Annotated in this window: 53 protein-coding genes, 1 tRNA gene and 4 pseudogenes (1 of these 58 running past the window's edge); 38 read left to right on the top strand and 20 right to left on the bottom strand. The window is 68.7% G+C overall.

The features are described 5' to 3' along the window. The 5 genes and pseudogenes from tig to E3T24_RS07385 all read left to right on the top strand — a co-directional run. Nucleotides 1-144, top strand: partial view of a trigger factor gene (tig, locus tag E3T24_RS07405; protein WP_166787154.1) — the end only. It extends 1314 nt beyond the left edge of the window; 144 of the gene's 1458 nt are visible here — the last part of the coding sequence; its start codon lies off the left edge, out of view; its stop codon occupies nt 142-144. A gap of 310 nt (nt 145-454) precedes the next feature. After that, nucleotides 455-1054 (top strand): ATP-dependent Clp protease proteolytic subunit, encoded by a 600-nt coding sequence (locus E3T24_RS07400; protein WP_134366581.1) that lies wholly within the window; start codon nt 455-457, stop codon nt 1052-1054. A gap of 16 nt (nt 1055-1070) precedes the next feature. Then, nucleotides 1071-1742 (top strand): ATP-dependent Clp protease proteolytic subunit, encoded by a 672-nt coding sequence (locus E3T24_RS07395; RefSeq protein WP_134366582.1) that lies wholly within the window; start codon nt 1071-1073, stop codon nt 1740-1742. Nucleotides 1743-1947: 205 nt separating this feature from the next. Next, the gene (gene clpX / locus E3T24_RS07390) at nt 1948-3228 is read left to right on the top strand and encodes an ATP-dependent Clp protease ATP-binding subunit ClpX (RefSeq protein ID WP_134366583.1); all 1281 of its coding nucleotides are present in this window, start codon (nt 1948-1950) and stop codon (nt 3226-3228) included. Between the two features lie 121 nt (nt 3229-3349). Beyond that, a pseudogene (locus tag E3T24_RS07385) lies at nt 3350-4006 on the top strand (benzoate/H(+) symporter BenE family transporter); the annotation flags it as partial. Between the two features lie 148 nt (nt 4007-4154). Here the strand turns inward: E3T24_RS07385 and E3T24_RS07380 are convergent. Beyond that, a complete protein-coding gene (locus E3T24_RS07380) occupies nt 4155-6188 on the bottom strand; it encodes a M3 family metallopeptidase (RefSeq protein ID WP_134434479.1) in 2034 nt (677 codons plus the stop codon). A gap of 48 nt (nt 6189-6236) precedes the next feature. On the opposite strand from E3T24_RS07380, the gene E3T24_RS07375 reads away from it, so the two are divergent. Beyond that, complete coding sequence (locus tag E3T24_RS07375) at nt 6237-7070, top strand: class I SAM-dependent methyltransferase (RefSeq protein WP_134366108.1); 834 nt, start codon at nt 6237-6239, stop codon at nt 7068-7070. A gap of 128 nt (nt 7071-7198) precedes the next feature. On the opposite strand, the gene E3T24_RS07370 is transcribed toward E3T24_RS07375, so the two are convergent. Genes E3T24_RS07370 through valS form a run of 3 tightly spaced genes read right to left on the bottom strand, consistent with a single transcriptional unit; the run spans nt 7199 to nt 10505 of the window. Beyond that, nucleotides 7199-7465: a hypothetical protein gene (locus E3T24_RS07370; RefSeq protein ID WP_134366109.1), complete on the bottom strand. Its 267-nt coding sequence runs from the start codon at nt 7463-7465 to the stop codon at nt 7199-7201. Between the two features lies 1 nt (nt 7466). Next, nucleotides 7467-7913: a GNAT family N-acetyltransferase gene (locus tag E3T24_RS07365; protein WP_134366110.1), complete on the bottom strand. Its 447-nt coding sequence runs from the start codon at nt 7911-7913 to the stop codon at nt 7467-7469. A 9-nt stretch (nt 7914-7922) separates the two neighbouring features. Then, nucleotides 7923-10505, bottom strand: coding sequence for a valine--tRNA ligase (gene valS, locus E3T24_RS07360; RefSeq protein ID WP_134366111.1), 2583 nt, complete (start codon nt 10503-10505; stop codon nt 7923-7925). 172 nt (nt 10506-10677) lie between these two features. Here valS and E3T24_RS07355 point away from each other — a divergent pair, with 172 nt between their 5' ends. Continuing rightward, nucleotides 10678-11370 (top strand): cation transporter, encoded by a 693-nt coding sequence (locus tag E3T24_RS07355; RefSeq protein WP_338145000.1) that lies wholly within the window; start codon nt 10678-10680, stop codon nt 11368-11370. 146 nt (nt 11371-11516) lie between these two features. On the opposite strand, the gene E3T24_RS07350 is transcribed toward E3T24_RS07355, so the two are convergent. The 4 genes from E3T24_RS07350 to E3T24_RS07335 are packed head-to-tail and all read right to left on the bottom strand — an operon-like array spanning nt 11517 to nt 16942. Further along, nucleotides 11517-13415, bottom strand: a complete 1899-nt coding sequence (locus E3T24_RS07350; protein ID WP_134434478.1) for an ABC transporter ATP-binding protein — start codon at nt 13413-13415, stop codon at nt 11517-11519. After that, nucleotides 13412-14296: an ABC transporter permease gene (locus E3T24_RS07345; RefSeq protein WP_134366113.1), complete on the bottom strand. Its 885-nt coding sequence runs from the start codon at nt 14294-14296 to the stop codon at nt 13412-13414. The genes E3T24_RS07350 and E3T24_RS07345 overlap by 4 nt, the downstream gene beginning before the upstream one ends. Continuing rightward, nucleotides 14293-15273, bottom strand: a complete 981-nt coding sequence (locus E3T24_RS07340; protein WP_134366114.1) for an ABC transporter permease — start codon at nt 15271-15273, stop codon at nt 14293-14295. The genes E3T24_RS07345 and E3T24_RS07340 overlap by 4 nt, the downstream gene beginning before the upstream one ends. A 19-nt stretch (nt 15274-15292) precedes the next feature. Beyond that, entirely contained in the window at nt 15293-16942 is a 1650-nt protein-coding gene (locus E3T24_RS07335) for an ABC transporter substrate-binding protein (protein WP_134434477.1), read from the bottom strand. A 101-nt stretch (nt 16943-17043) separates the two neighbouring features. Between E3T24_RS07335 and E3T24_RS07330 the strand changes: the two genes are divergently transcribed. The 5 genes from E3T24_RS07330 (at nt 17044) to ndk (ending at nt 23599) form a co-directional block, all read left to right on the top strand. Further along, entirely contained in the window at nt 17044-17673 is a 630-nt protein-coding gene (locus tag E3T24_RS07330; RefSeq protein ID WP_134366116.1) for a helix-turn-helix domain-containing protein, read from the top strand. Nucleotides 17674-17927: 254 nt separating this feature from the next. Further along, complete coding sequence (locus E3T24_RS07325) at nt 17928-21419, top strand: class I tRNA ligase family protein (protein WP_134410213.1); 3492 nt, start codon at nt 17928-17930, stop codon at nt 21417-21419. Further along, nucleotides 21412-22788, top strand: coding sequence for a folylpolyglutamate synthase/dihydrofolate synthase family protein (locus E3T24_RS07320; protein ID WP_134403161.1), 1377 nt, complete (start codon nt 21412-21414; stop codon nt 22786-22788). The genes E3T24_RS07325 and E3T24_RS07320 overlap by 8 nt, the downstream gene beginning before the upstream one ends. Next, nucleotides 22785-23180, top strand: coding sequence for a DUF4233 domain-containing protein (locus E3T24_RS07315; RefSeq protein WP_241978645.1), 396 nt, complete (start codon nt 22785-22787; stop codon nt 23178-23180). Before E3T24_RS07320 ends, E3T24_RS07315 begins: the two co-directional genes overlap by 4 nt. Continuing rightward, entirely contained in the window at nt 23177-23599 is a 423-nt protein-coding gene (ndk, locus tag E3T24_RS07310; protein WP_134366120.1) for a nucleoside-diphosphate kinase, read from the top strand. Before E3T24_RS07315 ends, ndk begins: the two co-directional genes overlap by 4 nt. 301 nt (nt 23600-23900) lie before the next feature. On the opposite strand, the gene E3T24_RS07305 is transcribed toward ndk, so the two are convergent. Further along, the gene (locus E3T24_RS07305) at nt 23901-24500 is read right to left on the bottom strand and encodes a vitamin K epoxide reductase family protein (protein WP_134403159.1); all 600 of its coding nucleotides are present in this window, start codon (nt 24498-24500) and stop codon (nt 23901-23903) included. 296 nt (nt 24501-24796) lie between these two features. Between E3T24_RS07305 and E3T24_RS07300 the strand changes: the two genes are divergently transcribed. Beyond that, nucleotides 24797-27598, top strand: coding sequence for an Rne/Rng family ribonuclease (locus E3T24_RS07300; protein WP_134434476.1), 2802 nt, complete (start codon nt 24797-24799; stop codon nt 27596-27598). Between the two features lie 99 nt (nt 27599-27697). Here E3T24_RS07300 and E3T24_RS07295 read toward each other — a convergent pair whose 3' ends face one another. Next, a complete protein-coding gene (locus tag E3T24_RS07295; RefSeq protein WP_134366123.1) occupies nt 27698-28000 on the bottom strand; it encodes a DUF4031 domain-containing protein in 303 nt (100 codons plus the stop codon). A 192-nt stretch (nt 28001-28192) separates the two neighbouring features. On the opposite strand from E3T24_RS07295, the gene rplU reads away from it, so the two are divergent. The 12 genes from rplU (at nt 28193) to E3T24_RS07235 (ending at nt 37483) form a co-directional block, all read left to right on the top strand. Next, nucleotides 28193-28501 carry a 50S ribosomal protein L21 gene (rplU, locus tag E3T24_RS07290; protein WP_134366124.1) on the top strand — a complete coding sequence of 103 codons (309 nt, stop codon included), beginning with the start codon at nt 28193-28195 and terminating at the stop codon, nt 28499-28501. A gap of 18 nt (nt 28502-28519) precedes the next feature. Continuing rightward, nucleotides 28520-28777, top strand: a complete 258-nt coding sequence (gene rpmA, locus E3T24_RS07285) for a 50S ribosomal protein L27 (RefSeq protein WP_104169636.1) — start codon at nt 28520-28522, stop codon at nt 28775-28777. A 115-nt stretch (nt 28778-28892) separates the two neighbouring features. After that, nucleotides 28893-30473, top strand: a complete 1581-nt coding sequence (gene obgE / locus E3T24_RS07280) for a GTPase ObgE (RefSeq protein ID WP_134366125.1) — start codon at nt 28893-28895, stop codon at nt 30471-30473. Next, nucleotides 30470-31276 carry a glutamate 5-kinase gene (gene proB / locus E3T24_RS07275; protein ID WP_134434475.1) on the top strand — a complete coding sequence of 269 codons (807 nt, stop codon included), beginning with the start codon at nt 30470-30472 and terminating at the stop codon, nt 31274-31276. The genes obgE and proB (E3T24_RS07275) overlap by 4 nt, the downstream gene beginning before the upstream one ends. A gap of 22 nt (nt 31277-31298) precedes the next feature. After that, complete coding sequence (proB, locus tag E3T24_RS07270; protein ID WP_134405284.1) at nt 31299-32096, top strand: glutamate 5-kinase; 798 nt, start codon at nt 31299-31301, stop codon at nt 32094-32096. A 65-nt stretch (nt 32097-32161) separates the two neighbouring features. Beyond that, a complete protein-coding gene (locus tag E3T24_RS07265; protein WP_134434481.1) occupies nt 32162-33427 on the top strand; it encodes a glutamate-5-semialdehyde dehydrogenase in 1266 nt (421 codons plus the stop codon). A gap of 64 nt (nt 33428-33491) precedes the next feature. Further along, entirely contained in the window at nt 33492-33710 is a 219-nt protein-coding gene (locus E3T24_RS07260; RefSeq protein ID WP_134405287.1) for a hypothetical protein, read from the top strand. A 14-nt stretch (nt 33711-33724) separates the two neighbouring features. After that, complete coding sequence (nadD, locus tag E3T24_RS07255) at nt 33725-34321, top strand: nicotinate-nucleotide adenylyltransferase (RefSeq protein WP_134366129.1); 597 nt, start codon at nt 33725-33727, stop codon at nt 34319-34321. 239 nt (nt 34322-34560) lie between these two features. Further along, a complete protein-coding gene (locus E3T24_RS07250; protein ID WP_134366130.1) occupies nt 34561-35346 on the top strand; it encodes a hypothetical protein in 786 nt (261 codons plus the stop codon). Between the two features lie 40 nt (nt 35347-35386). After that, nucleotides 35387-35764 carry a ribosome silencing factor gene (rsfS, locus tag E3T24_RS07245; RefSeq protein ID WP_134366131.1) on the top strand — a complete coding sequence of 126 codons (378 nt, stop codon included), beginning with the start codon at nt 35387-35389 and terminating at the stop codon, nt 35762-35764. 71 nt (nt 35765-35835) lie between these two features. Next, nucleotides 35836-35911: transfer RNA gene (locus tag E3T24_RS07240), tRNA-Ala, on the top strand. A gap of 183 nt (nt 35912-36094) precedes the next feature. After that, entirely contained in the window at nt 36095-37483 is a 1389-nt protein-coding gene (locus tag E3T24_RS07235; protein ID WP_134366132.1) for a phosphoribosyltransferase family protein, read from the top strand. 31 nt (nt 37484-37514) lie between these two features. Here E3T24_RS07235 and E3T24_RS07230 read toward each other — a convergent pair. Further along, a pseudogene (locus E3T24_RS07230) lies at nt 37515-37925 on the bottom strand (STAS domain-containing protein); the annotation flags it as partial. Here E3T24_RS07230 and E3T24_RS07225 point away from each other — a divergent pair. Next, nucleotides 37893-38084, top strand: coding sequence for a hypothetical protein (locus tag E3T24_RS07225; RefSeq protein WP_134366133.1), 192 nt, complete (start codon nt 37893-37895; stop codon nt 38082-38084). The pseudogene E3T24_RS07230 and the gene E3T24_RS07225 sit on opposite strands and share 33 nt — an antisense overlap. 16 nt (nt 38085-38100) lie before the next feature. Here E3T24_RS07225 and E3T24_RS07220 read toward each other — a convergent pair whose 3' ends face one another. Further along, nucleotides 38101-38466 carry a metalloregulator ArsR/SmtB family transcription factor gene (locus tag E3T24_RS07220; protein ID WP_134366134.1) on the bottom strand — a complete coding sequence of 122 codons (366 nt, stop codon included), beginning with the start codon at nt 38464-38466 and terminating at the stop codon, nt 38101-38103. A 100-nt stretch (nt 38467-38566) separates the two neighbouring features. Here E3T24_RS07220 and E3T24_RS07215 point away from each other — a divergent pair, with 100 nt between their 5' ends. From E3T24_RS07215 to E3T24_RS07205, 3 genes are all read left to right on the top strand, one after another. Further along, nucleotides 38567-39616, top strand: a complete 1050-nt coding sequence (locus E3T24_RS07215) for a permease (RefSeq protein ID WP_241976155.1) — start codon at nt 38567-38569, stop codon at nt 39614-39616. A gap of 26 nt (nt 39617-39642) precedes the next feature. Beyond that, nucleotides 39643-39885, top strand: coding sequence for a thioredoxin family protein (locus E3T24_RS07210; RefSeq protein ID WP_134366136.1), 243 nt, complete (start codon nt 39643-39645; stop codon nt 39883-39885). A gap of 72 nt (nt 39886-39957) precedes the next feature. Beyond that, nucleotides 39958-40203 (top strand): thioredoxin family protein, encoded by a 246-nt coding sequence (locus E3T24_RS07205; RefSeq protein ID WP_134366137.1) that lies wholly within the window; start codon nt 39958-39960, stop codon nt 40201-40203. A 151-nt stretch (nt 40204-40354) separates the two neighbouring features. Here the strand turns inward: E3T24_RS07205 and E3T24_RS07200 are convergent, their stop codons facing one another. The 4 genes and pseudogenes from E3T24_RS07200 to E3T24_RS07185 all read right to left on the bottom strand — a co-directional run bounded on the left by E3T24_RS07200 (nt 40355) and on the right by E3T24_RS07185 (nt 42505). After that, complete coding sequence (locus tag E3T24_RS07200; protein WP_134366138.1) at nt 40355-41014, bottom strand: arsenate reductase ArsC; 660 nt, start codon at nt 41012-41014, stop codon at nt 40355-40357. A gap of 16 nt (nt 41015-41030) precedes the next feature. After that, nucleotides 41031-41306: pseudogene (locus E3T24_RS07195) on the bottom strand (arsenate reductase ArsC); the annotation flags it as partial. Between the two features lie 194 nt (nt 41307-41500). Further along, nucleotides 41501-42154, bottom strand: a complete 654-nt coding sequence (locus E3T24_RS07190; protein ID WP_134366140.1) for a YigZ family protein — start codon at nt 42152-42154, stop codon at nt 41501-41503. 12 nt (nt 42155-42166) lie between these two features. Then, the gene (locus tag E3T24_RS07185; RefSeq protein ID WP_134366141.1) at nt 42167-42505 is read right to left on the bottom strand and encodes a hypothetical protein; all 339 of its coding nucleotides are present in this window, start codon (nt 42503-42505) and stop codon (nt 42167-42169) included. 220 nt (nt 42506-42725) lie between these two features. Between E3T24_RS07185 and E3T24_RS07180 the strand changes: the two genes are divergently transcribed. From E3T24_RS07180 to E3T24_RS17920, 3 genes and pseudogenes are all read left to right on the top strand, one after another. Next, on the top strand, nt 42726-43265 hold the full coding sequence (locus E3T24_RS07180; protein WP_241976153.1) for a TetR/AcrR family transcriptional regulator: 540 nt from the start codon (nt 42726-42728) through the stop codon (nt 43263-43265). 77 nt (nt 43266-43342) lie between these two features. Next, on the top strand, nt 43343-43834 hold the full coding sequence (locus E3T24_RS07175; protein ID WP_134366143.1) for an FBP domain-containing protein: 492 nt from the start codon (nt 43343-43345) through the stop codon (nt 43832-43834). 6 nt (nt 43835-43840) lie between these two features. Then, nucleotides 43841-44023 (top strand): annotated as a pseudogene (locus E3T24_RS17920) (hypothetical protein); the annotation flags it as partial. On the opposite strand, the gene E3T24_RS07170 reads toward E3T24_RS17920, so the two are convergent. Then, complete coding sequence (locus E3T24_RS07170; protein WP_347232649.1) at nt 43967-44713, bottom strand: phosphotransferase; 747 nt, start codon at nt 44711-44713, stop codon at nt 43967-43969. The pseudogene E3T24_RS17920 and the gene E3T24_RS07170 overlap by 57 nt on opposite strands. A gap of 254 nt (nt 44714-44967) precedes the next feature. Between E3T24_RS07170 and E3T24_RS07165 the strand changes: the two genes are divergently transcribed. Further along, nucleotides 44968-45369 (top strand): YchJ family protein, encoded by a 402-nt coding sequence (locus E3T24_RS07165; protein WP_241976151.1) that lies wholly within the window; start codon nt 44968-44970, stop codon nt 45367-45369. 11 nt (nt 45370-45380) lie between these two features. On the opposite strand, the gene E3T24_RS07160 is transcribed toward E3T24_RS07165, so the two are convergent. After that, nucleotides 45381-45761 (bottom strand): hypothetical protein, encoded by a 381-nt coding sequence (locus E3T24_RS07160; RefSeq protein ID WP_134366145.1) that lies wholly within the window; start codon nt 45759-45761, stop codon nt 45381-45383. Nucleotides 45762-45928: 167 nt separating this feature from the next. Here E3T24_RS07160 and E3T24_RS07155 point away from each other — a divergent pair, with 167 nt between their 5' ends. Next, a complete protein-coding gene (locus E3T24_RS07155) occupies nt 45929-46966 on the top strand; it encodes an LLM class flavin-dependent oxidoreductase (protein WP_134434480.1) in 1038 nt (345 codons plus the stop codon). Here E3T24_RS07155 and E3T24_RS07150 read toward each other — a convergent pair. Then, a complete protein-coding gene (locus tag E3T24_RS07150) occupies nt 46918-47772 on the bottom strand; it encodes a 5'/3'-nucleotidase SurE (RefSeq protein ID WP_134434474.1) in 855 nt (284 codons plus the stop codon). The genes E3T24_RS07155 and E3T24_RS07150 overlap by 49 nt on opposite strands. Continuing rightward, nucleotides 47769-48749, bottom strand: coding sequence for a PfkB family carbohydrate kinase (locus E3T24_RS07145; RefSeq protein ID WP_134403154.1), 981 nt, complete (start codon nt 48747-48749; stop codon nt 47769-47771). Before E3T24_RS07145 ends, E3T24_RS07150 begins: the two co-directional genes overlap by 4 nt. 105 nt (nt 48750-48854) lie before the next feature. Between E3T24_RS07145 and glgX the strand changes: the two genes are divergently transcribed. The 4 genes from glgX to E3T24_RS07125 form a co-directional block, all read left to right on the top strand. Next, complete coding sequence (gene glgX / locus E3T24_RS07140; protein ID WP_134366148.1) at nt 48855-51059, top strand: glycogen debranching protein GlgX; 2205 nt, start codon at nt 48855-48857, stop codon at nt 51057-51059. After that, the gene (treY, locus tag E3T24_RS07135; RefSeq protein WP_134366149.1) at nt 51056-53404 is read left to right on the top strand and encodes a malto-oligosyltrehalose synthase; all 2349 of its coding nucleotides are present in this window, start codon (nt 51056-51058) and stop codon (nt 53402-53404) included. The genes glgX and treY overlap by 4 nt, the downstream gene beginning before the upstream one ends. After that, nucleotides 53394-55145, top strand: a complete 1752-nt coding sequence (gene treZ / locus E3T24_RS07130; protein WP_134366150.1) for a malto-oligosyltrehalose trehalohydrolase — start codon at nt 53394-53396, stop codon at nt 55143-55145. The genes treY and treZ overlap by 11 nt, the downstream gene beginning before the upstream one ends. Before the next feature lie 376 nt (nt 55146-55521). Next, nucleotides 55522-56231 (top strand): DUF222 domain-containing protein (locus E3T24_RS07125; protein WP_134434473.1); only part of this gene is annotated, 710 nt, incomplete at its 3' end.

Raw genomic sequence — 56231 nt, 5'->3', positions numbered from 1 at the left:
GACTCGGACGCCGAGGCCGTCGCAGCCGAGGCCGACGCCGAGGCCAAGGCCGCCGAGGCCAAGGCCGCCAAGGCAAAGGCTGCCAAGGCCGCCAAGGCCAAGGCCGCAGCGGCGAAGAAGAAGGCCGCCGCCGCCAAGGAGTAGCACCACCCCCGCTCACGCGCGCCGACGGGCCGGATGTCACAGACATCCGGCCCGTTTCGCGTTTGCCCTGACGAATTCGACGGAGATTCTCCGGTTCTGGACTGGTTTGGGCCGTATTCGGGGTTTTTAGAGCAGGATCTCCGTCGAATTGGTTCAGAGCGACGGATGCGCGGGGTCCGGCAGCACGGATGCGCGGGGCCCGGCGGGGCGGCCCGGCGCGGCGCGATATCTGCCGAGGGCGAACACAGCAGTTCCGGAGCGTTGGCTCCTATAGATTCAATCTGAAGCGACAAGTGAAACGGAGCGCGACATGGCCGATATGACACCTACACCCGGCGTTTTTGACCGACTGCTGAAAGACCGCATCATCTGGCTCGGTTCCGAGGTTCGGGATGAGAACGCCAACGAGATCTGTGCCAAGATCCTGCTGCTGGCCGCAGAGGACTCGGAGCGGGACATCTTCCTGTACATCAACTCGCCCGGTGGCTCGATCACGGCTGGGATGGCGATCTACGACACGATGAAGTTCGTACCCAACGACATCGTCACCGTCGGCATCGGCCTTGCCGCGTCGATGGGCCAGTTCCTGTTGTCCTCCGGTAGCAAGGGCAAGCGCTACATCACCCCGAACGCCCGCGTCCTGCTGCACCAGCCGTCCGGCGGTTTCGGTGGCACGGCCGCCGACATCCAGACCCAGGCCAAGGTGATCCTGGACATGAAGAAGCGGATGGCCGAACTGACGGCAGAGCAGACCGGCAAGTCGGTCGAGCAGGTCCTCATCGACAACGACCGCGACAACTGGTTCACCGCCCAGGAGGCCGTAGCATACGGCTTCGTCGACCACCTGCGCGAATTCGCGTCGGATGTGGTCGGCGGCGGCGGCACCGACGACTCAGTGAACAAGAAGTAGGACGGGCAGAAACGACATGGAATTCACGAATTTTGGTCACCAGGCCGGTGGCCGCGCCCCGCAGTCGCCCGAGGCCCGCTACATCCTCCCCACGTTCGAAGAGCGCACCGCCTACGGCTACAAGCGTCAGGACCCCTACGCGAAGCTGTTCGAGGACCGCATCATCTTTCTCGGCGTGCAGGTCGACGATGCCTCGGCCGACGACGTCATGGCCCAGCTTCTCGTGCTGGAGAGCCAGGACCCCGATCGCGACATCGTGATGTACATCAACTCCCCGGGTGGTTCCTTCACCGCGATGACGGCCATCTACGACACGATGCAGTACATCCGGCCGCACATCCAGACGGTCTGCCTCGGCCAGGCGGCCTCCGCCGCTGCGGTGCTGCTTGCCGGTGGAACGCCCGGAAAGCGTCTCGCGCTGCCGAACGCGCGCATCCTCATCCATCAGCCTTCGGCCGGCGGTCAGGGAGGTGGGCAGGCATCCGACATCGAGATCCAGGCCGCCGAGATCCAGCGGATGCGTGAGTGGCTGGAATTCACCATCTCCCACCATTCCAACCGCACGGCGGAGCAGGTTCACAAGGACATCGACCGCGACAAGATCCTCGGCGCGGCCGAAGCGCTCGAGTACGGCCTGATCGACCAGATCCTGACCAGCCGCAAAAACGTGCCGACGCTCGTCAAATAAGGCACAGAACATGAACGCGACGGATGCCCGGCGGCAGGTTCGCCGGGCATCCGTCGCGTTCGGCACATCGGGACCCTCCCGCCCCACGGGCACCGGGATCGTTATCCGACGCATCCGCGTAGCCTGCACCCCAGCGTCACAGGCACAAGCTAGGCTCAATGCAGCTAATCAGTCAAGGCAGCTAATCGATGGAGGAGGCTGACGGATGGCCCGAATAGGCGAAAGCGCCGACCTGTTGAAGTGCTCTTTCTGCGGGAAGAGCCAGAAGCAGGTCCAGCAGCTCATTGCGGGCCCCGGCGTGTACATCTGCGACGAATGCGTCGAACTGTGCAACGAGATCATCGAGGAGCGCCTGGCCGAAGCCGGCGCCGAAGAGGGTGCCGGCGAGTTTGAACTGCCCAAGCCGAAAGAGATCTTCGGCTTCCTCGAGGAATACGTCATCGGGCAGGAAGCAGCCAAGCGCGCCCTGGCCGTCGCCGTCTACAACCACTACAAGCGCGTGCGTTCCCGCGCGACCCTCACGGCCGCCGACGCCATCCACGATGATGTCGAGATCGCCAAGTCGAACATCCTGCTGATCGGCCCCACCGGGTGCGGCAAGACCTATCTCGCGCAGACCCTGGCCAAGCGCCTCAACGTGCCTTTCGCCGTGGCGGATGCGACGGCCCTGACCGAGGCCGGCTACGTCGGCGAAGACGTGGAGAACATCCTCCTCAAGCTGATCCAGGCGGCCGACTATGACGTCAAGCGCGCCGAGACCGGCATCATCTACATCGACGAGATCGACAAGATCGCCCGCAAGGCCGAGAACCCCTCGATCACCCGCGACGTGTCCGGTGAGGGTGTGCAGCAGGCCCTGCTGAAAATCCTCGAGGGCACCGTGGCGTCGGTCCCGCCGCAGGGCGGCCGCAAGCATCCGCACCAGGAATTCATCCAGATCGACACGACCAATGTGCTGTTCATCGTGGCCGGCGCCTTCGCGGGCCTGGACGACATCATCTCGACCCGGGCCGGCAAGAAGGGCATCGGTTTCGGGGCGCCCCTCCACAGCAAGGGCGACGACGTCAACCTGTTCAGCGAGGTGCTGCCCGAAGACCTGCACAAGTTCGGGCTGATCCCCGAGTTCATCGGCCGGCTTCCCGTGGTCACGACGGTCACGCAGCTCGACCAGGTGGCGCTGATGCAGATCCTGACCGTGCCGAAGAACGCCCTCGTGCGCCAGTACCAGCGCATGTTCGAACTCGACGGCGTCGAACTCGAATTCGAGCAGCCGGCCCTCGAGGCCATCGCCGACCTGGCGGTGCTCCGCAAGACCGGTGCCCGTGGTCTGCGCGCGATCATGGAAGAGGTTCTCGGGCCGATCATGTTCGAGGTGCCGTCCAGCTCCGAGGTTGCGCGGGTAGTCGTGACCCGGGCCGCGGTTCTCGACAACGCCGAACCGACGATCGTGCTGCACAAGCCCCGCCGGGTGGAGAAGTCCGCCTAACCTCGGTTCTTCCCTGCCTCGCTGCCCCGCCACCCACTGCCCCGCCGCCCGCAGCCCCGCCGCCCGCAGCCCCGCCTCCCTCTGACGCCGGAGATCCGAGTACCAGCCCCTCTTCGCCGGCGTCGTGGCGGCCATCACCGGTTTCGCCAGCTCGTTCGTGCTCGTCATCGCGGGGCTGCAGGCGGTCGGGGCGAACGACGCCCAGGCCGCCTCCGGACTGCTCGCCCTGTGCCTGCTGGTCGGGATCACCTGTGTGCTGCTGCCGTGGTACTTCAAGATGCCGATCTCCTTCGCCTGGTCCACCCCCGGCGCGGCTCTGCTCATAGCGGCGGGGGAGACCACGAACGATTTCGCCGCCGCCGCGGGCGCGTTCCTCGTCTGCGGGGCCCTGATCGTGCTGAGCGGGCTGTGGTCGGCGCTCGGGCGGGCCATCACCAGCATCCCCAAGACGATCGCGAGTGCCATGCTCGCGGGCATCCTGTTCCCGATCTGCCTGGCGCCGGTGACGGCATCCGTGCAACAGCCGCTGCTCGCGGTGCCCGTAGTCGTGGTCTGGCTGGTCGTGTTTCGGCTCGCGCGCCCCTGGGCCGTGCCGGCGGCCATGGTCGTGGCGGCGATCGGGGTTGCCCTCACGGCGGGCACGGACTGGCTGACCGCCTCGTCGTCCGCACCCGGCCTGGTCTTCACGCCGCCCGTGTTCGACCCGGTGGTCATCGTGAGCCTCGGGCTCTGGCTCGGCGGCGGCCGGCCTCGCACCGCTCCCGTCGGTGCCTCCTGACCAATTCGACGGAGATTTTGCCCAAATCGAGCCCCAGCAGCCCGGAAAGCTGTTTTTAGAGCAGTATCTCCGTCGAATTGGTTCACGGGCGGGGTGATCGGAGCCGGGGCCGGTGCCGGGGCCGGGACCGGCGCCGGGCCGGCTGCCGCTAGTTCAGGCCGCGCCGGTCGAGGAGCGGCTGGATGCCCGCGTCCCGTCCCCGGAAGTCCCGGTAGGCCGCCAGCGGGTCGGCGCTGCCGCCCACACCGAGCAATCGACGGCGAAACCGATCCCCGTTGGCCCGCGTGAGCCCGCCGTTGTCCTCGAACCATTCCCCGGCGTCGGCGTCCTGCACCTCGCTCCAGATGTACGAGTAGTAGCCGGCGTCGTAGCCGCCCGCGAACGTGTGGGCGAAGTAGGTGCTGGCGTAGCGCGTGGGCACGGCCGGGTTGTCCAGGCCCGCGGCGGTGAGCGCGGCGGCCTCGAACGCGGCGACATCCGTCACCGTGTCGTCGGCGTCGATCCGGTGCCAGGCCTGGTCGAGCAGCGCGGCGGCCAGGTATTCACTGGTGGAGAAGCCCTCGTTGAAGGCGGTGGAGTCCTGGATCCGGTCGACCAGGTCCTGCGGCATGGCCTCACCGGTCTCGTGGTGAACGGCGTAGTGGGCGAGCACCTCCGGCCACAGCATCCACATCTCGTTGACCTGGCTCGGAAATTCGACGAAGTCTCGGTAGACGTTCGTGCCCGCGAACTTCGGGTAGGTGACCCGCGCGAACAGCCCGTGCAGCGCATGCCCGAACTCGTGGAACAGGGTGGTGACCTCGTCGAAGCTGAGCAGGGTGGGTTCGCCCGCGGCCGGCCGGGGCACGTTCAGGTTGTTGCAGACCACCGCCGACGAGTCCAGGAGCGCCGACTGCGAGACCAGCGAGTTCATCCACGCGCCGCCCCGCTTGGAGTCGCGGGTGTAGAAGTCGCCGATGTACAGGCCGACGGGGGAGCCGTCGGCCTCAGTCACCTCGAACACGCGGGCCTCCGGATGCCAGGCGACCAGGTCGGGGCGCTCGGTGAACGTGACCCCGTACAACCGGCTCGCCGCGTAGAACACGCCGTCGCGCAGCACCCGCTCGAGCTCGAAATAGGGCCGCATGGCCGCGGTGTCCACATGATACCGGGCCCGGCGCACCTGTTCGGTATAGAACGCCCAGTCCCACGCGGCGAGCTCGAAACCGCCGCCGTCCTGGTCGATCCGGGCCTGCAAGTCGGCCTGCTCGACCAGGGCGTTACGGGACGCAGCGGGTGCCAGGCGCCCGAGCAGGTCGGCGATGGCCTGCGGCGTCTTCGCGGTCTGGTCGGCGGTCACCGCGGCCGCGTGGCTGTCGAAGCCGAGCAGCCGGTCGCGTTCGGCGCGGAGCCGGGCGATCGACAGCACCAGCTCGCGATTGTCGTGGTCGCCGCCACGGATGCCGCGGGACCGCGAGGCCGCCAGCAGCCGCTCCCGCACGCCGCGGTTCGTGAGCTGAGCCAGATACGGGTGACCGGTCGGCAGCACGAGGGTGATCACGTACCGGCCCGGCAGCCCGCGCTCCGTCGCAGCCTCCGCCGCGGCCGAAATCTGCCCGGCGGTGAGGCCGTCGAGCTCGGCGACGTTCTCGAGCACGAGGGCCAAATCGTTGGTGTCGGCCAGCAGGTTCTTCTCGAACCGGGTGGTCGCCGTGGAGAGCCGTGCGTTGTAGTCCCGCAGCTCGGCCTTGGCGGCGTCGGTCAGGCCCGCGCCGGCGAGCGTGAACTCCGTGTGGTATCGCTCGACCAGGTAGCGCGATTCCGCGTCCAGCTGCAACCGGTCCAGCTGCGCGTGCAGGGCGGCCACCCGAGCGAAGAGCTCCGGGTTCAGACGGATGGCGTCCGCGTGCGCGGCCAGCAACGGCGCCAGCTCCTCCTCGAGCGCGTCGGTCAGCTGGTTCGAGTCCGACGAGCTGCGGTTGAAGAACACCGCCGCCACCCGGGTGAGCAGTTGCCCGCTAAGTTCGAGCGGCACCATGGTGTTGTCGAACGTGGGCGCATCCGGAACCCCGCAGATCGCCGCAACCTCGAGGATCTGCTCCGCCATTCCCTGCAGGAAAGCGGGCCGGTAGTGCTCCTCCCGGATCAGCCCGAACGGGGGCAGCTCGTAGGCCAGCGTGCTGGGGCTGAAGAAGGGGTTCATCCGCTCACCCTGCCACACCGGTTGCCCCCGCGCGAATAGGATCTGTTCATGACCGACGAGCCGGACCGCCAAGAGACCGCGCAGCGAGAGCAGTACACGCACGGGCACCACGAGAGCGTGCTGCGCTCGCACACCTGGCGCACCGTGGCGAATTCGGCGGCCTACCTGGTTCCGCACCTGTCGCCCGGCCGGTCCCTGCTCGACGTGGGTTGCGGCCCCGGCACGGTCACGGTCGACCTGGCGCGCCGGCTGTATCCCGGGCAGGTCACCGGCATCGACGCGTCGGAGCAGATCGTGCGTCATGCCGCGGGACTCGCCTTCGACGAGGGCGTGCGGAACGCCTCCTTCCACGTCGGCGACGCCTGCGCGCTCGATTTCCCCGACGAGAGCTTCGACATCGTGCACGCGCACCAGGTGCTGCAGCACCTGGCCAACCCGGTTGCCGCGCTTCGGGAGTTCCGCCGGGTGTTGAAGCCGGGCGGAGTCTTCGCCGGCCGCGACGCCGATTACGGGGGCGTGATGTACCACCCGAAGCTGCAGGGGCTCTCGCTGTGGCTGACGGCGTACCGGGACGTGCACTACTCCAATGGCGGCGACCCCGACGCCGGGCGTTCCCTGAAGGCGTGGGCGCGCCAGGCGGGGTTCGGCGCGGTGACGAGCTCGGCATCCATCTGGTGCTTCGCCTCGGATGTGGAACGTGAGTGGTGGGGCGGGTCCTGGGCCGACCGCGTGACGGAATCCGCCTTCGCCGCACACGCCATCGAGGTGGGGGCCGCCGACCTCGCCGACCTGAACAAGATGAAGGCCGCCTGGCTCCAGTGGGCCGGGGACCCGGACGGCTGGTTCGGCATCCCGCACGGAGAGGTCGTCGCCCGCAAGTAGCGGCAGAAAACCCTCCGCCGAACCGTGAGTAGCGCCCCCGTTTTCCGAATTATAAGGGGCGCTTCTCACGGCTCGGCGGAGTCGGCCAGGCCAGAGCCAGGCCAGAGCCAGGCCAGGGCCAGCAGAGCCTAGATCCAGTCGTCCTCGTCTTCGAGGGCGATCGCCGGTTGGGTGATCGTGGCGCTGTCCTCGGCCGGGTTGTAACGGATGACCGTGCCGTCGTCCAGCTCCAGCACGGGGTTGCCCTCGAGCCAGGTCAGCGTCCAGCGCCAGGCTTGCGTGTCCTCCGCCAGGGCCGTGAGATCTTCCTCGACCGCCCTGACGGCGATCTCGACCACATGGGGCAGCCGTGCGGGCATCGGGCCGCCCAGCGGCCAGCGTGTTCCCATCTGCATGTTAGAGCTCGATCTCGTAGGTGACCCAGTCGGTGCGGGTGGCCACGTCGTCGTACAGGCGCTGCGCGGTCTCGTTGTCGGCGGCGGTCAGCCACTGCACCGTGGTCAGGCGGTGCGCCGCGGCGTACTCCTTGGCGAACTCGATCAGGGCCCGGCCGATGCCCGTGCTGCGGGATTCCGGCACCACGAACAGGTCGTCGAGGAACAGGCCGCGGGTGGCGGTCAGGGTGTTCGGAACCTCGCGGTAGTGGGCGAATCCGACGAACTCGCCGTCGTCGTCGACGGCAACGGCGCCGGTGAGCGACTCGTTCTTGTCGATGATCCAGCTCCAGACCTGGAGCGCTTTCTGGTCAGTCAGTTCGCACTTGTAGAACTCGCTGTAGCCCTCGAAGAGTCCCAGCCACGAAAAAAAGTCCTTGTCGCCGAGCGCGCGTACCTTGATTGACATTCGGTTCTCCTAGTTCTCCGGCACCGTGGCGAGCACGATGTCGGTGACAGCCAATTCGCTGCCTTCAATAAAAACCAACTCCGAGATACGGCCAACGGCACTCAGATCGGCGGCAGCCTGCCTGAGCAGGGCAATCTCTGCAGCCGTACCGCTAATTACAGCAGATTCGACGTCCGTTTTCTGGGAAGCCTTCGCATCGGTTTTTGCGCGGCGGATGCCGGTGAGCGCCCGGCTGGACAGGTCCAGCAGAGCGACGTTGCCGCCCTGCCCTCCGCTGAGCTCGGACTGGACGGGCCAGGCCGCGTGGTGGATCGAGTCTTCGGTGGACCAGGACCAGGCTTCCTCGGTCGCGAACGGCACGAACGGGGCGAACAGGCGCAGCAGGGTGGACAGCGCGGTGCGGAGGGCGGCGACCGCCGATGCCTGGCCGGGACCGGCCTCGCCGTAGGCGCGCTCCTTGACCAGCTCGAGGTAGTCGTCGCAGAACGTCCAGAAGAAGCTCTCGGTCAGTTCCAGCGCCCGGGCGTGGTCGTAGCCCTCGAACGCGGCGGTGGCCTGGCCGACCACGACGCTTAGCCGGGCGAGCATGCTCTGGTCGAGCGGCTCGCTGACGGGGGCCTCCGCGCCGCCGTCGAAGCCGAGGATGAACTTCGACGCGTTCAGGATCTTGATCGCCAGGCGGCGGCCGATCTTGATCTGGGTCGGGTTCTTGGGGTCGAACGCGGCGTCGGTGCCGAGGCGCGACGACGCGGCCCAGTAACGCACGGCATCCGAACCGTGCTGCTCGAGCATGTCCGCCGGGGTGACGACGTTGCCCTTGGACTTGGACATCTTCTTGCGATCGGGGTCCACGATGAAGCCGGACAGGGCCGCGTGCTGCCACGGCGAGACGCCGTGTTCGAGTTCGGCGCGAAGCAGGGTGGAGAACAGCCAGGTGCGGATGATGTCCTGGCCCTGCGGGCGCAGCGAGTACGGGTAGACGAGTTCGAACAGTTCGGGGTCGCGCTCCCAGCCGCCGGCCAGCTGCGGGGTGAGGGAGGAGGTCGCCCAGGTGTCCATCACGTCGACCTCGCCGACGAAACCGTTCGCCTGGCCGCGCTGCCCGGCCTCGTAGCCGGGGGCGGTGTCGGAGGACGGGTCGACCGGGAGCATCTCGCGGGTGGCGACGATGGGCTGGTCGAAAAGCGGGTTCGCGTCGGCATCCAGCGGGTACCAGATCGGCAGCGGAACGCCGAAGAACCGCTGGCGGGAGACGAGCCAGTCGCCGGTGAGGCCGTTGACCCAGTTCTCGTAGCGCACGCGCATGAATTCCGGGTGCCACTGCAGGTCGCTGCCGTGCGTGATCAGGCGGGCGCGCAGCTTCTCGTCGCGGGCGCCGTTGCGGATGTACCACTGGCGGGTGGAGACGATTTCGAGCGGTTTGTCGCCCTTCTCGAAGAACTTGACCGGGTGCACGATCGAGCGCGGTTCGCCGATCAGGTCGCCGCTGGTGCGGAGCAGGTCGACCACGGCCGCCTTGGCGGAGAAGACGGTCTTGCCGGCCAGCTGCGCGTATGCGGCCCGCCCGGCCTCGCTCGTGATCGCTTCGGGCGCCTCGGCGATGATGCGGCCGTCGAAGCCCATGATGGCGCGGTTGGGGAGGTCCAGTTCACGCCACCAGATCACGTCGGTCACGTCGCCGAACGTGCAGATCATGGCGATTCCGCTGCCCTTGTCCTTCTGCGCGAGGTGGTGGGCCAGGATCGGCACCTCCACGTCGAACAGCGGCGTGCGAACGGTTGAGCCGAACAGGGCCTTGTAGCGCTCGTCGTCCGGATGCGCCACGAGGGCCACGCAGGCGGGCAGCAGTTCCGGGCGGGTGGTCTCGATCTCGATCGCGCCGCCGCCGGGCTGGGCGAAGGAGACTCGGTGGTAGGACGCGGGCATCTCCTTGTCCTCGAGCTCGGCCTGGGCGACCGCGGTGCGGAAGGTGACGTCCCACAGCGTGGGGGCCATGGCCTGGTAGGCCTCGCCGCGCTCGATGTTGCCGATGAACGCCGACTGGGAGGTGACGAGGGAGTCGTTGCCGATCGTGCGGTAGGTCTGGGTCCAGTCGACGCTGAGGCCGAGCATGCGCCAGACGGCCTCGAACTGCTTCTCGTCTTCGATGGTGAGGCGTTCGCACAGCTCGATGAAGTTGCGGCGGCTGATCGGCAGCTGGTCGGCGGCCTTGGTGCTCTTGCCGTCGCCGCCCTCGAACGGCGCGGTGAAGTCATCGACGTAGGGCAGGGACGGGTCGCAGCGCACGCCGTAGTAGTTCTGCACCCGGCGTTCGGTGGGCAGGCCGTTGTCGTCCCAGCCCATCGGGTAGAAGACGCTCTTGCCGCGCATGCGCTGGAAGCGGGCGATGACATCCGTGTGCGTGTAGGAGAAGACGTGCCCGATGTGCAGCGACCCGGAGGCGGTCGGCGGCGGGGTGTCGATGGAGAAGATGTTCGCGCGCGTGGCCGAACCCCGGTCGAACCGGTAGGTGCCCGCGTCTTCCCAGGAGCCGCCCCACTTGGTTTCGAGCCCTTCGAGGGCAGGTTTTTCCGGAACGCTGGCGGCGGTCATGTTTCTCCGATTCGTATCTGCGGCACCGTGTCGGTGGTGAAGTGCCTGAGTATTGGGCGGTACCTAACTTACCGGATGTCCCGTTCCAGACCGATTCCGGGCCCAGCCCGGCGTTTGGGAGCCGCCCCCGGTCGGTCGGCGAGTGGCAGGATTGGAGGCGGAGAGGGGTACCGTGACCGGTCCAAATGATGACGACACGAGGCCTGACGGCACGCCGGATGGCGACGCCCTGGCCGGCCCGCGCACGCTCACGGATGCCCGCCGCACGGCGCTGCGCCGCAAGGTGCGCCTGATCGTCGGCTTCACGATCGGCTACAACGTGCTCGAGGCGGTCGTGTCGATCGCGGCCGGTGCCGCGGCATCCTCGACCGCGCTGGTCGCATTCGGCCTGGATTCCGTGATCGAAGTGCTCTCCGCCGCGGTCATCGCCTGGCAGTTCTCGCGCCGCGACCCCGACCGGTGGCAGAAACCTGCCCTCCGCGCCATCGCGGTCGCTTTCTTCGCCCTGGCCGGCTACGTCATCCTGAACGCCGGCCTCGGCCTCATCGGGGTGATCGAGGCCGAGCCCAGCCCGGTGGGCATCGTGATCGCCTGCCTGAGCCTGGTGATCATGCCGGGAGTGGCGGGCGTGGAACGCCGGGCCGGGACCGAGCTCGGCTCGAAGAGCGTGCTGGCGGACTCCCGGCAGCTGCTGCTGTGCGCGTGGCTGTCCGGGTCGGTGCTGCTCGGGCTGGTGCTGAACACGCTGCTGGGCTGGGCCTGGGCGGACTCGCTCGCGGCACTCGTGATCGCCGGCTTCGCGATCAGGGAAGGCGTCGAAGCCTGGCGCGGCGAGGCGGAATCCCCGGTCGCGCTCCTGTCGTAGACACGGTCGCCGCCCGTCCGTCCGTCCCCCCGGCCGCTCGCCCGTCCCCCCGGCCGCTCGCGGCGCAGGTTATTCCCGCGGGCGCAGGCTCGAACCTGCGCCGCGGGCCACAACCTGCGCCACGAGCGCGGGGTCGTGGAGTCCGGCTAGCCGAGGCGGGGGACCGCGCCCAGCAGGGCCCGGGTGTACGGATGCTGCGGCGCCCCGAAGACCTGTCCGGCCGCGCCCGATTCGACGATCCGGCCGTCCCGCATCACGGCCACCCGGTCGCTGACGTGCTGGATCACCCCGAGGTCATGGGAGATGAACAGCACGCTGAGGCCGAGGTCCCGTTGCAGGTCGTCGAGCAGGTCGAGCACCTGGGCCTGCACCGTGACGTCGAGCGAGGAGACGGGTTCGTCGCAGATCAGGATCTGCGGCTCGGAGGCCAGCGCCCGGGCGATGCCCACCCGCTGGCGCTGCCCGCCGGAGAGGGACAGCGGCCGCCGGGTGAGCAGGCTCGCGGGCAGGCCCACGGCGTCCAACAGCTCCCGGATGCGCCGGCCGGCGGCATCGGACCTGTCGACCGATCCGCCGCGGGATCGGAGGCCGTCGCGACCGCGGGACCGGCCGGCGCCGGTCGTGTCGACGGTCGTGTCGACGGTCGTGTCGACGGTCGTGTCGACGGTCGTGTCGACGGTCGTGCCGCCGGTCCTGCCGCCGGTCCTGCCGCCTACTGCGTCCCGCAGCACGTCGCCGACCGTGAGCCGGGGGTCGAAGGAACTGAGCGCATCCTGGTAGACCGCGCCCAACTGGGGGCGCAGCAGCCGCCGCGCCTTCTCGGCGCCGGCTCTCTCGCCGGCGACGCTGAACGGCTCGCCGAGCACTCGCACCTCGCCCGCGTCCGGCCGGGCGAGCGCCAGCACGAGCCGGGCCAGGGTGGTCTTGCCCGAACCGGACTCACCGACGATGCCGAGGGTCGTTCCCCGTTCCAGCCGGAACGACACGTCGTCGACGGCGGCCTGAACGCTGCCGTCGGGACGGGTGAACCGCTTGACCAGCCCGGTGGCCTCGAGCACGACCTCTCTGGCCGCGGCGGGAGCGGCCGGGTGCGCCCCGGCTTCGGCGTCGACCGCCCGGGCCGGCTCCGCGTCGCGCAGGGCCAGCTGCGCGGTCAGAGCCGGGGTCAGCTGCGCGGTCAGGCGCAGGCCGCGTGGTTTGTCCACGGGGACGGCCGCCAGCATCCGCCGGGTGACCGGATCCTCCGGCGCGGCCAGAACCGCGGCGGTCGGCCCCTGCTCGACGGTGCGTCCCTCGGAGAGGACCGCGATCCGGTCGGCGATGCGGCCCACCACGGCGAGGTCGTGGCTGATCAGGAGGATCCCGGTGCCCCGGCGTTTCAGGTCGGCCAGGAGGTCCAGGATCTGGGCCTGCACGGTCACGTCGAGGGCGGTCGTCGGCTCGTCGGCGATCAGGAACGGCGGGTCGAGGGCGATCGCGGCCGCGATCAGGGCGCGCTGGCGCTGGCCTCCCGACAGCTCCCCTGAGCGTTTCCGGGCTTGGTTCTCCCCGTCGGGCAGCCCCACGCGTGCCAGCAGCTCGAGCACGCGCGCATGGCGGGCCGCGGCGCCCAGCCGGGTGTGCAGCCGGAGCGAGTCGGCGATCTCCCGGCCCACCGGGCGCAGCGGGTCCAGGGACACCAGGGCGTCCTGCAACACCAGGCCCACGTCGCGTCCGCGCCGGCAACGCCACGCGGCCTCCGAGATTTCCAGCACGCCGGACGCGCCGAGAGTCAGCTCGTCGGCGCGCAGCCAGGCGGTGTCCCCGGCGAGGCCGAGCAGGCTGCGCGCGGTGACGGACTTGCCGGAACCGGACTCGCCCACCAGGGCCAGGCACTCGCCCGGCGCGACGTCGAACGAGATGCCCTCCACCACCGGCGATGCGCCCGGTTCCGGGCCGAACCCCACGCTCAGGTTGCGCACGCGCACGACCGGCACGATCGGCGCGGTCGCGGGCAGGGCGGCTGCCGGCCCGGGTGCCAGGCTCTCCGCGCTCTCCGCGCTCATGCGTGCCTCAGCCTGCGGTCGATGCCGCGGCCCAGGGCCGTGGCCGACACCGCGGCGAGCACGATGAACAGGCCGGGGAAGAAGCTCATCCACCAGGCCGAGCCGATGTACGTGCGCCCGGCGGAGAGCATGGCGCCCCATTCGGCGGCCGGCGGCGTGGCGCCCAGCCCGAGATAACTGAGGGCGGAGGCCCAGACGATCGCCTGGCCGATCCCGAGGGTGCCGAGCACGAACAGGGGAGCGAGGGTGTTCGGCAGGATGTGGCGCGCCAGGATCCGGCCGCGACCCAGGCCGAGCACGGTGGCCGCCTCGACGAACGCGGACGAGCGCACCGAGACGAGCTGGGCCCGGATGATGCGGGCGTACCCGGGCGCCGTCGCCAGCCCGACCGCCACGGTCGCGCTCGCCACTCCGGGGCCGAAGACCAGGATGAACAGCAGCGCCAGCAGCAGCCCCGGAAAGGCGAACAGCACCTCGAGCAGCCGGTTCACGGTGAAGTCGACGACCGGGCCGAGCATCCCGGCCAGGGTTCCGAGCACGAGTCCGAGGCCCAGCCCGATCAGGGTCGCGAGGGTGCCGATCAGCAGGGAACTGCCGGTGCCGTGTACGACCCGGGTGAAGATGTCCCGGCCGGACTCGTCGGTGCCGAACCCGTGCACGAGCGACGGAGCCTGGAACGCGGACAGGGGATCGATCCCGAGCGGGTCCCCGGGCGCCACCAGGGCCGGCGCGAGCGCAGCCGCCACCAGGAACAGCGCGAACAGCCCGCTCAGCGTCTCGGCGACCCCGATCCGGGGTCGCCGGCCGCGCCGGGGCGGGTGGGCCGGGCGGGGCGCGCGGGCGGACCGGCCGAGGCCGGCCTGGATCTCCAGGTCGCTCATCGGGTGCGCAGCCGGGGATCGGCCAGGCGCTGGGCCAGGTCGGTGAGCAGGGTCATCAGGATGTAGCCGAGCGCCACGACCAGCACGGTGCCGACCACGACCGGCACATCACGCACCGTCACGGCGTTCAGCAGGGTGCGTCCGAGTCCGGGCCGGGCGAAGATCGTCTCGACCACCACCGCGCCGCTGATCAGGGACCCGAACGCCCAACCGGACAGGCTGATCGCCGGCAGGGCGGCGTGGCGCAACGCGTGCACCCAACGGATGCCGCGCTCGCCCTCACCCCGCGCCCGCGCCGACAGCACGAAGGGCGACTCCAGTGCGGCGAGCAGGGACTCCCGCATGATCTGGCCGAGGAACCCGGCCAGCGGGACCGCGAGGGTCAGCACCGGCAGCACCAGCCCGGCGGGCCCGGCCGTGCTCACCGGCGGCAGCCAGCCCAGCCAGACACTGAACAACACGATCAGCGCGGTCGCCAGCCAGAAATGGGGGAGCGCGGCGGACACGATCTCCAGCCCCGACCCGAGGAACCAGGCGAACCGGCCGCCGCGGGTCGACCAGGTCGCCAGCACGAGGGCGAGGAGCCAGGCCACGGCCAGGGCGAGCACCGCCAGCAGCAGGGTGCCGCCGAGCTGCCCGGCCAGAAGCGGGGCGACATCCTGGTTCAACGCGTACGAGCGGCCCAGGTCGCCGGTGACGAGCCGGCCGAGCTGCGCCAGGTACTGCGTGAACACGGGCAGGTCGAGGCCGTACTCGGCGCGCACCGCGGCGAGCGCCGCCGGCGAGGTCTGCGAACCCGGACCGCCGAGGATGGCCTCGGCCGGGTCGCCGGGGATCAGCCGCACGGCGAAGAAGGTGAGCGTGGCCACCATCCACAGCACGAAGCCGGCCCCGACCAGACGCACCAGGATCAGGCCCGGCACGCTCCGGCGCAGGGCGCGGAGGGTGGACCGAGCCTGCGCCGCCGCGTCAGGCATGGGCTGTTCCCGGCATCCGCTACTTCAGCCACGCATCGTAGAACGTGGGCGTCGACACGGTCGGCAGGGCGCGGGCGCCGGTGACCTTCGCCCCGAGCAGGAAGTGGTTCTGCTGGTCGTAGAGGGGCAGGATGTAGTAGCCCTCGAGCACCTGGTTCTGCGCGTCCGTGTAGAGGGCCTTGCGCTTGGAGGCATCCGTGACCTGGCCGGCCTCGGTCAGCAGCGCGTCGATGGCCGGGTCGTTCACCTGCGCGTGGTTGGCGAAGTAGCCGCTGGGCGCGGGAACGATGCCGGCGGAGTGGAACAGGATCCGCAGCACGTCGGGTCCGACCTTGGTGTACGGCGCGCTGACGGCGTCGTAGTTGTTCTCGCCGAGGGCCGTGTACCAGCTGGAGAGGTCCATCGGGACCAGGCGCACCTCGAAGCCGGTCTTCTTCGCGGTGGCCTGGATCTGTTCGAACAGGGACTGCTCCGCGGGGATGGACTGGTTGGTGCTCACCGGGAAGGTGACCGTGAGCCGCACGCCGTCCTTGACCCGGTAGCCGCCCGCGTCGCGCTTCGTCCAGCCCGCGGAATCGAGGAGGGTGCCGGCGTCCTTCGGCTCGTATCCGAACAGTTCGGGGCGCGGTACCGCGAGGGACTCCGCACTGGAGAGGGCCGCGTAGGAGCGGGTGGCTGTGCCCTGGAACAGGCTCGCGACCGCGTCGTCGACATTGGCCGAGCGGATGAACGCCTCGCGCACGAGCGGGTCGTTGAACGGGGCGCGTCCGGAGTTCAGTTCGATCCGGTTGGAGGCGCCGGGGCGCGGTGCGTCGAGGTGACGGATCGAGTCGCCCTTCTCGGTCTGCACGATCGTGTCGGGCTGCGCGTTGTCGATGACGTCGACGTCACCGGACTGCAGGGCGGCGTACCGCGACGCGGAGTCGGGGATGAAGCGCCAGACGATGGAGTCGAGGTACGCCGGTCCGCTGTGCGCGGCATCCGCGGGCAGAGAGGAGTAGCCGTCGTTCCGCACGAGGGTGATCGAGTCCTGCTTGACCCAGGTCTTGACCTGGAACGGGCCGGTCCCGACCGGAGCCGCGCAGTTCTCCTCCTGGCTGCGGGCTAGCGCCTGCTTTGATTCGATCGCGAGCCACGGCTGGCTCAGGGACTCGAGCAGGGCGCTGTCCGGTTCGCCGAGGGTCAGGCGCACCACGTTCGGGGCGACCGCCTCGGTACCGGTGACCTTCTGCAGCGCCAGGTAACCAGTCGACGAACCCGTCTTCGGGTCCTGGAGGTGAGCGATGTTGGCCTGCACGGCGGACGCGTCCAGAGGCGTGCCATCCGTGAAGGAGACCCCGTCGGCGAGCGTGAATTCCCAGTCCAGGCCGTCGGCGCTCTCGGTCCACGAGTCCGCCAGCCACGGGATGATTTTCCCGTCGGCGTCCCGGGAGACCAGGGACTCGAGGTACTGCGTGCTCACCAGCGCCTGCGGGTAGTTGCCGCCCACGTGCGGGTCCAGGCAGGTGGGTTCCGCGTCGCCGGAGGCGTAGGTGAGGGTGCCGCCGGTGACGGGCCCCTCAATCGTGGGAGACTCCGCAGGGCTGGCGCAGCCGGTGAGGAGAAGGCCGGCGGCGACCAGGCCGGCGACGGTGCGCGAAGCGCGGTGGGTGTGCCCCGAGGCGATCATGTCAGGTCTCTTTCCGCGGCGCGACTCGGCCGAGTGTGCAATTGTTGGACTCGGTCCAAGAATGTTCCGGACCGACCACCATCGTAGAACACGGAATCACCATGACGAATCACCCGCCGAGCCGAGTCGGGCGCCCGCGCGGCTCGTCCCGGATGATGCTCGAGGAGGCCGCGGCGGAACTCTTCCTCGAGCAGACCTACGCGGGCACCACGATCGAGCAGATCGCGCGGCGGGCCGGAGTGAGCCGCAACACCTTCTTCAACTACTTCGCCGCGAAGAGCGACCTGCTCTGGGTCGAGGTGGACGCCGGACTGGCCGGACTGCCGGCGGCGCTCGCCGAGTGCGCCGGCGCCGCCGGACCGGCCGAGGCGGTGTCCGCCGTCGAGCGGGCCCTGCTGCAGATATCCGCCGGGTTCGGGCCCGGTCACGTGCCCTGGGCGCTCACCCAGTCCGAGCTGATGGGCACGACGGGGGAGCTGGAGGCATCCGCGCTGTCCCGGTTCATGGCGCTGGTGACGCTGGTCGAGCGTTTCGTCCTGGCGCGCACGCCCGCCGGTGCCGAAGCGGCGCTGGTCGGTCGGAGTTTCGCGATGGCCGTGTTGGCCGCCGCGGCCGCCGCCGCCGGGGTCTGGGCGCGCGCGGGCGTCTCCCGCGGGCCGCTGGGCCCATATCTGCAAGCGGCCATCGCGCCGGTCTGCTCCGGCTACCGGGCCGTGCACGCCGCAGGCTAGAATCGTTCCTGCATGACTGTGATCCGGCCATCACCGGTGAGTCTTCGGAAGAACGGAACCGCCTCCGGGCGGCTTCCTGGTAGAACCGAACGGGTCGGGCCCGTCACAGCCTCAGAACAAGCGGTTGCCCGGGTCCACCTGCCCAGGCGGCAAGCGAGGTGGTACCGCGGCGGATCCCTTTTCGGGTTCGGCGTCCTCGTGGAACAGGGCGGCTCTGCACCAAGCAGAACCTGCCCGACTCGTCCAGGAGAAGCATGACGTACCCCAAAGGCCGGCACCCCGGTTCGGCAGACCAGCAGCCCGGCAGCACCGTTCCCTCGGGCAGCGTGCCCTCCGGCATCGTGCCGTCGCCGAGTTTCCCCCAGATCGAGACCGACGTGCTCAAGTTCTGGGCCGAGGACGGCACCTTCCAGGCGTCGATCGACAACCGGGCGGATGCCCCGGAGTGGGTCTTCTACGACGGCCCGCCCTTCGCCAACGGGCTGCCCCACTACGGGCATCTGCTGACCGGGTACGCCAAGGACCTGTTCCCCCGGTTCCAGACCATGCGCGGCATGCAGGTGCACCGCCGCTTCGGCTGGGACACGCACGGCCTGCCGGCCGAGCTGGAGGCCGAACGCGAACTCGGCATCACCGACAAGAGCGAGATCGAGAAGATGGGCATCGGCGCCTTCAACGCGGTCGCCCGCAGCTCGGTGCTCAAGTACACCAAGGTCTGGGAAGAGTACGTCACCCGCCAGGCCCGCTGGGTCGACTTCGAGAACGACTACAAGACCCTCGACATCACGTTCATGGAATCCGTGATCTGGGCGTTCAAACGCCTGCACGACAAGGGCCTCGCCTACGAGGGCTACCGGGTGCTGCCGTACTGCTGGCGCGACCAGACGCCGCTCTCCAACCACGAGCTGCGGATGGACGACGACGTCTACAAGATGCGCCAGGACCAGACCGTCACCGTGACGTTCCCGCTGGTCGGGGCGAAGGCGGAAGCCCTCGGGCTGACCGCCGTGCGCGCCCTGGCCTGGACCACGACACCCTGGACCCTGCCCACGAACATGGCGCTGGCCGTGGGGCCGCAGATCACGTACGCCGTCGTCCCCGCCGGGCCGAACGGCACCCCCGACGCGACCGTGCTGCGGGAGGCCGGGCCGGACGGCGGCGCGGCATCCGTCGCCCCGGTGTCCTCCGCCCGGGTCGAGGTGCTCGGCGCCGAATACCTGCTCGCGATCGACCTCGTCGGCAACTACGCCAAGGACCTCGGCTACGACTCCGCCGTCGACGCGCTGGCGGCGATCTCCCGCACGGTGCCGGGCGCGGACCTCGAGGGCGTGTCCTACGACCGCCTCTTCGACTACTACGCGGACACCGAGGTCTGGGGCACGCAGAATGCCTGGACGATCATCGTCGGGGACTACGTCACCACCGCGGACGGCACCGGGATCGTGCACCAGGCCCCCGCCTACGGCGAAGAGGACCAGAAGCTCTGCGAGGCCGCCGGCATCCCGGTGATCATCTCCCTCGACGCGGGCGGCAAGTTCCTCGCCGACGTACCCGAGGTGGCCGGCCAGCTCTGGTCCGACGCGAACAAGCCGCTCACCCAGCTGATCCGCGCCGAGGGCCGCCTGCTCCGTCAGGCCAGCTACGAGCACTCGTACCCGCACTGCTGGCGCTGCCGCAACCCGCTGATCTACAGGGCCGTGTCGAGCTGGTTCGTGCGCGTCACTGACTTCCGCGACCGGATGGTCGACCTCAACCAGGACATCACCTGGGTGCCGGAGAACGTCAAGGACGGCCAGTTCGGCAAGTGGATCGGCAACGCCCGCGACTGGTCGATCAGCCGCAACCGGTACTGGGGTTCGCCCATCCCGGTCTGGAAGAGCGACAACCCCGACTACCCGCGCATCGACGTCTACGGCTCGCTGGACGAGCTCGAGGCCGACTTCGGCGTGCGCCCCACCGACCTGCACCGGCCCTACATCGACGAGCTCACCCGCCCGAATCCCGACGACCCGACCGGGCAGTCCACCATGCGCCGCATCACGGATGTGCTCGACGTCTGGTTCGACTCCGGCTCGATGCCGTTCGCCCAGGTGCACTACCCGTTCGAGAACGCCGACTGGTTCGACAGCCACAACCCGGCCGACTTCATCGTCGAGTACATCGGGCAGACCCGCGGCTGGTTCTACATGCTGCACACGCTCTCGACCGCCCTGTTCGACCGGCCGGCCTTCAAGAACGTCGTCAGCCACGGCATCGTGCTCGGCAACGATGGGCAGAAGATGTCCAAGTCGCTGCGCAACTACCCCGACGTGAACGAGGTGTTCGACCGCGACGGCTCGGATGCCATGCGCTGGTTCCTGATGAGCTCCTCCGTGCTGCGCGGCGGCAACCTGATCGTCACCGAGGAGGGCATCCGCGAGGGCGCCCGCCAGGTGATGCTCCCGCTCTGGAGCACCTGGTACTTCTTCTCGCTCTACGCGAACGCGTCCGGTGAGAACGGCTACGACGCCACCTGGCGCGCCGACTCCACCGACGTGCTGGACCGGTACCTGCTGGCCAAGACCCGCGACCTGATCGTGGACGTCACGAACGACCTGGAGAACCTGGACAGCAGCCTCGCGGCCGCCCGGCTGCGCGACTTCGCCGACGTGCTCACCAACTGGTACGTGCGCCGCTCGCGCGACCGGTTCTGGGCCGGCGCCGCGGCCGGCGGCTCCACCGAGGCGTTCGACACGTTGTACACCGTGCTCGAGACCGTCACCCGGGTCGCCGCCCCGATGCTCCCGCTCGTCACCGAGCGCATCTGGCAGGGCCTCACCGGCGGCCGCAGCGTGCACCTCACCGACTGGCCGGACGCCGACCTGTTCCCCGCCGACGCCGACCTCGTCACCGCGATGGACCAGGTGCGCACCATCAGCTCCACCGTGCTCTCCCTGCGCAAGCAGGCCGGGCTGCGCGTGCGGCTCCCGCTGGCGACCCTGACCGTGGTCACCTCCAACACGGCGGCACTCGCGCCCTTCGAGGGCATCCTGCGCGACGAACTCAACGTGAAGAGCGTGCGCCTGGTCGAACTCCAAGGCGACAGCGCGAGCGCCTACGGCATCACCTCCCGACTCACCGTGAACGCCCGGGCGGCCGGACCGCGCCTCGGCAAGCAGGTGCAGCAGGTGATCAAGGCCGCCCGATCCGGCGACTGGAGCGAAACCGACGGCGTCGTCACCGCCGGGGGCATCGCCCTCGCCGAGGGCGAGTACGAACTCGTGCTGCAGACCGGTTCGGGCGCCGAGGCCGACGCGTCCGAGACCGCAACGGATGCCCCCGCCCTGGCCCTGCTGGCCGGCGGCGGTTTCGTGCTGCTCGAGACCAGGACCACGCCCGTGCTCGAGGCGGAGGGCTTCGCCCGGGACCTGATCCGCGCCGTGCAGGACACCCGCAAGTCCGCCGGCTTCGAGGTGAGCGACCGCATCCGTCTGGACCTGGTCTTCTACTCGGACGTGGATGCCGCCACGTTCGCCCTGGCCCCCGGGGTGGACCTCGCCGCGGAGACCCTGGCCACCCGGTTCGCCACCCACGTGTCGACCGAGGTCCCCGCCGACAGCCTGGCCAACGGGCTGCCGTCCGAATGGCTGGCGGGCCTGGTCGGGTTCCCGGTCGAGCACTACGTGCTCTACACCGCCGGTCAGTACGCCAACCGCGGCACCGTCCTGGTCGCCGTCGCACGAGAGAACGGACTCGTTCATGTCTAAGCCCCGGCCGTCCGCGGCAGATCCCGACCGCGAGGCCGGCGACGCCGTCCTCGCCGCGCTCCTCGAGCGGGTCGGCGAGGGCGCGCCCCGGCCCCGCCTGGCGCCGACCCGGCGGGCGCTGGAGCTGCTGGGGGACCCGCAGACCGTGTACCCGATCATCCACGTCACCGGCACCAACGGGAAGACCAGCACGAGCCGCATCGCGGAGAGCATCGTGCGCGCCTACGGCCTGCGCACCGGTCTGCTGATCAGCCCGCACCTGGTGCGGCTGAACGAGCGCATCGTGATTGACGGGGAATCGATCACCGATGAGGCCCTCGCCGCGAACTGGGCCGACATCTCGCCGTTCCTGCAGATGGTGGACGCCGAGCTCGTCGCCGCCGGGGAGGGTGCGCTCACCTTCTTTGAGGCGCTCACCGTGCTCGCCTTCGCCTGCTTCGCCGACGCTCCCGTCGACGTCGCGGTGATCGAGGTCGGCATGGGCGGCGAGTGGGACTCCACGAACGTGGCCGACGGCCAGGTCGCCGTCTTCACGCCGATCGCCCTCGACCACACCCTGCGGCTCGGCGCCACCATCGCCGAGATCGCGCGCACCAAGGCGGGCATCATCAAGCCCTCCGCCTCCGTGGTCTCGGCCCGGCAGGTCGAGGAGGCCCAGGCCGAACTCGAGCGCGCCGCCGAACTGACCGAGTCCACCCTGGCCAGCGAGGGCGAGGACTTCGCGCTGCTGAGCAGCCAGGTCGCCGTGGGCGGGCAGCTCATCTCCGTGCGCGGCCTGGCCGGCACCTACTCCGACCTCTTTCTGCCGATGTACGGCACCCACCAGGCCCAGAACGCGGCCGTCGCGATCGCCGCGGTCGAATCCTTCCTCGGCGCCGGCGCCACGGCGCTCTCGTACGACCTGGTCGAGGAAGGGCTGGCCTCGGCCACCTCGCCCGGACGCCTCCAGCTGGTGGGCGTCGAACCGACCGTGCTGGTGGATGCCGCGCACAACCCCCACGGCGCCACCGCCCTCAGCGCGGCCCTGGGCGACTACTTCGACTTCGACGAGATCGTGGCGGTGGTGGGCATCCTCGCCGACAAGGACGCCGACGGCATCGTCACCGCGCTGCTGCCGTCGGTGAGCCGGTTCCACGTGACCCAGTCGCACTCCGAACGGGCGATCGGCGTCGACGACCTCGCCGACCTGGTGGCCGAGACCGCCGGCGAGGTGAGCACCATCCGCTTCGACGACCTGGCCGCCGCGCTCGACTCCGCCCGCGACTGGGCCCTGGAATCGCCCAAACGGGCCGTGATCGTGACCGGTTCGATCACGCTCGTCGGCGAGGCCATCACCCTGGCCGATTCCCGCGAATGGATGACCAAGTGACCCTCGCGCCCGAACCCGACGAGACGCCGGATCCCGGCGCATCCGTTCGCCCCGCCGTCCCGCGGTCGATCAAGCGCTCCCTGGCCTCGATCGTGCTCGGCTTCGAGACGATCGTGGTGATGCTCGGCGCGCTCGTGATCTTCGGGCTCGGCGCGCTGCCGCCGCTGCTCGCCCTCGGCGGCGGAGCGCTTTTGTCGCTGGCCATGGTCGCCGTGATCGCTCTGCTGCGCTACCCGTGGTCGTACGTGATCGGCTGGATCCTCCAGGCCATCGTGCTGCTCTGTGGCTTCCTCAACCTCGCCATGTTTTTTGTCGGCGCCATGTTCACCGCCATGTGGGCGTACTGCATGATCGCCGGTTCGAGAATAGACAACCAGAAAGAGAACTCATGAGCACCCAGGTCCAAGAAACCCTCGTATTGGTCAAGCCCGACGGCGTGGCCCGCAATCTCTCCGGCGAGATCCTGCGCCGGATCGAGCAGAAGGGCTATTCCCTCGTCGACGCGAAGCTGGTGCAGGCGGACCGGTCCCTGCTGGCCGAGCACTACGCCGAGCACCAGGGCAAGCCGTTCTTCGACTCCCTGGTCGAATTCATGGAGAGCGGGCCCATCCTCGTGCTGCGGATCGCCGGCGAACGCGTGATCGAGGGCTTCCGGTCCCTGGCCGGCACGACCGACCCCACGACGGCGGCCCCCGGCACCATCCGCGGCGACTTCGGCCGTGACTGGGGCACCCGCGTGCAGCAGAACCTCGTGCACGGCTCCGACTCGCCCGAGTCCGCCGCCCGCGAGCTCGCCCTCTGGTTCGACTAGCGAGACCCCCACCCGGTCCCCATCCAGGACCCCACCCCCACCCCATCCGCCGAGCCGTGAGTTTGGCCCCTCTTTTTCGTCTGCGGAGGGTCGCAACTCACGGCTCGGCGACGTTTTTCGGCCGTGCGGACCTGCGTCCCGCCTTCGCCGCCGCGTCACCGTCGTCGCAGCGCCACGTTCGCCGAGCCGTGAGTTTGGCCCCTGTTTCGCGTCTGCGGAGGGTCGCAACTCACGGCTCGGCGCGATGAAACTCACGGCTCGGCGAGCTTTCGGCGGCGCGGGCGGCGAGGGTAGCCGGGGCTTAGAGGCGGTGCAGGAAGTCCATCTGCAGTTGGGCGATGACGGCCGCCACGAGGTAGCAGCCGATCGTGATCACCACGATCCACGAGTACGCGCCCGCCGCGAAACGCCGAACGCCCGGCGACGCGGGCAGGTTGCCGACGGTGAGATTGTGCAGGGTGACGGCCAGGAACGTGGGGATCGTGACCACCCAGGTGACCATGCACCAGGGGCAGAGCACGTCGAGCACGAAGAAGCTCTGGCCCATCAGCCAGAGCACCAGGGCGAGGGCGCCCGTGACACCGATGTTCAGACCGATCCAGAACCAGCGCTTGAAGCGGGCGCCGGCCAAGATCGCGACGCCGATCGTGATCACGACCGTCCAGGCGATCAGCCCGATCAGCGGGTTGGGAAAGCCGAAGATGGCACCCTGCCAGGACCCCAGATTCGTGCTGCAGCCGACCAGGACGCTGAAGTTGCAGGACAGCTGCGCCTGCGGGTCCTCGAGAATGCGGAATTTGTCGATGGTCAGCAGGAATGCCGCGGTGAGGGCGATCAGTCCACCGACGATGAGGAAGATTGCGAGCCCGACGGGGCGCTTGGACTGGTCGGCTGCTGGCACCTTCGGATTATGTCATGTGCCTCGCACGTGATCCTGAGAATGCATGCGATAATCGAAGATGTCGCTTGAGCCGCGCTCAAGTTGATGCCAGAGAAGGCTTAATCACACATTTTTATAAATGGGCCGCACTAGCCCGGATTCATTGGTCCCACGACCAAAGGTATTAGCAGCCAGAGCCAAGAGCCGGTTGCGAACGAAGAGGATTCCCGAGGGTTTCGCGTAAGCAAAATCCTCCCACGAGAGAGTAGCCGGATGGGTGGCGCGGTCGCCCACACCGGTCAAGGAGCGCACCAGTGATGGTGGAAGACAACGAAAACATCAAAAAACGCAAGGGTTTGTTCGGCAGTCGCCGCACAGCGCGCCGTGCTGCCACACCGGTGTCCCCGGTCGTGACGGATGACCCGAGCAACACCCCACAGGACGAGGTTCCGGTCGTCGCCGCGGCGACACGCGAGCCCGCCCCGACCGAGCCACCGGCTCCGGTCCTCCCCGATGATTCCGCGACCGAGCCGGCATCCGCCGCACCGTTCGGCGGAACCCCCGACACAGAACAGGACGCTGACGTGGATCTGACGCTGCCGCCCACCCCCACAACCGACGTGGTCCGCCGGCCCTCGACCTCCCTGGTCTTCCAGGCTCCGGTCATCGTGCCGCTCCCGGCCCGCACCGGCGTTCGCCGCGACAGCCGTGACAGCTACCAGCAGGACGCCCGGCCGGACCGCTCGGACACCCGGCAGACCCACGACGACGAGGGCGACGAGTCGTCGACCGTTCGCCGTCGGGCCCGCCGCCGCACCGGCGACGAGAGCCGTTCGGGCTCCGACGACCCCGCGAACACCGTCGTGCGGGTGCGCGCCCCCCGCGAGCCCGAGCTGATCACCGAACCGCAGCGCATCAAGGGCTCCACCAGGCTCGAGGCCAAGAAGCAGCGCCGGCGTGACGGGCGGGATGCCGGTCGCCGTCGCCCGGTGATCACGGAGGCCGAGTTCCTCGCCCGCCGCGAGTCCGTCGACCGCGTCATGGTCGTGCGCGCCAAGCACAACAAGATCCAGATCGGCGTGCTCGAGGACAGCGTCCTCGTCGAGCACTACGTGGCCAAGAACCAGGATGCGTCCCTGATCGGCAACGTGTACCTCGGCCGGGTGCAGAACGTGCTCCCGAGCATGGAGGCCGCCTTCGTCGACATCGGACGCGGCCGCAACGCCGTGCTCTACGCCGGAGAGGTCGATTGGGAGGCCGCCGCCGAGACCTCCGGCAACAGCAGCCAGGCCCGACGGATCGAACTCGCACTGAAGCCCGGCGACAAGGTGCTGGTGCAGGTCACCAAGGACCCGATCGGCCACAAGGGCGCTCGGCTCACCAGCCAGGTCTCCCTGCCGGGCCGCTACCTCGTCTACGTGCCCAACGGCTCCATGAACGGGATCAGCCGCAAGCTACCCGACACCGAGCGTGCCCGCCTGAAGAAGATCCTCAAGGAGGTCCTGCCCGAGAACGTGGGCGTCATCGTGCGCACCGCGGCCGAGGGGGCCACCGACGAGCAGCTCACGCTGGACGTCAACCGCCTCACCGACCAGTGGGCGTCCATCGCCAGGCTGGTCGAATCCGCCTCGGCACCGGCCCTGCTGCACGGCGAGCCTGACCTGCTGATCAAGATCGTGCGGGATGTCTTCAACGAAGACTTCCAGAAGATGGTCATCTCCGGCGACGAGGCACGCGCCACCATCGAGACCTACCTGGGCCAGGTGGCCCCTGACCTGGTCGAGCGGGTCGAACGTTTCGAGGGCGAGATGGACGCCTTCGACGAGTACCGCATCTCCGAGCAGATCGAGAAGGCGCTCGACCGCAAGGTCTGGCTGCCCTCCGGCGGATCCCTGGTGATCGACCGCACCGAGGCCATGACGGTCGTCGACGTGAACACCGGCAAGTTCGTCGGCTCGGGCGGAAACCTCGAAGAGACCGTCACCAAGAACAACCTCGAGGCCGCCGAGGAAATCGTGCGCCAGCTGCGTCTGCGGGACATCGGCGGCATCATCGTCGTCGACTTCATCGACATGGTGCTCGAAACCAACCGCGACCTGGTGCTGCGCCGCATGCTCGAATGCCTGAGCCGCGACCGCACCAAGCACCAGGTGGCCGAGGTCACGTCGCTCGGACTCGTGCAGATGACCCGCAAGAAGCTGGGCCTCGGACTCCTCGAGTCCTTCAGTGAGAACTGTGAGGCCTGCGCCGGCCGTGGAATCGTCATCCACCACGACCCCGTGCTCAAACACCGCCAGACCGCTCAGCCGGCGATGGAGCGTCGCCCGCGCAGCAAGTCGGGCGGCAACTCCGGCGGCGACAACGGAAACACCGGCAACGGACACCGCAACGGCGGCAACAATGGCGGCAACTCCGGTGACGGCAGCAACAACTCCGGCAGTGCGGCCGCGGCCACCCAGGCCGACGCCAGGGCCGGTCACGGCACCCACGGGATTACCGAGGACGCCAAGCACGCCCTCGCGCTGATTGCCGCACGCACGATCACCCGTTCGCTGACCGGATCCATCCCGATCATGCCGTCCGTTGAAGCCACGCCGGAAACCAAGCCTGCAACCGCGCAGGAGACTGCCGTACCCGCGCAGGAGGTCGAGCAGGCTCCCCGCGATGTCAACCCGATCGAGGCGGCCGTCAACGAGGTGGCCGCCCCGGAAGCGACCGCTGCGCCGGCACGCCGCAGCCGGCGGGCATCCTCCGGGTCGGGCCAGTCGACTCAGGCCAGGCAGCACGTTCAGCCCGCGCAGACCGAGCCCGTCCAGGCGGCCGAGTCCGCCCCGGTGGCACCGGATGCGGCCACCGAGTCGTCGGCGTCGGCGTCGGCCTCGGAGGATTCATCCGAGTCGGTCGCGATTCTCGACATCCCGATCAAGAAGTCCTCGCGCAGCCGTCGCACGGTGAGCAAGCAGGTCACCGAGCAGCTGCTGGACTCGGTGCTCGACTCACTGCCCGAGCCCAAGCAGCCCGGCCAGGGGCGCGGGCGCAGCCGCCGGGTCACGACGGCCGGCGGGTCCACCGCCGGCCTTCAGCCGATCGTCACGTCGTCCCCGGACGAGAAGCAGTAACTGCATCGAATGATCGCCGGGCGACCGGCGGCGTGAGCGGCCGATCGCCGCCTCGCCGCCGGTCGCCCGTCTTCGTGGTTCAGGCCCTCGCGCAGGGGATCAGGCGTTGTCGTCGCGTGGGGGAGCGGGCGGCAGGTGAGCGCGCTGCCTGCCGGTCACTCTCAGCCCGCTGGCCCGCAGCCGCACGACCAGCTCCCGATTGCTCACCGGATGCGCCCCAGCGGCCACCAGGGCCTCGTACAGGCGCGCGGGGACGTCGTAGTGGTCCAGGTCGAATCCGCGCCGGGGAATCCCGTTGGCGGCCGCGAATGCGTGCAATTCGGCCAGGGAAGTGTCGCTGACCAGATGAGACCAAACCGTACTGTGGGCGGGCCACGTAGGCTGGTCTATCAACACCGTCATGTTCAGATTCTACGATCCCGTCTCGGTTTGACCGGGGCTGGATGATCAGCTAAAGTCGACTGTTGGTGTGCGTTGGGCCTTAGCTCACGCGGTCACCAAGGTTTTCTGAAAGCGAGTGGGCCGGCTTGGCCTGTTCAAAGCAGTAACTTTCCATCATGGGGCCTCACGGCTCCCCAGAGATAGGTACGTAACTTGGTTTACGCAGTTGTGCGCGCCGGTGGGCGGCAGGAAAAGGTCGAGGTCGGAACCATCGTCACGATGGACCGAATCAAAGCCAATAAGGACGGCAACGTCGAGCTGGCCGCCGTGCTTCTCGTCGACGGCGACAAGATCACCTCTGACTCACAGTCGCTGGCCAAGATCACGGTTACGGCCGAGGTCTTGAACGACCTCCGTGGTCCGAAGATCGTCATCCAGAAGTTCAAGAACAAGACCGGGTACAAGAAGCGTCAGGGGCACCGTCAGGAGCTCACTCGCGTTCAGGTTACCGGCATCGCCTAGGCCTGAGGAGAAGAACAGATGGCACACAAAAAAGGTGCGAGTTCCACTCGCAACGGTCGCGATTCCAACGCCCAGCGCCTCGGCGTGAAGCGCTTCGGTGGTCAGGTTGTCAGCGCGGGCGAGATCATCGTCCGTCAGCGCGGCACCCACTTCCACCCCGGCGTCAACGTCGGCCGTGGTGGAGACGACACGCTCTTCGCCCTCGAGCCCGGCTCGGTTGAGTTCGGCGCGAAGGGTGGCCGCAAGGTCGTCAACATCGTGGTGGCTGCCGCGTAGGCATCCACAACTTGTAAGCGTGAGGGCGGGCTTCGGCTCGCCCTTTGCGTGTTTCACGGCACCATCGTTTTCGTTTTTGTGCACATAGTTTTTGCCACCTGAAAGGGGCACCCCCATGGCCACGTTTGTTGACCACGTCACTCTCCACCTGCGAGCAGGCAACGGAGGGAACGGTTGTGTCTCCGTCAAGCGTGAGAAGTTCAAGCCTCTCGCCGGCCCCGACGGCGGCAACGGCGGGAGCGGCGGCGACATCGTTCTCGTCGCGGACCCCAATGTGACGACCCTCCTGGGCTACCACCGGTCCCCCCACCGCAGTTCCGCCAACGGCGGCCCCGGTATGGGCGACCACCGGGCCGGTTTCGGCAGTGAGCTGATGGAACTCGCCGTGCCTCTCGGCACCGTGGTGAAAGACGCCGAGGGCAACGAGCTCGCCGACATGACCGAACCGGGCTTCCGGATCGTCGTCGCGCCCGGCGGACAGGGCGGGCTCGGCAACGCGGCCCTGGCGTCGCTCAAGCGCAAGGCCCCCGGCTTCGCCCTGCTCGGCACCTACGGCTGGGAAGGCGACATCCAGCTCGAGCTGAAGACCGTGGCGGATGTCGCACTCGTGGGCTACCCCTCGGCCGGCAAGTCCAGCCTGATCGCGGCCATCTCGGCCGCCCGCCCCAAGATCGCGGACTACCCCTTCACGACCCTGCACCCCAACCTCGGCGTCGTGGACGCCGGCGAGGTGCGCTACACCGTCGCCGACGTGCCCGGCCTGATCGAGGGCGCCAGCGAGGGCAAGGGCCTCGGCCTCGAATTCCTGCGCCACGTGGAACGCTGCACGGCCCTGCTGCACATCCTCGACTGCGCCACGCTCGACCCCGATCGTGACCCGCTCAGCGACCTCGACGTCATTCTCGGCGAACTCGCCGCCTACCCGGTGCCCGAGGGCCAGAAGCCGCTGCTGGAACGCCCCCAGCTGATCGCCCTGAACAAGATCGACGTTCCCGAGGGCCGCGAACTCGCCGAGTTCGTCAAGCCCGACCTCGAGGCGCGCGGCTACCGCGTTTTCGAGATCTCCACCGTCAGCCACGAGGGCCTCAAGCAGCTCAACTACGCCCTGGCCGAGACGGTCGAGGCCGGCCGGGTCGAGGCCGCCGCGGCGCAGGCCGTCAAGCCGCGCATCGTCATCCGTCCCAAGCCCGTCGACGACAGCGGCTTCGTCGTCAAGGTCGAGGGTGGGTCGTTCGGCAACATCTACCGCATCATCGGAACCAAGCCCGAGCGCTGGGTGCAGCAGACCGACTTCAAGAACGACGAGGCCGTCGGCTTCCTCGCCGACCGGCTGGCGAAGCTGGGCATCGAGAACGAACTGTTCAAGGCAGGCGCGATCGCTGGCTCGACGGTCATCATCGGTCCGGGCAACGGCGTGGTCTTCGACTGGGAGCCCACTCTCACCTCGACCGCCGAACTGATCACCGCCCCGCGCGGCACCGACACCCGCCTGGACGACTCCAAGCGCCGCACCAGCAACGAGCGCCGCGAGGAATACTTCGGCCGGATGGACGCCAAGGCGGCCGCGCGTGCCGAACTCATCCGCGAACGCGAAGCCGGCATGTGGTCGACCGGGGAAGAGGAATTCAACGGGGACGTCCTGACCGGAGACGGTTCCGTGCCGCGGAACAAGGCAAAGGAGAGCGACGCCGAATGAGTTCGCGCGCCCGTGCCCAGGTCTCGTCCGCACGGCGCATCGTGGTGAAGGTCGGCTCCTCGTCGATCAGCGGCGACAACGCCGACCAGATCGCACCCCTGATTGAAGCACTGGCCGAGACGCACGACCGTGGCGTCGAGGTGGTCCTGGTCTCGTCCGGCGCTGTCGCGAGCGGTCTGAGCTACCTCAACCTCGACGAGCGGCCGGCCGACCTGGCCACCCAGCAGGCGGCCGCCTCCGTCGGGCAGAACGTGCTCACGGCCCGCTACCAGGAGACCCTGGATCGTCACGGCATCGCCGCCGGCCAGGTCCTGCTGACCGAGGGCGACCTGCTGAACGAACCGCACCGCAGCAACACGCGCCGCGCGGTGAATCGCCTGCTCGACCTGCGGATCATGCCGATCATCAACGAGAACGACACCGTCGCCACCTACGGACTCCGGTTCGGGGACAACGACCGGCTCGCTGCCATGCTGTCCGTGCTGATCCGCGCCGACCTGCTGCTGCTGCTCAGCGACGTCGACTCGCTCTACACCAGGCCCCCGCACCTGCCCGGCGCGGAACGGATCGACCTGATCGGATTCGACCAGGAACTGGCCGGAATGGAGTTCGGGACCTCCGGCGCCGCCGGCGTCGGCACCGGCGGTGCCAGCACGAAGGTCAAGGCCGCCCGGCTGGCGGCCGCGGCCGGCACCGCGGTGCTCGTGACCGCGACCGGCCTGGCCGGCGACGCGCTCAACGGGGCCGAGGTCGGCACCTGGTTCGAACCGATGCCCCAGGCGCCAGGGCGCGCGCTCCTGTGAGTGCGCGAGAGGGAACCGCATCATGGGCGTGATCACCCGCGACCAGATCGGGTCAGCGGCCCGGATCGTCGTGAAGGTCGGGTCCTCCTCGATCAGCGGCGAGAACATCGGCCAGATCACCCCCCTCGTCGACGCCCTCGCCGGCGCCCACGGCCGCGGTGCGGAGATTGTGCTGGTCTCGTCCGGTGCCATCGCCACCGGCATGCCCTACCTGCAGCTGGACGAGCGGCCCACCGACCTGGCCACCCAGCAGGCGGCCGCATCCGTCGGCCAGAACCTGCTCATCTTCCGCTATCAGGACAGCCTCGACCGGTACGACATCATCGCCGGACAGGTGTTGCTGACCGCCGGAGACCTCGACAACCCGGCGCACCGCGGCAACGCTCACCGGGCCATGGACCGCCTGCTCGGCCTGCGCATCCTGCCGATCGTGAACGAGAACGACACGGTCGCCACCCATGAGATCCGGTTCGGCGACAATGACCGGTTGGCGGCGCTCGTGGCCACGCTGATCAACGCCGACCTGCTCGTGCTGCTCAGCGACGTCGACGCCCTGTACACCCGGGCCCCGCACCTGCCGGGGGCTGAACTCATCGACCACGTCGCATCCGGCGACCCGCTCGTAGGCGTGGAGTTCAGCGAGAGCCGATCCGGGGTGGGAACCGGTGGTGCGAGCACCAAGGTGTCCGCGGCCCGGATCGCGGCCGACGCCGGAACCGCGGTCCTGGTGACCTCCACCGGGCTGGTCGCCGAGGCCCTCCGCGGCGATCGGGTGGGAACCTGGTTCGAACCGATGCCGGGCGTGCGCCCGGTGCGCTGACCGGCAGCATCCGTCAGTCGTCGCTTCGGGTGCAGCCCCGCCCGGTCGCGTAAACTACCGGGATGATGCAGCCCGCGACCGACTCCGTCCTGATCACGCCCACCCTCGAAGCCGCCCGGGACGCAGCCCTCGTGCTCGCGGCCACGCCAACGCGGCGGAAAAACCAGGCGCTCGAGGCCGTCGCCGCCTCCCTCCGGACCAGCGTCGCCGAGATCCTCGAAGCCAACGCGCTGGACCTGGCCGCCGGTGAGGCGAACGGGCTCAGCACGGGCATGCTGGACCGGCTCAGCCTGGATCTTGCCCGGATCGATGCCCTCGCCGACGCCGTGCTGCAGATCGCCCTGCTCACCGACCCGGTCGGCGTCGTGGTGCGCGGCAGCAGCCTGCCCAACGGGGTGAAGATCAGCCAGGTCCGCGTGCCCTTCGGCGTGGTCGGCGTCATCTACGAGGCCCGGCCGAACGTCACCGTGGACATCGCCGCGATCGCCCTGAAGAGCGGCAACGCCGTCGTGCTCCGCGGCGGCTCGGCCGCGGAGCACACCAACCGCGTGCTCGTTCGCCTGCTGCAGGCCGCGGTCGACGGCGTCGGGCTCCCCGCCGCGTCGGTGCAGACCATCGACCCGTTCGGTCGCAGCGGCGCCACCGAGCTGATGCAGGCGAGAGGCTACGTGGACGTGCTCATCCCGCGGGGGAGTGCCGGGCTGATCCAGGCCGTCGTCACCCAGTCGAAGGTCCCCGTGATCGAAACCGGCGCCGGCGTCGTGCACATCTTCCTCGACGAGAGCGCCATCGAGCAGATGGCCGTGGACATCGTGCACAACTCCAAGGTGCAGCGGCCCAGCGTCTGCAACGCCCTCGAGACGCTGCTGGTGCACGAGGCCGCGGCCGACCGGCTCCTGCCGGCGGTGCTGGCGAAGCTGGCCGCGTCCGGGGTCACGATCCACGGCGACGACCGGGTGCGCGCGCTCTTCCCGGCCGCGGTGCCGGCCACGGACGAGGACTGGGGCACCGAATATATGTCCCTGGAGGTCGCCGTGGCCGTCGTCGATTCCCTCGACGACGCGATCCGTCACATCCGCCGGTACTCGACCGGGCACACCGAGTCCATCATCACAAACGACTTAGTCAACGCCGAACGGTTCCTCGCCGAGGTGGACTCCGCCGCAGTCATGGTGAACGCGTCCACCCGGTTCGCCGACGGGGGAGAATTCGGGTTCGGTGCCGAGGTCGGCATCTCCACCCAGAAACTGCACGCCCGCGGCCCGATGGGACTGCCCGAGCTGACCAGCACCAAGTGGATCGTGCGCGGCTCCGGGCAGGTGCGCGGCTAGGCCCCGCTAAGATAGTGGCCGTGGCCCAAGGTTTTGCCGTCTGTGCCCCTGAATGGAGATCCCCATGTCGTTCCTGACCACTGTGCTGGCCGAAACTGCCGTGCTGGCCGAAGTCGAACACGCCGCCCTGCCCATGCCGACCTTCGTCTACGGCCTGATCGGCCTGGTCCTGTTCGCCGCCCTCGCCGCGGTCGTCTGGTCGTACCGTGACGTCGCGAACCGTCACCAGGCCAAGGCGAAGGCCTACGCCGACGCTCACGGCGGCGCGCGCAGCGGCCACTAGACGATACAGCTCCCATCGAGACTCCCCGCCGCCCCCGCATCGGCGTGATGGGCGGAACTTTCGACCCGATCCACCACGGGCACCTCGTTGCCGCCAGTGAGGTGGCGCAGAGCTTCGACCTCGACGAGGTCATCTTCGTTCCGACCGGGCAGCCGTGGCAGAAAGCGGATGTGACGGCGAGCGAACACCGTTACCTGATGACGGTCATCGCCACGGCGTCCAATCCCCGCTTCACGACAAGCCGGGTCGACATCGACCGCACCGGCCCCACCTACACGATCGACACCCTGCGCGACCTGCATGCCGAACGGCCCACCGCCGAGCTGTTCTTCATCACCGGCGCGGACGCGATCCTGCAGATCCTCAGCTGGAAAGACGTGCAGGAGCTGTGGGATCTCGCGCACTTCGTGGCTGTGAGTCGTCCGGGACATGAGCTCAACATTTCGGGATTACCCAACCAGGACGTAAGCTTGTTGGAGGTTCCGGCTCTGGCGATTTCGTCAACGGACTGCCGGGCGCGTGTGAATCGGGGATTCCCGGTCTGGTATCTGGTCCCCGATGGGGTCGTCCAGTACATCTCAAAGCATCATCTGTATCGGAGTGTGGCATGACGTCGGGTAACAACCCACAGCCACTGACGCGCCGGCAAGCGCGGGAGTTGGCACACGGGAATCAACCTGCCGTCACGGATGTCGGCGCGCCCGCCGCGCCTGCGCCCGCGGCCCCACAGCCGTCTCCCGTCGCCGCTCCCGCCCCTCTGGCGCCGGCACCCTCCGTCTTCGCGCCTCGTACGCCTGACGCCCCCGTGCGGGAACAGGCTGTTGCCGTCGACACGACCTCCGAACACACGATGACGCGGCGAGAGCTGCGCGCCCAGCAGGCCGCCCTGTCCGCAGCCGCGGAGACTGCGCAAACCGATATCGTGCCGGCCGAGACCGCACCCGCCGCGCAGTTCCCGCCGGTGGCCCCGGCCCCGGCCTCCCTCGGCCTGTCCGACCCGCGCGCTTTCGACATCGACATCGTCAACATCCCGGCGGCCCCGGCCCCGGTGGCTCCGCGCGTCGAATTCATGGTCGAAGCAGCGGGGAGCAAGGTCGGCAAGGCCGGCAAGTCCCGTCCCGGCGTTCTTCACCCGCCCGTCGGCCACTGGTCGCTCGCCCGGGACGAAGACGTCGACTCGCTTCCCGGAGTCACCCAGCTCGAGCCGTTCGACCAGATAGTGGCCCGCGGTATCAGTGCGGGCGGCATCCCGACCACCACGAACGCCCTGATCCTGCCGTCCATCCCGCACCAGGGCAACGCGTCCGGGCCGTTCACGAGCACGGGCGAGATCATGGTCACCGGCTCGATCGACCTGCCGCGCAGCCTTGGCTCCACCGGACAGCACCCGAACGTCTACGACTCGTCCGACATGGACCAGCTGCTCGACCAGCTCGACGACGTGGGACACCACAACGACGTCGCACCGGTGAGCGCCAGCCGTGCCGTCAGCACGCACGCGTCCACGCGCGGCGTCATGGCCCCACCGAGCAAACCCGGACTGACGCTGCCTATCGTGCTGACCATCACGGCTGGAGTGCTCGCCTTCGGCGTGCTGGCCCTGCTCGTCGCCGGCTACGTCTTCCGAATTTTCTAATGCCACCCATTTCACATTCACTAACTCAGGGATTCATTCGATGACCGCTTCTGCCCATGCTCTCGAGCTCCTCAAGGTGGCCGCCGCCGCCGCAGACTCGAAAGCGGGGGAGGACCTCGTCGCGATCGATGTGTCCAACCCCCTTCCTCTCACCGACATCTTCCTGATCGTCACGGGGCGCTCCGAGCGCAACGTCGTGGCTATCGCCGGTGAGATCGAAGACAAGATGACCGAGGCCGGGTTCAAGCCCCTGCGCCGCGAAGGACGCGCCGAGGGCCGCTGGGTCCTGGTCGACTTCGGCGACCTCGTCGTGCACATCTTCCACGAGGAAGAACGCGTCTACTACTCCCTCGAACGCCTCTGGAAAGACTGCCCGGTCATCCCCATCGAACTCCCCGCCCCCCGGGTCGCCGAGTAACAGTGGTCAACGGCACTCAAAACGTGTCGTAGACTAGACAAGTTGTTTCGGAGAGATCCGAAACACTATCTGGGTCCGTGGCGCAGCTGGTAGCGCACCTGCATGGCATGCAGGGGGTCAGGGGTTCGAATCCCCTCGGATCCACCAAGTAGCACAGTTACGACAGAAAAGGCCCCGACTTCGGTCGGGGCCTTTCTTTGTTGCCCGGTGCTCTGCCGCAGATTCTTTCGGGTTGCGCCTTCGGGTTATTCTTCTACCCTCCGGAATCCGTGCAGCCCTAGCGCCCGTCCGCGCCCGGGGCGACCATGGCCGTATCGAGGAGGTGCGACGATGGTCGTTTTCACAGATCGAGCGGATGCCGGGCGCCAGCTGGCCGAGCAACTCGAGTACCTGCGCGGGCAGGACGTGGTGGTGCTGGGGCTTCCCCGTGGCGGGGTGCCCGTGGCCGCCGAGGTGGCCGAAACCTTGGACGCTCCGCTGGACGTGATCGTCGTGCGGAAACTCGGTGTGCCCTACCAGCCGGAACTGGCCATGGGCGCGATCGGCGAGCACGACGTGCGGGTGCTCAACACGCCGGTGCTCAATCTGACCCGGGTCACGGACGAGGAACTGGCCGACGTCGAGGCCGTGGAGCGCGCCCAGCTGCACGATCGCGTGGCCCGGTTCCGCAAGGGCCGGCAGCGCGTCGACCTGACCGGCCGGATCGCCCTCATCGTCGATGACGGCATCGCCACCGGGTCCACGGCCCGGGTCGCCTGCCTGGTCGCCCGGCAGCTCGGAGCGAAAAAGGTCATCCTCGCCGTACCGGTCGGTCCCGCCGACACGATTCATCACTTTCCGGGAGCCGACGAGGTCGTCTGTCTCTACGTGCCGGCGCAGCTGATCGCGGTCGGCAACCACTACTACGATTTCAGTCCGACCAGCGATTCCGAAGTGACCGTGCTGCTGGACGCAGCCGCAGAACGGATGCGCCGGATCACCACCGACACCGGCGACCCCGACCGGGAAGTCGAGATCCCCGCCGACGGTGTGCATCTGGGCGGTCACCTGCGCCTTCCGGCCGGAGCCACCGGGGTGGTGCTGTTCGCCCACGGCAGCGGCAGCAGCCGCTACAGCCCCCGCAACCGGTTCGTCGCCGAGGTGCTGAACCGGGCCGGCCTGGGCACGCTCCTGCTCGACCTGCTCACCCCGGAGGAGGAGCCCGACCGGGCCAAGGTCTTCGACATCGGGCTGCTCGCGAACCGGCTGGCCGCGGCCACCCGGTGGCTGGGCACCCAGCCGGACACCCGCACCCTCCGGGTCGGCTACTTCGGCGCCAGCACCGGGGCCGGAGCCGCTCTGTGGGCCGCGGCCGATGCCGCGCTCGGCACAGGCACAGGCACAGGCACGAGCACGGGCACCCAGGTCAGCGCCGTGGTGTCGCGGGGAGGACGCCCGGACCTCGCGGGGCCGCGGCTGGCCGGAGTCCGGGCCCCCACCCTGCTGATCGTCGGCGGGGCGGACACGCTTGTTCTGGAACTCAACCGCCAGGCCCGGGCCCTGCTGCGCTGCCCCAGCGAGCTGGCCGTCGTCCCCGGGGCCACGCACCTCTTCGAGGAGCGGGGCACCCTCGGCGAGGCCGCCGCCCTGGCCCGAGACTGGTTCCTGGAGTACTTGGCCCCGGCCGGTTCCGAAACGGAGCAGTCCCCGGAAGCCCGCGCCACGGGGTCGACGGAATGAGCCGGAAAACCGGGACGCCGCGTTGGGCCGGCTAGTGTCCGCCGCCGAGGTTTCCGGCCAGGCGGGCGCGGATATCGGTGCTGGCTTCGTTCATGCCCACGATGACGGCGCGTTTGCCGTGGCGCTCGTACTTGTTCGTGATGGCGTCGAGCGCGGCGACGGTGGAGGCGTCCCAGATGTGGGAGGCGGACATGTCGAGGACCACGCGGTCCGGGTCGTCCGCGTACTCGAACTGGGTGGTGAGGTCGTTGCTTGAGGCGAAGAAGAGTGCCCCGGTTACGGTGTAGTACGCGGTCGGCACGGGCTCATCGGTCGAGACGGTCCGTTCCACATCCACGAGGTGGGCGACCCGGCGGGCGAAGGCGACCATGGCCATGAGCACACCCACGACCACGCCGATGGCGAGGTTGTGGGTGAGCACGACGACCGCCACTGTGGCAAGACCATCGACACCCTGGAAGGCGCCAGCGAGGGTGCCGACACTGTCGCCGTGCGATCAGACCTGGATTCCTTCATCAGGCAAGCCGAAGAGCGGCGCCAAAAGCTGCAGGATCAGCTCGCGATGGCCGACGAATTCCTTGAGCTCCTGCGCCAGCAGTGAGACGGCGTTCCGACGCTCACCGCGCCCAGGCGCCGGTGTCGAGGGTTCGGGCGATGGCGTGAATGGCCTCGGGGATGACGCGGTAGTGCACGCTCATCCCGTGACGCTCCTTGGTCAGGATCCCGCTGGTCTGCAGCTTCTTGAGGTGATGACTGACCGTGGGCTCCGACAGTTTCACGACCGGGGCCAGGTCGCAGGTGCAGGCCTCTTGATTCGGCTGGGCCAGGAGGTATGCCAGCAACTGGAGGCGCACTGGGTCGGCCAGGGCCTTCAGGCGCACGGCGAGGGCGATCGCATCGTCAATTTCGAGGGTGGCGCTGTTCCCCAGCGGACCGCAGCAGATCGGCGAGACGTCATCGAGGAGCGGAAGCGTTTTGGGCATGGGAACAGTCTGTCACCTTCTTGACACATATCAAAGAGGTGGACATACTTGTAATTAGATGAACGTCGAAGAATTCGGCGTTCCCGGTCAAGGAGCAGTTGTGAGCATCGCGGAACGGATACCGACCACCACCCGTGGGCGGGTCGCCATCCTGATTGCAGGGGTGGGCCTCTGGGCTCTGGCCTACTGGGTCAACGAATGGTTCTGGGACGTCGTTCTCTACGACGCATTCGGCCTCGACCCGAAGAGTCGGGTCACCGAGACCATCCACTTCTTCATCTACGACTCGCTCAAGATCCTGCTGCTCCTGGCCATCATCATCTTCGCCTCGACCGTGCTCCGCTCCTTCATGAGCGTCGAGCGCACCCGGGCCTTCCTCGGCGGCAAACGCGAGGGAGTCGGCAACATCCTCGCCGCCGGCCTCGGCGTGATCACCCCGTTCTGCTCCTGCAGCGCCGTGCCCGCATTCATCGGCTTCGTCGCCGCCGGCGTGCCGATCGGCGTCACGATGAGCTTCCTGATCGCCAGCCCCCTGGTCAACGAGATCGCCATCGGCCTGCTGTTGACACTGTTCGGCTGGGAGATCACCGCCCTCTACATGGTATCGGGCCTCCTGATCGCGATCGTGTCCGGCTGGATCCTGGGCCGCCTGCACGTCGAGAAGTGGGTGGAACCCTTCGTCTTCGACGTCAAACTCGGAGGCCAGGTCATCGACCCCTCGCTCGGCCTCACCTTCGGGCAGCGGATGCAGATGGGCGTCGAAGAGGTCAAAACCATCATCCAGAAGATCTGGATCTACCTGCTCGTCGGCATCGGCCTCGGCGCCCTCATCCACGGCTGGGCCCCGGCCGATTTCTTCACCACCTACGCCGGCGCCGACAACCCCTTCGGCGTGCTGATCGCGGTCTTCATCGGCATCCCGCTCTATTCCAACGCCGCCGGCATCATGCCGCTGGTCGCCGCCCTCTACGACAAGGGCCTCCCGATGGGAACCCTGCTCGCGTTCATGATGGCCGTCGTCGCCCTCTCACTGCCGGAGATGATCCTGCTCCGCCGGGTGCTGAAGCCGCAGCTGCTCGCCATCTTCATCACGACCACCGGCCTCGGCATCATCGCCGTCGGCTACCTCTTCAACGCCATCCTGGCCTAACCATCACCTCTGAAAGGAACCATCCCATGATCATCAAGATCCTCGGTCCCGGCTGTGCCAATTGCGTCAACCTCACCAAGGCCGCCACCGTCGCCGTCGCGGAGCTCGGCCTGGACGCCACCATCGAAAAGGTCGAAGACTATGCCGCGATCGTCGGCTACGGCGTGATGAGCACCCCCGCGCTCGTCATTGACGAGAAGGTCGTCGTGTCCGGCCGGGTGCCGAACCTCGCCGAGGTGCGCACCCTCCTCACCGCCGCAAGCCAATAACCCCACCGAGGCGGGATGCTCAGCGCGCCCCGCCTCGATGCCGCCGCTCCAAAAAAAGGGAATCGTCAGACCATGAACATCAAGATCCTCGGCGCGGGGTGCACCAAATGCGTGAGTCTTTACCGTGTCACCACCCAGATTGTGCAGGAACTCGGCCTGGACGCCACCGTCGAGAAGATCGACGACTATGCCGTCATCCTCGGCTACGGCGTGATGAGCAGCCCCGGCCTCGTCATTGACGAGAGGGTCGTCTCGGTGGGCCGAGTTCCGACACCCGCTGAGCTCCGGAAACTATTGGACGCTCAGGCCTCGCGGTGACGACCGCCGTTCACGCCTGCTCTCCGACGGTACCGGCCGCTTGGGCCTCCTCGGCAGGTCCGGCACCCTCACCCGGCCAGGGGCAGTTACGTTGCGGCGCTGTAACCGGCCAGGCCGGAGCCGATGACAGTGACGTTCTCGATGCTCATGGTTACCGGTCCCGGGGTGTGAGGGTGTCCAGCAATCGTTCGACCCGGTCCGTGATCTCGTCCCGAATCACACGGACTTTCTCGAGCGAGCGGCCGGCCGGGTCCGTCAATGCCCAGTCCTGGTAGGTCTTCCCTGGATAGACCGGGCAGGCGTCACCGCACCCCATGGTGATGACGACATCCGCGGCCTGCACGACATCGTCGGTGAGGGGCTTCGGGAAGGCCTCGGTGAAGTCGAGCCCGATCTCGGCCATCGCCGCGGCGACCGTGGGATTCACCTCACGCGACGGGGCAGAACCGGCTGAGCGAACGTGCACGGCCCCGCCGGAGAGGGCGTTCGTGAACACGGCCGCCATCTGCGACCGGCCGGCGTTCTGCTCGCAGACGAACAACACCTCGGGCACAGAGCGCGCGATCGCACCCTTGGCCTGAGCCAGTGCGGTCACCCGGTCCGTGGCGAACCGGATCGTGTTGGTGGCCAGGTGCGCCTTCACCGTCGACGTGCGCAGCAGGGCCGTGAAGGACTCGAGCACATAGCGTTCGACCGTCTCGGCACTGAAGACGCCCGCGAACCTCACGGTCAGGTCGCGGGCAAGGCGCTTCAGATACTCCTCGGGGTAGGTCAGGCCCGGCAGTGACCGGCGAGCGCCGGTGTCGCTCATCGTGCGCTGGCCTTNGGAAGATCGGGCAGGTGTCGCCGCAGCCCATGGTGATCACGACATCCGATTCCTTGACGGCCTCGGTGGTGAGGATCTTCGGCACGTTGTGGGCGATGTCGATGCCCTCCTCGGCCATGGCCTCGATCGCGACTGGGTTGATCTGGTCCTTGGGCGCCGAGCCGGCGGAGAGCACCTCGACGCGGCCCGCGGAGAGAGCCGTCATGTAGCCGGCGGCCATCTGGGAGCGGCCCGCGTTGTGCACGCAGACGAAGAGAACGGTGGGCTTGTCACTCATGAGTGGTCATTCCTTCTTGATTTCTTGAGGGCGGCGCGGATCGGGGGGCCACCTCTGCGACGACAAAATCGATGCGTGTCGAGGTGAAGTCTCGACAATACATCGATGGATGTCAATTTATAGAGATGATGTTCACATGTCGTTCACCCACCGCCACCGCAGTGCACCTCGCGGGGCGCCACGCCACAACCGGACTACCGTTCGACGTCTACCCATTCGTGGCCGAGGGCCTCCAGCTCCGCGCTGCCGGCCGTTGCACCGGCCACGATCGCGGCGAGCCGCGCGGCGTCGTCACCGGCGATGTGCAGTACCGCGTCACGCCCATAGTCCGTCCCCAGGATGAGCACTCCGCGCTGGCGCAACTCGGCCTCGATGCGACCGGCATCCGCGTGGGAAAGTGCAAGCCTGAACAGTTCGCGGCGCTCGCGCCCCACCACCAGCCCGCCGGACTGGGCCTCGTCGATCGTGGTCAGAACGGCCTCCGAGTAGGCGCGCACGAGGCCGCCGGGACCGAGAAGTACGCCACCGAAGTAGCGGGTGACGACGGCCACGCAATCGACGAATCCGCGCCCGGACAGTGCCTCGAGCATGGGCCGACCCGCCGTTCCTGACGGTTCGCCATCGTCATTCGAACGCCGCACCTGGTCTGGTGCGCCGCTCGGCCCGAGCACGAATGCCGAGCAGTGGTGGCGAGCACTCCAATGCTCCTTACGCGCGTCGTCGATGGCGCCACGCGTGGAATCCTCTGTCTCGGTGCGAACGAGGCGGCAGAGAAATTTGGATCGCTTCACTTCGATCTCGGTGTCAACGCGGCTGCCGACGCCGCCGTGCAAAGTGAGATCGGGCATACGCCCAGTCTTTCAGTCCGACTCATCACCGGCGCGCTGGTGAGGACTGCGTGCGAGACTCACATTCACCAGTTCGATCCCGCGGGGTTGCATGGATTCATCGGTCATCTCAACGATGATGCCGGGATCGAGCGCCGGCGGGGTGCCGCCGTCAAACTTGTAGTGCAGGTCACAGCTCGGGTGAATCCACACCGAACTGCGGCCATTTCCGACCTGTGCCGACTCTCGCCAGGAGAGTAGGAAACTCTCACCGCGACGCAGCTTCGTCGTGATGACGGCCTTCAGATGAGCCAGCACGTGATCATCGATTCGAATCGGGGTTCGCCCGGATCCGTAGAACAAGGTGCGCATGGATGCTCCCGCCTGAGCGCGACCGCCGCCGCGCCCGTGTGCCCCACACACTAACCCGTTCGGGGTTTCGCAGTCTGCCGGATCCGACCAGGCAGCTTCCGGTTCGAGGCTGATTCGGCTGGCCGGTCGTGCGCCTAGAGATATTAGGCAATTATATTGGTATCGTAGGATTAACCGGAAAGGGGCCACCATGGCACGAAGAGGACTGACCACGCAACGCGTGACCGTCGCAGCGGCTGATCTGGCCGACGAGATCGGTTTCGAAGGCGTGACGGTCTCGGCTGTGGCGCGCCTTTTCGGAGTCAGGGATGCGAGCCTCTACTCCCACATCAAGAACGTGCAGGATCTCCGGACACGGGTGGCCGTGTTGGCTCTGGCCGAACTCGCCGACCACGTAGCCGCCGCTTTGGCCGGCCGTGCGGGCAAGGACGCGCTGGTCGCATTTGCCGACGCCTACAGGGCTTACGCCAAAGAATATCCCGGGCGTTACGCCGCGACTCGGCTGGAGCTCGATCCTGAGGTGGCTGCCGCCAGTGCGGCGGGTCGGCACGCGGCGATGACCCGGGCCATCCTTCGGGGCTATGCACTCGAGGAACCGGACCAGACCGATGCGGTGCGGCTGCTCCACAGTGTGTTTCACGGCTACGTGAGCCTGGAACGTTCCGGAGGCTTTCAGAACACGCAACGAGCAGCGGATGCTTCGTGGTCCCGGGCCTTGGATGCCCTCGACGTTGTCTTGAACAATTGGCCGCCGGCCTGACGGCACCACACTGCCCATCACTGCCCATTCCCCGCATTCAACAGTTCTGCTACAGAGACAGAAGGCATCGCCACCTCATGCTCCCGCTCACCGCCCCAGACATCCGGTCATCCTTCATCAACGCTTCGCTCCGGGAGCGAAAGGCTCTCACCCTTCCCCGTGACTTCGAAACCCTGTCCTGGGACAACCTCGACTACCTCGGCTGGCGGGATCCAAAGGTCCCTGGGATCGGTTACGTCATCGTCGACCTCGTGGAGGGCCCGGTCGGGATTCTATTGCGTCAGGCCGACGGGAAGACCAGAACGCGGCCCCAGTGCTCATGGTGCGAAGACGTGCATCTTCCGAACGACGTGGTGTTCTTCAGTATCAAGCGTGCCGGCCAGGCGGGTCGCAACGGCGACACGGTCGGCACCCTGGCATGCGCCGGCTTCGAATGCTCGGGAAACGTCCGCAAGCTCCCCCCGGTCGCCTACATCGGCTTCGACGTGCAGGCAGCGCGCCAGCGACGCATCGAAGCGCTCAGGGCCCGCGTTCAGAATTTCGCTCGGAGCGTCCGCGACGGAAAGTAGGGGCGCCCGCACGACGGTTGGACCCTGCGGAGCGCAGACGGAAGCCGCACGGCGCACTCAGACAACACCATCGCCATCGTCATCACCGGGCCGATCATCCTCCAGCGGCCGCGCCGATATTCCTGCGGACGCTCAGCTGCCGGCGGGAGGGCCCGCAGGACTGGTCGGCGGGATTGCGCTTTCCGATAGCGAGAGCGCTCGCTCCCAAGCCGTTTGGTTTCGATTGACGTACTCGGCCGCTCCACGCCAGAATTCACCGTGCCCGTTCACGTACATATCGGCCCAGGGCTGAAGACCGGTCTCATAGGAGGTGCACAGGAGTTCGAACATTGCCGCGGTCCGTTTCGCCATTGCCGCCGGAAGCGCCTCGCGGAGCAAAGCGTCGGCCTCATACCCATCGATGAACGCCCGGAGCCTCGACGCGGCGGACTCGACGGGTTCACCGTTAACCAGCAGGGCGAACGCCTGGGCGGCGTAGGCCAGGTCCCACAGCCGGGTGCTCGGCCCCGCACCATCCCAATCGATGAATACCCAGCGCTCGCCAATGACGAGGTTCCACGGCGCAAGATCGTTGTGGCACATCAGGTTCGGCTTGTCCGCTGGCAGCAGCATCTTCCAACCCTCAGGGTCGGGGACCGGAATAGATTCGCTCACATCGTGGATGCGGCGGATCATCCGACCGACCCGGCGCAGGTCCTCGGCATGAAGCGGCATCTGACTCAGCGCGATCGCGCCTTCCACATACTCGACCGTCTGACGACCGGTCTCATCGCGGCCGAGCGGGTGCGGAGCGTCCACTCCGTGCGAACGGAGCGCCGCAAGGTAACTCTGCACGACCAAGCTGTTGTCGATCCAGGGCTTTCGCACCGTGCCGCCCACTCGCACAACACGGCCGGACGCGTTGCCCCCGGTCAGTTCTTGCTCTGCCTCACCCATACCAGCAGGCTAGTGGCCGCACGGGTCTCGGTGGAGCTTCGCAGTGACGCGTGAGAGGGCAAAGACCACCGTTGAATGCCCTCATTCTTCCCTTCGGGGTGATCTCGCGGGTCCAGGACCGTCAACCTGCCGCCGTCTTTCCCTGTGTGTGTCGGCCCGTCCGCGGATGCCGCCAGGACCTGACGGATACTGGAACGGTGCAGATTCCTCCGACCCCCGAGTCCCGCCCCCTGCGGTGTCCCTGCCTGAGCGGCAACCCTTATGCCGAGTGCTGTGGACGGTTCCACCGCAGGGAGGCCGCCGCACCCACCGCCGAGGCGCTGATGCGTTCCCGCTATGCGGCGTTCGCGGTCGGCGACGCGGCGTACCTGTTGGCGACGTGGCATCCGCGCACCCAGCCGGAGACGTTCGCACTGGACGACGAGCTGCGGTGGACCCGCCTCGAGATCGAACGGACCGTGGCGGGCGGCCCGTTCGACACCGAGGGGGTGGTGGAGTTCACGGCGTACTGCCGGGACCGGGGCACGCCGTCGACGCAGCACGAGGTGAGCCGGTTCGTGAAGATCGATCGCCGCTGGGTCTACCTGGACGCGGTCTGAGCCGGCCTCGTCTAGGCGAACGGCAGGAACAGGGCCGCGAGCAGGGCGATGTAGACGATGACGAACACCCCGGGGGTGCCGAAGCGCACAATGTCGATCCAGGCCTCGGACGCCACGATCCGCTTGCCGAGTGTGCTGAGCACCGGCACGGCGCGCAGATCCTCGATGATCGCCAGCCCCTCGTTCGCGGCGGCGATCTGGGCGAGGGCGCCGAGCACACCGGAGGCCAGCAGGATGCCGGCGGCGGCGATGCGCACGCTAACCGCCGCGGTGTCGAGGCCGAGGGAGAGGAGCGCCACGAGGGAGGTCAGCAGGAAGGTCGGTGCGAACTGGGACACGATGATGTGCCAGCGGGCCTTGGTCCACAGGGTGATGAGGTCGAGTTCGGTCATGTCGGAGGCTCCTGCCTTGGTGGCGACCGATTCGCGGCCGCCGGTTTCATTCTGCCCGACCGTCCGCCCGGCCTCACGTCTGCACCGGAATATCCTGACGGCAGCCACGGTTCTCCCTATCTATACATTTGCATAGACTTTGTACCATGATCAAGGAGCGCAACCACATGACGCAGAAGTTCGAACTCGGCCTGGACACCTTCGGAGACGTCACGTTCGACGCCTCGGGAACGCGCCTCTCCCAGGCTCAGGTGCTGCGCAACGTGGTCGCCGAAGCGGTGCTGGCCGACCAGGTGGGCCTGGACTTCTTCGGAATCGGTGAACACCACCGGGAAGACTTCGCGGTGTCCGCCCCCGAGGTGGTCCTGGCCGCGATCGCCGGGCAGACCACCGGCATCCGTCTCGGCTCGGCCGTCACGGTGCTCAGCTCAGACGACCCGGTGCGCGTCTTCCAGCGGTTCTCGACCCTCGACGCCGTCTCCGGCGGCCGTGCTGAGGTGATCCTCGGCCGGGGATCCTTCACCGAATCGTTCCCCCTCTTCGGGTTGGAGCTCTCCGACTACGAGAAACTGTTCGAGGAGAAGCTCAACCTGTTCACCGAGCTGCTCAAGGAGGCGCCCGTCACCTGGGCCGGGGAGACCCGCGGCGGCCTGACCGATCAGCGCGTGTTCCCGCCCACCGAGTCAGGGGCCCTCACCACCTGGATCGGGGTGGGTGGAAGCCCGCAGTCCGTCGTGCGCGCCGCCCACTACGGCCTGCCGCTGATGCTCGCCATCATCGGCGGTTCCCCGCTGGCCTTCGCCCCGCTGGTCGAGCTCTACCACCGGGCGCTGGCCCAGTTCGGGAAGCCGACGAAGCCGATCGGCGAACACTCCCCGGGGTACATCGCCGGCACGGATGCCCAGGCCCGGGAGGAGATGTGGCCGCACTACGCCGCCATGCAGGACCGGATCGGGCGTGAACGCGGCTGGGGTCCCGTGACCCGGGAACGTTTCGAGCACGACGCCAGCCCGGACGGCGCCCTTTTCGTCGGATCGCCGGAGACCGTGGCCCGCAAGATCGCCGCCGCCGCGCAGGGACTGGGGCTCTCCCGCTTCGACCTGAAGTACAGCCTCGGCACCCTGGCGCACGAGAAACTGATGACCAGCATCGAGCTCTACGGCACCGAGGTTGCGCCGCTCGTGCGTGAGCTGCTGGCCGACTGACGTCCCGGCCCCGGCGGGGCCGCGCTCGTCGCCACCGGGACCGGCTCCAGCACGAGGTCCGCGAGCGGGCGTTCCTCGACCGAGCGGAGGCTCGTGACGGTGGCGTAGCCCAGGCGGAGCAGGTCGGCGTCGCTCCCGGACTCCGCGTGGGCCGCGTTATCGGCCACGGCCAGGCGGATCTGATGCCGGTCCTGCTGCGTCATCGTGGTTTGCACGATGCCGAAGCGGGCCAGTTTGGCCGTACGGACCTCCGGCGGCTCGTCGCCCACGATTATGGGCACGTTCAGGTTCAATACGGTGCCGGTGGGCTGGTCGAGCAGGAATGGGATCAGCCGGGCGGCCAGGCGTGACGCGACGCCCCAGCGCGGGGTCGTCGTGTCCGGGGCAACGTCCAGGGACACGGCCAGGCCGCGACCGCCGTTGACGCCCGCGGTGAGCGCGGCCCCCACCGTGCCGGAGTGCAGGATGGCCCGGCCCACGTTGGCGCCCGGATTCACCCCCGAGAGAACCAGCTCGGGCGCCTGGCCGAATGCGCCGTGGCTGGCGATCAGGCTGATCAGGGCGGGGGCGGCGTGTACGGCGTAGCAGGGCACCCCGTCGAGACCCTCCAGGTGCCGACGGTCGACGACGATGCGGCCATCGGTTCCCGTGGAAGTGATGGAGGCCCCGCTGCCGCTGGATTCCGCCGCCGGAGCGGCGACCACCACGTCCAGGCCGGCGTCGAGGGCCGCCAGGGCGAGCCGGAGCAGGCCGGGGGAGTTGATGCCGTCGTCGTTGGTGATGAGGGTCGTGAATGCCGGGATCATTCGTTCTGCACCGTCTGTGCGAGTTCGTCCGGGGTGAGCCTCTTCGCGAACGCGGGGACCCACTCCACCGGGTAGACGCGCACATGGTCCCGCAGCAGCCGCACGGTCTCAGCCTTGCCGGTGCCCAGGCCGTGCCGGGTCACGTTCAGGGCGCCGGCGGCCGCACCGACCGATACGGCCTCCTCGATGGTGCCGCCCGCCGCCAGGGTGGCCGCCACACCGGCCGTGAGGGAGTCACCCGCGCCGTGCGGATCGGCGATCTGCATCGTGGGCACGCAGACCTCGCTGAGCGTGTCGTCGGCCAGCAGAAGCAGGGGCTTCTCCGCCCGGCTGATGATGACCGTGTCCGCTCCCTCGTCCCGCAGGCTGTACGCGGCGGCGAAGAGCTGCTCCTCGTCGGGCGCGCTGATGCGGCCGTCGGCCAGCAGCTCGTCGTCGCTGACCTTGACGACACTGACCTTGCCGCCGAGGGCCGCGGTGAGGCGCTCCCCGGCGAGGTCGGCGATCACGAACCGGCCGGTGGAGCGCAGGTCGGCGGCCAGGCGCCGGTAGACATCCGCCGGCACGACGTCTTCTCCGGCCGGCCCGCTGAGAACGATGGCGTCCGCGCCCAGCCCGGCCCGCAGGGTGAGGTCGTAGAGCTCGTCGAGGTCATGGCGGGAGAGCGGCTCACCCTGGGTCGCAGCGACCTGGCTGCGCTCGCCGCCACGCCGGTCGTGCACATAGGCGGCACCCCGGCCGGCCCGGCGCACGGCGAGCACCCGGATGCCCTCATCGGCGACGAGGTGACCGAGCACCTGGCCGGTCTCACCCGTCAGCACGCAGCACATCGTGACCGACGCGCCGAGGGCCTGCAGCATCCGTGCCTGCCAGACGCCCTGCCCACCGGCGTGCAGATGGATGTCGGCGTGGTCGGCCCGGCCCTCGACGGTGACGGTCAGGACCGGGGACGGCGCGAAGATGACGACCTCGTTCACACGGGCATACTACCCAGACGGGGCCACAGGAACACTGCTGTAGCGTACTGATGGGCCCGAGGCACGCTTTGAACCGCAGGTCCACTCGAAACTTGAGGAGCCCCTTTGGAAACCTGGCCCGGTACCGCTTACCCGCTTGGCGCAACCTACGACGGAAGCGGCACGAACTTCGCCCTGTACAGTGAGGCCGCCCACCGGGTGGAACTCTGCCTGTTCGACGACGACGGAATCGAGACCCGGGTCGAGGTGATCGAATCGGATGCCTTCATCTGGCACTGCTACCTGCCGCTGATCCAGCCGGGGCAGCGCTACGGCTACCGCGTGCACGGTGAGTACAACCCGGCCGAGGGCAAGCGCTCCAACGCGAACAAGCTGCTGCTCGACCCGTACGCCAAGGCCACCTGCGGCAGCATCGACTGGGACCAGTCGCTGTTCTCCTACAACTTCGGCGACCCCGATTCCCGCAACGACGAGGACTCCGCCCCGCACATGATGCTCGGCGTGGTCGTCAACCCGTTCTTCGACTGGGTCGGCGACCGACCGTTGCGCACGCCCTACCGTGACTCCCTCATCTACGAAGCCCACGTCAAGGGGCTGACGAAGCTGCAGGAGCTCGTGCCGGAGTCGCAGCGGGGAACGTACGCGGGCGTCGCGCATCCGTCGGTCATCGACCACCTGCAGAAGCTCGGCGTGACCGCGATCGAACTGATGCCCGTGCACCAGTTCGTCAACGACGGCACCCTCGAGGAAAAGGGCCTGAACAACTACTGGGGCTACAACACCATCGGCTTCTTCGCACCCCACAACGCGTACTCGTCGACCGGGGACCTCGGAAACCAGGTGCAGGAATTCAAGGGGATGGTGCGGAGCCTGCACGACGCGGGCATCGAGGTCATCCTCGACGTCGTCTACAACCACACCGCGGAGGGCAACCACCTCGGCCCGACGATCTCCTTCAAGGGCATCGACAACGAGGCGTACTACCGCCTGATGGACGATGACAAGCGCTACTACATGGACTACACGGGCACGGGCAACACCCTGAACGTGCGCCACCCGCACTCGCTGCAGCTCATCATGGACTCGCTGCGCTACTGGGTGATCGAGATGCACGTCGACGGTTTCCGGTTCGACCTGGCGTCGGCGCTGGCCCGCGACCTCTACGACGTGGACAAGCTCTCCACCTTCTTCGAACTCGTGCAGCAGGACCCGATCGTGTCCCAGGTCAAGCTCATCGCCGAGCCGTGGGACGTCGGCCCCGGCGGCTACCAGGTCGGCAACTTCCCGGCCCAGTGGACGGAATGGAACGGCAAATACCGCGACACCGTGCGCGACTTCTGGCGCGGCGAACCGTCGACGCTGGGCGAGTTCGCCTCGCGCATCACCGGATCCGCCGACCTGTACGAACACTCCGGACGCCGCCCGGTGGCGTCGATCAACTTCGTCACCGCGCACGACGGGTTCACCCTCTCCGACCTGGTCTCCTACAACGAGAAGCGCAACGACGCCAACGGGGAGAACAACCAGGACGGCGAGTCCCACAACCGGTCCTGGAACCTCGGCGAGGAAGGGCCCACCTCCGACCCGGAGATCCTCGTCCTGCGCGCCCGCCAGCAGCGCAACTTCCTCGCCACCATGCTGCTCTCGCAGGGCGTGCCGATGATCCTGCACGGCGACGAACTCGGCCGCACCCAGAACGGCAACAACAACACCTACGCGCAGGACAACGAGCTGAGCTGGCTGCACTGGGACGAGGCGGACCACCCGCTGATCGAGTTCACGGCCGCCGTGTCCCGGCTGCGCCGCGAGCACCCCACCTTCCGCCGCAGCCGCTTCTTCGACGGGCACCCCGGCAAGCGCAACCCGGCCGACGCCCTCAGTGACATCGTCTGGCTGACCAGCGACGGCACCGAGATGCAGTCCTACGACTGGGACGAGAACCGCACCCGCACGGTCGCGATGTTCCTCAACGGGGACGGCATCCGGGAACGCGACTCCCGCGGCCAGACCGTGACCGACGTGAACTTCCTGCTCTGCTTCAACGCGGAAGGCGAAGACGTCGAGTTCACCCTGCCTCCGGTCGAATACGCCCCGGAGTGGGAGGTCGTCGTCGACACCGGCGGCGAGGGTGCCGACTCCATCCCGCGCCCGGCCGGCGCCAAGCACACGGTCACCTCCCGGTCGATCGTGGTCCTCCGCGCCTACCACGCGCCGGAGACCCCGCCGGATCACTCCGTGGCCGCCTCGCTGGCCGCCGGCCACACCGGCGCCATCACCGTGGTCGACGCCGAGTTCCTGGCCAACCAGTGAGGATCCCGCTCTCCACCTACCGGCTCCAGATCACGGCGGCGTTCGACCTGGACGCCGCGGCATCCGTGCTCGACTACGTGACCGAGCTCGGCGCCGACTGGATCTACCTGTCCCCGCTGCTCGCGGCCGAGGACGGCTCTGACCACGGCTACGACGTGATCGACCATTCCGGGATCGACCCGGTGCGCGGGGGCGCGGAGGCGCTGGCCCGCCTAACGGCCGCGGCGACGGATGCCGGCCGCGGCATCCTCGTGGACATCGTGCCCAACCACATGGGCGTCGCGACCCCGGCCGGCAACGCCTGGTGGTGGGACCTGCTCCGGCTCGGCGGCTCGTCCCGCTATGCGGAAGCCTTCGACGTGGACTGGGCCGCGGGCGGCGACCGCATCCTGCTGCCCGTGCTCGGCGACGGCGCGGACGAACTCGACCGGCTGAGCGTGGTCGGCGACGAACTGCACTACTACGACAACCGGTTCCCCCTGGCACCCGGCACGGCCGACGACGGAGCGGATGCCCGCACCGTGCACGGGCGGCAGAGCTACCAACTCGTCGGCTGGCGCCGTGCGGACGCGGAGCTGAACTACCGGCGGTTCTTCACGGTCAGCACCCTGGCCGGGCTCAAGGTTGAGACCCCCTGGGTCTTCGACGAATCGCACCGGGAGATTCTCCGCTGGGTGCAGGACGGTCTCGTTCAGGGGCTGCGGGTCGACCACCCGGACGGCCTCGCCGACCCGGGCGGTTACCTGGACCGGCTGCGGGATGCGACCGGCGGGGCCTATGTCCTGGTCGAGAAGATCCTCGAGGGCGGCGAGCAGCTGCCCGCGAACTGGGCCACGAGCGGCACCACCGGCTACGACGCCCTCGCCGACTTCGACCGGCTCCTCGTCGACCCGGCCGGCCAGGGGGCGCTGGACGCCCTCGAGGCCCGGCTGCAGGCCGAGACCGGGGGCCAGGCGGACTGGCCGGAGCTGGTGCACACGCAGAAACGCGCCATCGCCGACGGCAGCCTCCGCGCCGAGGTCGAGCGTATCGTCCGGCTCCTGCCCGCGATCAAGAACGCCGACGACGCGGTGGCCGAGCTGTTCGCCTGCTTCCCGGTCTACCGCTCCTACCTTCCGGTCGGTGCCGAGAAGCTGCACGCGGCCGCGGCTACCGCGGCAGACCGACGGCCCGACCTCGCGCCCGTGATCGACGCGTTGCTGCCCATGCTGGCCGACCCGGGGCATCCGGCGGCCGTGCGGTTCCAGCAGACGTCCGGCATGGTGATGGCCAAGGGGGTCGAAGACACCTCCTACTACCGCTACAGCCGGCTGACCTCCCTCAACGAGGTCGGGGCCGACCCGGGGGAGTTCGCCGTCGACGCGGCCGAGTTCCACCGCCGGCAGCAGGTGCGCCAGGCCACCTTCCCCGCCTCGATGACCACCCTCTCCACCCACGACACCAAGCGCGGCGAGGACGTGCGGGCCCGCATCTCGGTGCTGGCCGAGATCCCCGCCGAGTGGGAAAACGCCCTGCGCGCCCTGCGCGCCGCCGCGCCGCTCGGCGACGCCCCGTTCGAGAACCTGCTCTGGCAGGCCATCGTCGGCGCCTGGCCGGCATCCCCGGACCGGCTCATCGCCTACGCGGAGAAGGCCGCCCGCGAGGCCGGCACCTCGACCACCTGGACGGCGCAGAACGCGGAGTTCGAAACCGCGATGCACCGCCTCGTGGCCGCCACCGTCGACAACCCGGCTGTCCGTACGACCCTGACCGCCTTCGTCGACCGGGTGCGCCAGGCCGGCTGGAGCAACGGCCTCTCCAACAAGCTCGTGCAGCTGACCGCGCCCGGCGTGCCGGACGTCTACCAGGGCAGCGAGCTCTGGGAGGACTCCCTCGTCGACCCCGACAACCGGCGCCCGGTCGACTACGGCGTGCGGCGCGACTACCTGGCCCGCATCGCCGGCGGCTGGCTGCCGCCCGTCGACGAGACCGGCGCCGCGAAACTCCTGGTCACCACGCGCGCCCTGCGGCTGCGGCGGGAAGCGCCGGAACGCTTCTTCCGCCACCTGCCGGTCGAGGCCCTCGGCGCCCGCGCCGAGAACGTGATCGCCTTCGACCGCGGCGACGCGGTCACCATCGCCACCCGACTGCCGCTTGGACTCGCGGCGGCCGGCGGATGGAACGACACCACCGTGGTGCTGGCCGGTCATCCCGTGATCGACCTGCTCACCGGGGCCCGCCACCCCGGGGGCATCACCCCCGTCGCCGCGCTGCTGCAGCGCTACCCGGTCGCCCTGCTCGTTGCGGACGACGGAACCGCACCCGCCACTGCCACCGCCACGGAAGGGGCCGTCGATGCCCGCTGAGTACTTCGAGGTCTGGGCGCCGACCGCCACCACCATGGCCGTCGCGCTGTCCGACGACACCCAGGTGCTGACGCGTCAGGCAGACGGATGGTGGCGCGCGCCCCGCCCGGCGGGCGACGGGCCGGTCGACTACGGCTTCCTGGTCGATGGCGAGGGGCCGTTCCCCGATCCGCGCTCCCGGCACCAGCCGAACGGCGTCCACGGCGCCACCCGCACCTTCGACGCCGCTGAGCACGTCTGGGGCGACCAGCGCTGGACCGGTCGCCAACTGGCCGGCAGCACCATCTACGAAATGCACCTCGGCACCTTCACCCCGGAGGGCACCCTGGCGGCCGCGGCCGAGCGGCTGCCCCACCTGGCCTCCATCGGCGTGGACTTCGTGGAACTGCTGCCGGTCAACGCCTTCAACGGCACCCACAACTGGGGCTACGACGGCGTGCTCTGGTACGCCGTGCACGACGGGTACGGCGGGCCCGCGGCCTACCAGGGCTTCGTGGACGCCTGCCACCAGGCCGGCATCGGCGTCATCCAGGATGTCGTCTACAACCACCTCGGACCCAGCGGCAACTACCTGCCCCAGTACGGCCCTTACCTGAGCCAGGCGGGCGGCACCAGCTGGGGGTCCTCGCTCAACCTCGACGGGCCGGACTCCGACCCGGTTCGGCAGTACATCATCGACAACGCCCTGATGTGGCTGGGCGACTACCACGTCGACGGCCTCCGGCTCGACGCCGTGCACGCCCTGCACGACGAGCGCGCCACCCACCTGCTCGAGGAACTCGGCTCCGCGGTCGACGCGCTGAGCGCATCCGTCGGGCGGCCGCTCAGCCTGATCGCCGAGTCCGACCTCAACGACCCCCGGATGATCACCCCGAGGGAAGCCGGCGGCTACGGCCTCACCGCCCAGTGGAGCGACGACTTCCACCACGCGGTGCACGTCTCGCTCACCGGGGAGACGTCCGGCTACTACGCCGACTTCGAGCCGCTCGGGGCCCTCGCCAAGGTGCTCACCCGCGGTTTCTTCCACGACGGCACCTTCTCCAGCTTCCGCGCCCGCACGCACGGCCGCCCGATCGACACGAAGAAGACGCCCGCGTGGCGCCTCGTCGTCGGCAGCCAGAACCACGACCAGATCGGCAACCGGGCCACCGGCGACCGGCTGCCCGCGACCCTGGATGCCGGCCAGCTCGCGATCGCGGCGACGCTGACCCTGCTCGGTCCGTTCACCCCGATGCTCTTCATGGGGGAGGAGTGGGGCGCCGGCACACCGTGGCAATTCTTCACCTCGCATCCGGAACCCGAACTCGGCGAGGCCACCCGCAAGGGCCGAATCGGCGAGTTCGCCCGGATGGGCTGGGACCCGGCCGCCGTCCCCGACCCGCAGGACCCGGCGACGTTCACCCGGTCCAAGCTCGACTGGGACGAGACCGCCCGGCCGGAGCACGCTCGTCTGCTCGCCTTCTACCAGGCCCTGGCGGGCCTGCGCCGCTCCCAGGCGGGGTTCACCGACCCCAGCCTCGACCGGGTCGCGGTGGACTTCGACGAGCACGAGCGGTGGCTGCGGGTCACTCGCGGCGACACCCAGATCCTGCTGAACCTGGCCGCGGTCGCCCGGCGTGTGCCGGCCGAGGCCGGCGCCGTGCTGCTCGAGTTCGCGGCCGAGGGCGAGGCCGTCCGGGGCCGCGACGCGAGCGCCGTGCTCCTGTCTCCGCACGCCGTCGCGATCCTGGCCGCCTCCTAAGCGGTCGCCGGTCCCGGTTCCTGGTTTCCCATTCCCATTCCCGGTCCCGGTCCCCGGTGCCGTTCCCCGGTCCCGTTCCCCGTTCCCCGTTCTCGATCTCGCCGAGCCGTGACTTCCGCCCCTCTTTTTCGTCTGCGGAGGATCGCAACTCACGGTTCGGCGGGGTCTGGGCGAGCCGTGACTTCCGCCCCTCTTTCGTGTCCGGAGAGGGGCGATACTCACGGCTCGGCGAGGTTTTGGGCAGCGTGCATCACGGCCTCGCGAGCCGGCGAGTCCCACGAGTAACACCCGCCTCATTCGTAACTATCTGCGAAATACTTTGGTAAATAGTTGAGATAGTCTCGACAACACGTACGCTTTGCGCTAAAATCGGGGCATGGCAGGAGCATCCGCACCGCAGTCACCAGCCGCCCCGGCAGAGGCTGCAGATTCACCTGCGCAGCTGATCCGGCAAGTCGCCTTGGCCCTCGCCACTGTCCTTGACGACATCACGCTATCGCTACTCACTGACACGGGCGCCCTGGCCGTCCTTGGCGCGGTGGAGCAGCTCGGCCGCCGGGTCGACGCGGCACGGGTGGCCACGGCAACGGATGTCGCGGACCGCTCCCGCAGCATCCTCGGCCACGACTCCCTGGCCTGGAAACAGGGGGCCAGCAACGGCGTCGACCTGATCACGCGCCTCACCCGGGTCTCCGCCCGGGAGGCCAACCGGCGTGTGCGGCTCGGCGGGAACGTCAGCCAGCGGCGGGCCGGCACCAGCATGCTGCCCCCGTACTACCCGACCGTCGCCGCGGGACTGACCTGCGGGGAGCTCGGCATCGACGCGGCCGAAGCCATCGTCACGGCCCTCGACAAGGTCAGCCCGAGCGTCGCCCCGGACGACCTCCTGACCGCGGAACGCGCACTGGTCGCCGCCGCTACCGGTGCCATCACCGAAGAAACCCAGGGGCTGCCCGGGGAGGGGTTCGCGTTCCCCACGGACCTGATCCGGGGCATGGCCCTGCAGTGGCAGGCCCGGCTCGACCCCGACGGCACCGCCCCGAACGAAGACGTCGCCGAGCCGCGCAGCACCGTCGGGTTCGGCCT

The sequence above is a fragment of the Cryobacterium sp. TmT2-59 genome, assembly GCF_004403545.1.
Taxonomy (GTDB): Bacteria; Actinomycetota; Actinomycetes; order Actinomycetales; family Microbacteriaceae; genus Cryobacterium; species Cryobacterium shii.
The sequence above is the reverse complement of the archived record's forward strand: the minus strand, read 5'-3'. Positions and strand labels throughout refer to the sequence as shown.

What these genes read in the sequence shown, in the direction of transcription:
- E3T24_RS07400 (WP_134366581.1), top strand. Translation starts at nt 455, where the DNA reads ATGGCCGATATGACACCTACACCCGGCGTTTTTGACCGACTGCTGAAA.
- E3T24_RS07395 (WP_134366582.1), top strand. Translation starts at nt 1,071, where the DNA reads ATGGAATTCACGAATTTTGGTCACCAGGCCGGTGGCCGCGCCCCGCAG.
- clpX (WP_134366583.1), top strand. Translation starts at nt 1,948, where the DNA reads ATGGCCCGAATAGGCGAAAGCGCCGACCTGTTGAAGTGCTCTTTCTGC.
- E3T24_RS07380 (WP_134434479.1), bottom strand. Translation starts at nt 6,188, where the DNA reads ATGAACCCCTTCTTCAGCCCCAGCACGCTGGCCTACGAGCTGCCCCCG.
- E3T24_RS07375 (WP_134366108.1), top strand. Translation starts at nt 6,237, where the DNA reads ATGACCGACGAGCCGGACCGCCAAGAGACCGCGCAGCGAGAGCAGTAC.
- E3T24_RS07370 (WP_134366109.1), bottom strand. Translation starts at nt 7,465, where the DNA reads ATGCAGATGGGAACACGCTGGCCGCTGGGCGGCCCGATGCCCGCACGG.
- E3T24_RS07365 (WP_134366110.1), bottom strand. Translation starts at nt 7,913, where the DNA reads ATGTCAATCAAGGTACGCGCGCTCGGCGACAAGGACTTTTTTTCGTGG.
- valS (WP_134366111.1), bottom strand. Translation starts at nt 10,505, where the DNA reads ATGACCGCCGCCAGCGTTCCGGAAAAACCTGCCCTCGAAGGGCTCGAA.
- E3T24_RS07350 (WP_134434478.1), bottom strand. Translation starts at nt 13,415, where the DNA reads ATGAGCGCGGAGAGCGCGGAGAGCCTGGCACCCGGGCCGGCAGCCGCC.
- E3T24_RS07345 (WP_134366113.1), bottom strand. Translation starts at nt 14,296, where the DNA reads ATGAGCGACCTGGAGATCCAGGCCGGCCTCGGCCGGTCCGCCCGCGCG.
- E3T24_RS07340 (WP_134366114.1), bottom strand. Translation starts at nt 15,273, where the DNA reads ATGCCTGACGCGGCGGCGCAGGCTCGGTCCACCCTCCGCGCCCTGCGC.
- E3T24_RS07335 (WP_134434477.1), bottom strand. Translation starts at nt 16,942, where the DNA reads ATGATCGCCTCGGGGCACACCCACCGCGCTTCGCGCACCGTCGCCGGC.
- E3T24_RS07330 (WP_134366116.1), top strand. Translation starts at nt 17,044, where the DNA reads ATGACGAATCACCCGCCGAGCCGAGTCGGGCGCCCGCGCGGCTCGTCC.
- E3T24_RS07325 (WP_134410213.1), top strand. Translation starts at nt 17,928, where the DNA reads ATGACGTACCCCAAAGGCCGGCACCCCGGTTCGGCAGACCAGCAGCCC.
- E3T24_RS07320 (WP_134403161.1), top strand. Translation starts at nt 21,412, where the DNA reads ATGTCTAAGCCCCGGCCGTCCGCGGCAGATCCCGACCGCGAGGCCGGC.
- ndk (WP_134366120.1), top strand. Translation starts at nt 23,177, where the DNA reads ATGAGCACCCAGGTCCAAGAAACCCTCGTATTGGTCAAGCCCGACGGC.
- E3T24_RS07300 (WP_134434476.1), top strand. Translation starts at nt 24,797, where the DNA reads ATGGTGGAAGACAACGAAAACATCAAAAAACGCAAGGGTTTGTTCGGC.
- E3T24_RS07295 (WP_134366123.1), bottom strand. Translation starts at nt 28,000, where the DNA reads ATGACGGTGTTGATAGACCAGCCTACGTGGCCCGCCCACAGTACGGTT.
- rpmA (WP_104169636.1), top strand. Translation starts at nt 28,520, where the DNA reads ATGGCACACAAAAAAGGTGCGAGTTCCACTCGCAACGGTCGCGATTCC.
- obgE (WP_134366125.1), top strand. Translation starts at nt 28,893, where the DNA reads ATGGCCACGTTTGTTGACCACGTCACTCTCCACCTGCGAGCAGGCAAC.
- proB (WP_134434475.1), top strand. Translation starts at nt 30,470, where the DNA reads ATGAGTTCGCGCGCCCGTGCCCAGGTCTCGTCCGCACGGCGCATCGTG.
- proB (WP_134405284.1), top strand. Translation starts at nt 31,299, where the DNA reads ATGGGCGTGATCACCCGCGACCAGATCGGGTCAGCGGCCCGGATCGTC.
- E3T24_RS07265 (WP_134434481.1), top strand. Translation starts at nt 32,162, where the DNA reads ATGCAGCCCGCGACCGACTCCGTCCTGATCACGCCCACCCTCGAAGCC.
- E3T24_RS07260 (WP_134405287.1), top strand. Translation starts at nt 33,492, where the DNA reads ATGTCGTTCCTGACCACTGTGCTGGCCGAAACTGCCGTGCTGGCCGAA.
- E3T24_RS07250 (WP_134366130.1), top strand. Translation starts at nt 34,561, where the DNA reads ATGACGCGGCGAGAGCTGCGCGCCCAGCAGGCCGCCCTGTCCGCAGCC.
- rsfS (WP_134366131.1), top strand. Translation starts at nt 35,387, where the DNA reads ATGACCGCTTCTGCCCATGCTCTCGAGCTCCTCAAGGTGGCCGCCGCC.
- E3T24_RS07235 (WP_134366132.1), top strand. Translation starts at nt 36,095, where the DNA reads ATGGTCGTTTTCACAGATCGAGCGGATGCCGGGCGCCAGCTGGCCGAG.
- E3T24_RS07220 (WP_134366134.1), bottom strand. Translation starts at nt 38,466, where the DNA reads ATGCCCAAAACGCTTCCGCTCCTCGATGACGTCTCGCCGATCTGCTGC.
- E3T24_RS07210 (WP_134366136.1), top strand. Translation starts at nt 39,643, where the DNA reads ATGATCATCAAGATCCTCGGTCCCGGCTGTGCCAATTGCGTCAACCTC.
- E3T24_RS07205 (WP_134366137.1), top strand. Translation starts at nt 39,958, where the DNA reads ATGAACATCAAGATCCTCGGCGCGGGGTGCACCAAATGCGTGAGTCTT.
- E3T24_RS07200 (WP_134366138.1), bottom strand. Translation starts at nt 41,014, where the DNA reads ATGAGCGACACCGGCGCTCGCCGGTCACTGCCGGGCCTGACCTACCCC.
- E3T24_RS07190 (WP_134366140.1), bottom strand. Translation starts at nt 42,154, where the DNA reads ATGCCCGATCTCACTTTGCACGGCGGCGTCGGCAGCCGCGTTGACACC.
- E3T24_RS07185 (WP_134366141.1), bottom strand. Translation starts at nt 42,505, where the DNA reads ATGCGCACCTTGTTCTACGGATCCGGGCGAACCCCGATTCGAATCGAT.
- E3T24_RS07175 (WP_134366143.1), top strand. Translation starts at nt 43,343, where the DNA reads ATGCTCCCGCTCACCGCCCCAGACATCCGGTCATCCTTCATCAACGCT.
- E3T24_RS07160 (WP_134366145.1), bottom strand. Translation starts at nt 45,761, where the DNA reads ATGACCGAACTCGACCTCATCACCCTGTGGACCAAGGCCCGCTGGCAC.
- E3T24_RS07155 (WP_134434480.1), top strand. Translation starts at nt 45,929, where the DNA reads ATGACGCAGAAGTTCGAACTCGGCCTGGACACCTTCGGAGACGTCACG.
- E3T24_RS07150 (WP_134434474.1), bottom strand. Translation starts at nt 47,772, where the DNA reads ATGATCCCGGCATTCACGACCCTCATCACCAACGACGACGGCATCAAC.
- treZ (WP_134366150.1), top strand. Translation starts at nt 53,394, where the DNA reads ATGCCCGCTGAGTACTTCGAGGTCTGGGCGCCGACCGCCACCACCATG.